Here is a 56,603-nt window from a genome sequence, read left to right on the forward strand (position 1 = left end):
TTGTGATTGCCTCTGCGGCCGTCGGCGTTACCGGCTCCGTGGCCCAGCAAATAGTACCGTTCGCCGCCGAGCTGGCTAAACCAGAGCGTCGTGGACAGGTGGTCGGCACGGTAATGAGCGGCGTGCTGTGCGGCATATTGCTTGGCCGGGCGGTGGGCGGTTTTAGCGGCGATCACTGGGGATGGCGGGCCACCTTCTGGCTGGGCTCAGTGGCAACCGCCTTCGGTTGGTTGATGCTGTTCTTTACCCTGCCGCACCACACGTCGGGCAATAAACAGAGCTACATGAGCCTGATGCGTTCGCTGATTTCTCTGTGGCGCGAAGAGCCTCTGCTGCGCCGGGCGACCTGGATTCAGGCCGCGCTGTTTGGTTCGTTTATCGGCCTGTGGACCATTCTGGCCCTGCAGCTGCACGCTGCTTTTCATCTTGGCGCAGACATCGCCGGTCTGATGGGCATTGTGGGCGCCGTAGGCATTTTGATTGCGCCGCTTGCCGGGTGGATTGCCGACCGCCGGGGGCCTTATGCCGTTATCGGGCTTGGGGCACTGGTTATGGTTATCTCTTTTGCGGTGCTGGGGCTGTGGACTTCGCTCAACGGCCTGGTGATTGGCATCATCCTGATGGATCTGGGCGAGCAATCGGCGCTGATCTCCAACCAGCACGTGATTTACGCCCTGCGGCCAGAAGCCCGCAGCCGCATTAATACGGTCTTTATGAGCGGGATGTTTATCGGCGGTGCGCTGGGATCGTGGAGCGCGAGCCTGATGTGGCGGCTGGGGGGCTGGGAACTGGCTTCGATGCTGGGCGGTGGGCTTAGCCTGATCGGGCTTCTCATTCATCTGATCGGGCAGCGAAAGCGCGGTTAGAGGCGAAGCCGCCGGGGAAAACTGTATGCGAATGTTTGTAGCATCTTGAGTATCCGGCAGGCTTCGATTAAAAAGTAGTTGATAACGTAGAGTTATTTTTTTGTCACAAAATTGAAATAATAATAATGGCAAGGGTAAGGACATAAAAATGAAGAAAAGTTTATTGGGTGGCGCGGTAGCGCTGGTGCTGGTCAGCCTGACAGGGTGCGCCAATCAGCAGCAGGCGGCGGACCAGAAACTGGCCGGCCAGACGGTGATGGCGGTGGACTGGTTCCAGCAGTCCGGCGAATACCGGGCGCTGGCGTACCAGTCGTTTAACAGCGCTCGTCTGGCCTGGGATCAGTCGGCCAAACAGGGTAACGCTAAGCGCGCGGTGATTGTCGATCTGGATGAAACCATGCTCGACAACAGCGCCTACAGCGCGTGGCAGGCCAAAAACAACAAAGCGTTTGACGACAAAACCTGGTCCCAGTGGACTCAGGCTCGCCAGGCGCTGGCCGTCCCGGGCGCGGTGGATTTTGCTAACTACGTTAACAGCCACGGCGGCACGATGTTCTATGTGTCTAACCGCGACAGCAAAGACTTCGACGCCACTGTGGCCAACATGAAAGCCCTGGGCTTTACCGGCGTGAGCGATAAAACCGTGCGCCTGAAAACCGACAGCTCCAACAAGCAGGCCCGTTTCGATGCGATCAAAGCCGAAGGTTATGACGTAGTGATGTACATCGGCGACAACCTGAATGACTTTGGCAAAGCGACTTACCACAAGGATCAGTCCCAGCGCCAGCAGTTCGCCAGCGATAACCGCAGCAAGTTCGGCACCCAGTTCATCGTGCTGCCTAACCCAATGTACGGCGACTGGGAAGGTGCCTTAGCGCCAAACTACTTCAAGCTGAACACGGCCCAGCAGGCCGAAGCGCGTGAAAATGCGCTGCGTACCTGGTCCGGGAAATAAGCTGTCTCACCCCACCCGTGCGGTGGGGTTTTTTATGTCGCCACGCTGGCCTGAAGCTGTCTCTAAGCCAGCGATGGGCGGCATCATCGTCTGTACAACACTTCCTCGACGAGAAAGCCCTCCTTTAAGGAAAGACCTCATGGCTCCCCTTGGAAAGTGACATATAAGGGATTAAGTGCATTCCTTTTTTATCAATAACCCAATAGGTCAGACGCTTGGTTTTAGATATTATCTTTCATATCCGTATAAATTAATCCTGCCCGAGAGATACTCACCTAAATATACTTCGCTAATTTTATTAAAGCCTTGCTTGACAACTTCATTTTCTAGCCAGTCATTGTCCTTGTTAAGGATTTCGAGCAGATCATGATTAGCTAAACCATCGACTATAATTGGGTAGCGTATATTTTCATCACCACTTTGTATAATGGTTAGTTGCCCATTCTGTTCTAGAACTACGCGCTTCAATTGTTCTATTTCATAAATGCCATTCGCCCTTAACTTGAACATCAAATCATTTGCAGAAACACCATTGCGTAAACACTCCTTAACATTGACGCTGCCATTATGTACCAGGGTGATAGGCTTGCCATCAATAATCCTTTTAACTAGTCGATTGTTCTCTTTTAAAAATTTAAGGACAAAGACGAGGAAGGTCCATATAATTAACACCAAAACAAACTGTAGTACTGTTATCGATTCATTATAAATAACGCCACCGATAATCCCCCCGAGCACATAGTTCTGAACCTGGTCCATTGCGGATGAAGGAGCCAGGTTGCCCTTCCCCATGAGATTGATTTGAATAATCAGACACAGTATCCCCAGACCCAATTTTATCATGATAGGCGTATAAATTATCATTTCTGCTCCTCAGTTTTTTATGATTTCTATGCCTGGGTTTACTAACGACACCTCAACTAAACTATATGTTTTCTGATCCGGACTTAAATTGACGCGATAGTAAAGATCATTAATTTTAACGATAATGCCATCCGAGAGTTGTACTGAATTTGAAAATATAGAATCCATACCCACTTCTTTTTCTTTTGATAACAATTTAACAAAGCTCACCATTTGTGATGATTGAGAGTGTATATTTTGACTATCAGTATAATCTGCATACTGAACACCAGAAATGAAAAGTAGAAATAAAAATACGATAATTGTTAGGTCTCGATATTTAGTTTGTAAGCGATGACGCATGTACAGGCTAAAAAAAACGATCAGGATAAATAAAGCGCTAAATATAATGATGTATTTTAAATAATCATTAATATTAGACTGTGTTTGTAGATAGTCGATGCCATAAAATCTCATATAGTTATAATCCCTGAACACTTAAGACCCCGTTTTTATTATAGTAACACATTGCCATTTCCCGCTCTAACGACCACGACCCGGGCTTTCTCCTCCCTTCCCGTTCACCACTATCTCCCTTGCTGCTTTCCATGTTGAAAACCGCTTGATCAACGTTTAGTCCAGATATAGATTGTTTGTCTAAATCTGAACGCGATTGAGAGGAAACATGGCCCTGGACATCACGCTGCGCAATATCGAACAGGCTCCCGCCCCCGTGGGGCACTATTCCCATACCGCCACTGCAGGCGGTTTGGTGTTTATTTCCGGCCAGCTTCCCGTGGCGGCGGACGGCACACCTCGCTGCGAAGCGCCCTTCGAAGAACAGGCTCAGCTGGTGCTGCAGAATATTGAGTCCTGCCTGGCCTGCGCGGGCGTGACAAAACAACATCTTGTTTCCGTGCGGGTGTACATCACCGATATCAGTCTCTGGCCGGTGTTTAACCGCCTCTATGCGGCGTGGATCGGCGAGCATCGCCCTTCCCGCGCGGTGGCTGGCGTGGCACAACTCCATTACGGCGCGGCGCTTGAAATTGAAGCCGTGGCGCTCTCTGAATAAGACAACCGTTTAAAGGTGGCATAATGAGTGAACTAGTTCTTCCCGTTTATGACGATGTGGTGGCCGCAGCTCAGCGTATTGAAGGCCATGCCAACCGCACGCCGGTGATGACTTCCCGCACCGTGAATGAAGAGTTTGGTGCCGAAGTCTTTTTCAAATGTGAGAACTACCAGCGAATGGGCGCGTTTAAGTTTCGCGGGGCCATGAATGCCCTCGCCCAGTTCACGCCCGCGCAGAAAGAAGCAGGCGTGGTGGCCTTCTCCTCCGGGAACCACGCCCAGGCGATTGCGCTGGCCGCAAGACTGCTGGGCATTCCGGCCACTATCGTGATGCCGGAAGATGCCCCGACGGCCAAAATAGCCGCCACGCGGGAATACGGCGGCAAAGTCATTCTGTATAACCGCTACACCGAAGACCGCCAGCAGATCGGCAAAGATCTGGCCGATAAATATGGCTTGACGCTGATCCCGCCTTACGATCATCCGCATGTCATTGCCGGCCAGGGCACCGCGGCGAAAGAGCTGTTTGATGAGGTTGGCGAGCTGGACGCGCTGTTTGTCTGCCTGGGCGGCGGCGGCCTGATTTCCGGCTGTGCGCTGGCGGCGCGTCATCTTTCCCCCAACTGTAAAGTCTACGGTGTGGAGCCGGAAGCCGGGAACGATGCCCAGCAGTCGTTCCGGCATCGGAAAATTGTGCGCATTGATACGCCCAAAACCATCGCCGACGGCGCGCAAACCACCTTCCTGGGAGACTACACCTTCCAGATGATCTGCCAGAACGTGGACGACATTTTCACCGCCAGTGACGAGGAACTGATCGCGTCGATGAAGTTCTTTGCCGAGCGCATGAAAATGGTCGTCGAGCCGACGGGCTGCCTTGGCTTTGCGGCCGCGCGCGGGATGAAAGAGAGCCTGCGCGGCAAGCGAATCGGGATTATCATTAGCGGCGGTAACGTCGATATCAGCCGCTACGCTGAATACCTCGCCGGGCCGCGTTAATCAGAAGGAGAAATAGAGTGTCAAAATCAGAAAACAGTGCCCTGCTCGACCAGCTCGAAACCATTGCCCGGGGGGTGAGTGAAACCTTTGCGCCTTTTTGTGAGGTGGTGGTGCACGACCTGAAACAGCCCGGTCACTCTATTCTCTCCATCCACAACAATCTGTCCGGCCGTGAAGTCGGCCAGGCTGCAACGGAAATGGGGCTGGCGCGCATCGCCTCCCCTGATTTCCCTGCGGTTATCGCCAATTATGCCAATCAGTTTGCCGACGGGCGCCCGGTAAAAAGCACCTCAATCGGGCTGAAAGATGACGCCGGGAACTATGTGGCCGCGCTATGTCTGAACCTGGATATGACCTTATTCAGAGGGATGCAAAGCACACTCGCCCGCTTCACCGACACCAGGCCAGGCCCGCTGGAGGAACACATTGGGCCCGCAGGTGCCGAAGCGATCAGGCTAAGAATCGATGATTATGCTGCGGGCATTGCGACGACGCCGCGCGCGCTGAAAACTTCAGAAAGAATTGAGCTGTTGCAGACGCTTAAAAAAGAAGGATTACTGGATATCCGTAAGTCGATGGAAACCGTGGCGCAGCATCTGGGCGTTTCCCGTGCATCGGTTTATTTGTATGCAAAACAACAGCCGTCCGTTGACGACACGGCATAATTCAACTGCAGTAACTTTGCCAGGGCAGACAAATGGGTTCTTTGAAGTGGCGGATTTCGCCTCTATGTCAGGAGCCGCAGCGCTCCGGTACTTTACTTCACCTCCTTACCGGGCTGCCGGTTGCGGCGCTTTTCCTTAGCGTCAGCGGCTGCAGTTCCACCAGCCACAGTGCTTCATCATCCCTGAAGCTGGATCGCCAGCTCAACGAGCAGATTGTGATGCTGCCCGTGCAAACGGAAGGCCGAACCGTTGAGCTGGAAACCACGCTGTATAAGCCGCCGGGTAACGGCCCTTTCCCTCTGTTGTTAATGAACCACGGTAAAAATCCGGGCAATGCGCGCACGCAGCCGCGCTCCCGCCACCTCGAAATCGCTTCGGTATTTGTTCATCGGGGGTTTGTAGTCGCGATCCCGATGCGGGAAGGCTTTGCGGCATCCGGCGGCCTGTATCCGAAAGACGGGTGTGATATCCGTCGTCACGCGTTTGACGAGGCAAAAGGTGCCGCCGCCGCCCTCAATGAACTGGTGAAACTGCCTTACGTTGACCGTTCACGTATTTTGATTGCCGGGCAGTCGGACGGCGGCCTGGTGACAATGGCGCTAAGTACTCGTCAGATCCCTGGCGTGCTGGGGATGATTAACTTTTCCGGTGGCCTGCGCATGAAAACCTGTCCCGGCTGGCAGCAAAACCTGATCAGCGCTTACTCAAGCATCGGGAAACAGGCGCGCTACCCGTCGCTTTGGTTCTACGGCGATAACGACCAGCTCTGGCCGCAGCCAATGCCACAGCAAATGTTCAGCGCCTACACAAGCCAGGCCACCGGGACTGCAAGCCGAACCCGAATGGTTGATATCGGCACCTTCGGACAAAACTCTCATGATTTTGCCGACAGCAAAGCAGGCGTCAAACGCTGGTACCCGCAGGTAGAAACCTTCGTTCACTCGTTGGGGCTGCCGTTTGAACCGGTGTTTAAATAGGTAAGCAGGCGTGTCATTTTACTCTGAGGCGAGGTATGCCCGGTAACGCTGTTGTCAAACCAGCTGCCATCTGCCTCAGGGTGTGGGCCTGTCAGCACCACTTTTCCTTTGCCATAGCGGTAGGCGGCTATCGCCACATCGCCGTTGCTGTACCGGGCCACTGGCGTAAAACCGCTGCTTTTAGCGTCGTGATTAAAGTAAGGGCCATCCTGATAATAAAAAGGCTCTGTTTTATTCCCCCAGCGGATATTCAGCGTGTAGTCACCTTCATCCGCGACGCCGGATCCGGGCCGCCCTGCCTCAGACTCAAGGGGCTTGTCGATAAGCCCGATCCAGTCTTTGTCAGCCAGATAGGCCCCCATGCACAGGCCAAGATAACCTTTCCCGCGTCTCACAAACTCTCTGATAGCCTGAGCGCCGTCATCGCCAATTGCATCATACGCGGCCGGAATATCCTGCCCGCCGCCGGGTTGCACGTAGAGATCAAATTTACTCAGGTTTTGCCGGGTCAGTTTTAGCTTTTCATTTTCACCGATGTAGGAAATGGCAATATTTTTTCCGCTGTTCTGCAGCGATTTTGCCACCATTTCCGAGCAGTCTTCGCAGCCCGCGGCCCCCCGATATATGGCGATCTTCAGGGGAATGTCGTTAGATGCCTCCGCCGCAAATGGAGAAAATAAAAAAGCAGAGAGCGCTATACGAAATACGTTCAGGCCATGCAGTACGTTCATCCGGGCATCCTGTCTGAGAAGCACTTTAGGGAAGCCAGTATGAATGCCGCAGCCTTTTAAAAACCAGTCAAATCGCGGTGAGGTTTAGCTCACGTTCAAGTCTTCGCTCCGGCAGGAAACCGCGCGCTGTAAATCTCCTTCAGCCAGTCGATAAACACCCGCACACGCGGCGAAAGCTGCCTGTTTTGGGTGTACACCGCAGAAACGGCGATGGCCGGGCTTTGCCAGTCAGCCATGACTTCTACCAGCCGACCTTCGCTCAGCGCCTGTTCAACGTGGTAACGCGGGAGCTGAACCAGGCCGCAGCCACGCAGCGCGCAAATGACATAGTTCTCCGCTTCGTTGACCGTCACCCAGCCTTTAGGCGAGCAAGCCCGACGCTCGTTATCGATAATAAATTCAAAGGGATAATTCACCCCACCCGTTGTCGAAAAAAAGTTAACGCACTGGTGATGTTCGAGATCGTCCGGATGAGCGGGCGCGCCAAATGCCGCGAGATAATCCGGGCTGGCGCAGACAATTTGCGGCAGATCCGCCAGGTGACGGGCGACCAGCGAAGAGTCCTGTAATTTACCGGCGCGCACCACGCAATCTATCCCTTCGCGCACCAAATCAACCAGCCTGTCGCCGCTGCTGATAATCAGCTCAATATCGGGATAGCGGCGGTGAAATTCATCCAGCTGCGGCAAAACGATGTGCGACGCATGCGTCCCCTGCAGGTCGATGCGCAAAATCCCTCGAGGCCTGGCAACAACCGGGCGCAGCGCGGCTTCGGCATCGTTCAGTTCTGCCAGAATGTAGACACAGCGCTGGTAATACGCTTTGCCATCCTGAGAGGCACGCACATGCCGGGTGGTCCGCTCCAGCAGGCGGCAACCAAGCTGGCTCTCCAGCTCTTTAATTGCATTGCTTGCCGTGGCTCTCGGGATAGCGAGCTGGTCGGCGGCCTGGCTGAAACTGCCTAGCTCAACAATGCGGGTGAACAGCTGCAACGTATCGAATTTATCCATCTATTATTAACCAAAACGGAATTATCTAATCAAATTAGCACCGTTTATCCCGAATTCAAAAACATTAACAATGCACCCACGCCCACTCGGGGCGATCCACTCACAGCATCTGGAGAACAACATGACAACTGCAAACAAAACTGCCCTGGTGACCGGCGCTTCCCGTGGGATTGGCCGGGCTATTGCCGAAAGACTGGCTCGCGACGGCTTTACCGTGGTGGTTAACTATGCCGGGAATAAAGCCAGCGCCGATGAGACGGTCCTGGCGATTAAAAACAACGGCGGGAACGCCGTGGCGATTCAGGCGGATGTGTCCTCCGAAAGTGATGTCACCCGTCTGTTTGCCGAAGCGAAAGCCATCCACAATCAGCTGGACGTGGTGGTACACAGCGCGGGCATTATGCCGATGGTAAAAATCACTCCGGCTGGCCTCGCGGAATTCGATAAAATCATCAGCACAAACTTGCGCGGGGCATTTATGGTGCTGGCCAACGCCGCCGAGTCGCTGCAGGAAGGCGGCCGCATTATCGCCCTTTCAACCAGCGTTATTGCCAAATCATTCCCGGCCTACGGCCCCTACATTGCCTCCAAAGCCGGGGTCGAAGGCCTGGTACACGTCCTCGCCAACGAACTGCGTGGCCGCAATATCACCGTTAACGCCGTTGCGCCGGGGCCAACCGGCACGGACCTGTTCCTGAACGGTAAAACCGAAGAGCAAATTCAAACCATTGCCAACCTCGCACCGCTCGGGCGCATCGGCAAACCTGAAGAAATCGCCAGTATTGTGGCCACGCTGGCCGGCCCGGACGGCAGCTGGGTGAATTCCCAGGTGATTCGCGTTAACGGCGGCTTCGCATAACCTTCGCGACGGACAGGAGAAAACCATGCAGCAAATTATTCTGATAACCGGCGCATCCAGCGGCTTTGGGGCGTTATCCGCTCGCGCCCTCGCCCAGGCCGGGCACACCGTTTACGCCAGTATGCGTGATATCGCGGGTCGCAACGCACCTCAGGTTGAGAGCCTGAAGGATTATGCGCGGCAGCACCGCGTCTTTCTTCGTGCTATCGAGCTGGACGTGCAGTCTGAGGCCTCAGCGGAGGCGGCAGTCGCGCAGATAGTCGCTGAGCAAGGCCGGCTGGACGTTGTGGTACACAATGCCGGGCATATGTCCTACGGCCCCGCCGAGGCGTTTTTGCCGGAACAGTTCAGCCAGCTGTTCGATATCAACGTGCTGGGGACTCAGCGGGTTAACCGGGCGGCACTGCCTTACCTGCGCCAGCAGAGAAAAGGCCTGCTGCTTTGGGTCGGCAGCAGCAGTACGCGAGGTGGCACTCCGCCATACCTGGCACCTTATTTTGCCGCCAAAGCCGCGATGGACGCCGTCGCCGTTAGCTATGCCGCCGAGCTTAGCCGCTGGGGAATTGAAAGCTCGATTCTGGTGCCGGGTGCTTTTACCAAAGGGACCAACCATTTCCTGCATTCCGGCAAGCCCGCGGACAGCGAGCGTGAGCTTGTGTATACCCAAACTGGCCCAACGGTCGGCCTGGAAGACGAAGCGCTGAAAGGCCTGGCGGCCTGCGAGCCGGAGGATGCCGACGTTGCCGACGTGGCCGCGGCGATGGTGGATATTGTGAATGCACCGTATGGCAAACGCCCGTTCCGAGTGCACGTTGATCCTTCTGACGACGGTGCTGAAGTGGTGAATGCCGTAGCTGACCGTATTCGCAAAGAGTTTATGCGGCGCATTGGGTTGGGCGACCTGCTTACTCCCCGCCAGTAAATCCCCTGCCTGCGGCCTGACTTTTTCAAGCTAAGCCGCAGGCCATTTCCAGGAATATTGTATGCGCACGTTATTATTTCTGCTGAGCGGCTTTTTGCTCGCCGGCGGCTGTTACCTGCTTATTCGGCTGTTTTCGGCGGACTATCCGCCAGCCCAGGCGATTATCACCCGAGGCTTTGCGGTGCTGTGGTGCTTGATTGCGGCGGTGAATATGCTGATCGGGGTTATTAAAGTGGGCTACGGCTGGGGCGAAGAGCTGACCATTTTTGTCGCGATCTTTGCCCTGCCGGTTTTGTCGCTCCTGTGGCTGGTCGAGCGTTAATCCTGGGGGTTACTCGTCAGACTCCTCGATAGCCTGCATCAATGCCAGAAAGGCCCGGCGGCTGTATGTTTCGCTGCTGCACAGCACTTCATACAGGTTGCCGTGAATTTGCTGTTGATGACCCGTTTCGTGGAAGCCGTTTCGCTGGTAAAACGCCTTCCGTTTTACTCGCTGCTGAATATTCTCCGCACGGCTATCCTGAGGCTCAATACAAAGCGTCAGAGGCCGGTTTTTTGCATCAGCCTTGAGCAGCCTCAGCGCCTCGCTGCCATAACCCAGTGAGCGATGCTGCGGGTCGATGGCCAGGAACGATAGAAAACGGATCTCTTCGTCCGGAATCAACACATAAAATCCCACCGCACGATCGCCGTCACACAGGCATTTCACTTCCATAATTTGCTGCTCGGCTAAGGGTAAAAAAACCTCAAGCGGGACTCTTTGGCCTTCCGGGAAGGCGTGCTGATTAATGCTCTCGACCGCATGAAAATGCTCAGTATCCGGGTGTAAATCCTCAATACTCAGTGTCATAAAAATCCTTCGTGTTTATCGCCAACGAGTTTACCTGAAAACTTAAGCCACCAGTCCGCTAACAAAGTCCAGAAATGCCCGGGTTTTCGCCGGTACGTGATGCCTGGACGGGTAATAGGCGTAGAGCGGAAAACGATGATCTGACCAGGACGGGAACAGCGGAACCAGACGTCCCGACGCCACGTACTCTTCACTGCCTAATTCGAATATTTGCACCACGCCGAGCCCGGCAAGACAGGTACTGAAAGCCGTTTCCGCATCGTTGACCGTTAACAGGCCACGGGGCTGGATCGTCAGCTTTTTCTTCCCCTGATGAAATTCCCAGGCGAAGGGTTTTCCCGTCAATGGCTCACGGAACAAAATGCAACGATGTGGCTCATTTTCAAGCTCCGGCGGTGTTGTCGGTTGCCCGAAGCGCTGCAAATATTCGGGTGACGCCATAGCAAATACGCGCGTATCGAACAGCTTTCTTGCTATCAGCGACGACGACCGAGGATGACCAAAGCGCAGCGCCAGGTCGAAACCGTCTGAGATAAGATCGCCCAGTTCATCCCGGCTGCGCAGCTCGATCTCAAGCGCCGGGTGTTTATCCATAAACGTGCCGAGCCGTGGGCCTAAAACCTGACTGGCAAACAGCGGATCAACGTTCACCCTCAGCTTCCCGCGTAGGGTATGCCCGTCCCCTGCCGCACCGCCGGTGACTTCGGCCAGTGCGCCAATCAGCGGCATAACCTGCTCGTAGAAATCCCGCCCCTCATCTGTCAGCCGCACTGAACGCGTGGTTCGGTCAAAAACGCGGATCCCAAGCCGTTTTTCCAGGCGAGCAATGGCCCGGCTGACGCCCGACTGCGACATATCGAGCATTTCGGCGGCTGCACCGAAGCTCAGGGTGTCCACCACTGCCGCCATCACGTCCACACCTTCCAGCAACTGCGAACTTAACACTCTCATTGGTGACTCCGAATCATAAGTCTTATGTCTTTCATGCTATCGCATTCTGCCGCTCGCGACGCCACAATTTGCTCGTCATCTCGACCTGTTCACATTTTCAGGATGGTTTTATGCATTCAAGCAGTACAAATATCGCTGCGCCGCATGGCGCGCATGTGTCCCGGGCCCGCAGCATCGCGGCGGTGCTGGCGCTCAGCCTCGGCTGTTTCACTTTTGTCAGTACCGAACTGATGCCGGTAGGCGTATTGCCGGGCATGGCCGCCGGCCTGAACGTTTCTCTCGGCGTGGCCGGTTATCTGGTCACTATTTTTGCATTTATGGTGGCGCTCACCGCCGCCCCACTCACCGGACTACTGGGGCACATTAACCGCAAAGCGCTGATGGCTGGCCTGTTGGCCGCCTGCTTTGCCGGGAACCTGATTACCTGGCTGGCAACGGATTATTTTGTGGTATTCCTCGGCCGTATTCTGGTGGCTGCGGCTATCGGCGTATTCTGGTCTACCGCCGTGGTCACCGCCGTGCATCTGGTCGCTTCACGCAATGCCGTGCGGGCAACGTCGGTTGTTTTTGGCGGTGTTTCTCTGGCAACAGTGCTGGGCGTGCCTGCGGGCACGATGCTGGGTGATTTTTACGGCTGGCGTTCGGTGTTCGCCGCGCTGTGTATCTTGTGTCTGGTGGTTTTCACGTTTATCGCCTGGTCAGTTCCAGCCGTGAGGATCGCCAAATCCGCGAAACGCGGGGCTATTTCGGCGGTGTTTAAAAGTGGCCCATTGCTGGCTATTTTCGGCATCACCGCGCTGGTGGTCACCGGTAACTTCCTGGCTTACACCTACATCACGCCGTTCCTTGAGCAAATGGCCGGTCAGAGCGGCGGGCAAATTAGCATGCTGTTGCTGGTTTATGGCGCAGCGGGCGTTATCACCAACTTCGCCGTCGGGCCATTTGCCGCCCGTGCGCCACGTACAAGTCTGGGGATTGTTGCCGTGTTATTCACCGCCAGCCTTGCCTGTCTTAATGCGGCAGCCGTCAGCCATACGGCAATCTTCATCACCATTGCGCTGTGGGGCGCGGCCTACGGCGCCCTGCCGGTGCTGCTGCAAACCCTGGTGTTCAAAGAAGCTTCACGCCTGGAAGGCGGGGCCGATGCCGCAACCTCGGTCAACGTGTCGGTGTTTAACGCGGCTATTGGGCTGGGCTCTTTGATAGGCGGCCTGCTGATCAACCTGACCGGGCCTCGCCCAATTCCCTATGTTGCCGCCGCTTTTGCGCTGGCCGGGCTGCTCGCCGTGATGGTAACCCGTGAAAACAAAGCCCGCGGTGGCTGATTCCCATTTTCAACATTTCAAAGGAGCCAATATGAGCAAAATTACCGTTCTTGGCCTGGGCGCAATGGGGTCCCGAATGGCAGCCCGTCTGCTGGCCGCTGGGCATTCTGTCACGGTATGGAACCGTACCTCACAGGCGTCACAAGCGTTAGCCGCCCTTGGTGCGACGCAAGCAGATTCGCCGGCAGCGGCCGTTGCCGATGCGGAGTTTGTTATCTCGATGGTGCGTGACGACGACGCCTCTCGCCGGATATGGCTGGATGAGCGAAGCGGAGCTCTATCTTGTATGCCCGCTAACTCGGTAGCCATTGAAAGTTCTACGCTGACGCCGGGCTGGGTTAAAACCCTTGGCGCGCAAATGCAGCTGCATGACATTGCTTTTTTGGAAGCCCCCGTTTCCGGTTCGCGCCTGCAGGTGGATTCAGGCCAGTTGGCCTATCTGTTAGGGGGAGACCCGTTTGTGGTTGAACGCTGCCTGCCGGTTTTAAAGTCGATGGGCTCGGCTTTCCATCACGTAGGTGAGCTGGGGGAAGGAACGGTAGCAAAGCTGGCCACCAATGCGTTAATGGCGGTGCAGGTGACCGGGCTGGCGGAGATTGTGGGCTTTCTGAAACGCAGCGGTACGGACGCCAACCGGGTACTTTCGGCAATGGCCGGTACTTCAGTGTGGCCCGCCGTCGCCGGTTATCTTTCAGGCAGCATGCTGAGCGAGAATTTTGCGCCTCAGTTCCCTGTAAATCTTATCGAGAAGGATTTGGACTACACGTTACAAGAAATGGGTTCGCCGCAGCTTGCCCCCACGATTGACGCCGCACGTAAAGCATTTTTACGCGCGATTGATGAGGGGCTGAGCGAAAGCAATATGACCAGCGTCGTTCGGCTTTACGACAAGATCTGAGACATCCGCTATAGAAAGCCAGGCCTTGTGCCTGGCTTTTGCTTTTTTACCCCGCACCAAAAGCCATGCCTATCCCACGTTTGTCATTTTTTTGTCATTTCCAGGTCAGCACTTTGTTGGCCCCCGCTCGCTAAATTAGCCGTGACCCCCTTTGTTGAATCCTGAGGATACACCATGAAATTACGCCATCTCTCTGCTATTGCCTCACTCGTGCTTGCCGCGCTGGGCAGCTCCGCCGCTCATGCCGACACCACGCCAGCCACCCAGGAAGTGAAAAACATCGTGCTGGTGCACGGCCTGTTTGCCGATGGCTCAAGCTGGGGCAAAGTTATTCCTTTGCTGCAGGCTAAAGGCCTGCACGTTACGGCGGTACAGAACCCAACCACCTCTCTGGATAACGATGTTGCCGCAGTGAAACGCGCGCTGGCGCAGCAAAACGGCCCAGTGATCCTCGTCGCACACTCTTACGGCGGCATGGTCATCAGCCAGGCTGGCGATGAGCCTGAGGTTAAAGGCCTGGTGTATATCGCCGCCCGCGCGCCAGAAGCGGGTGAAGACTACCCGGCGCTCACCAAAAAATACCCTGCGGCTCCGGCTTCTGCTGGCCTGAAGTGGAGCGATGACGGCTACGGCGCGCTGAGCGAGTCTGCGTTTGTGCATGATTTCGCCGGTGACCTGCCTGAGAAAGAAGCCGAAGCGTATTACGCGGTACAGCAGCCGATCGGCAAAGCCATCACCACGGCAAAAACCACGGTTGCCGCCTGGCACAACAAACCGACCTGGTACGCGGTGTCTACCGAAGACCGCACCATTAACCCGGATCTGGAGCGTTTCATGGCGAAGCGTATGCACGCTCAGACCATCGAGCTGAAGTCCAGCCATGTGTCGCTGATTTCCCAGCCTGAAGCGGTGGCTAACCTGATCATGAAAGCCGCACACGTGCCTGGATACTAAGGTTCGCGCATCTTATACTGACGAGACTGGGGCGGTCTCCACGCCCTTTTCTCTCCTTTTAACAGGATCCCGCCGCTTGAAAATCCTCATCATAGAAGACGAAGCCAAAACCGCCTCCTACCTTGTCAGCGGGCTAAACGAAGCGGGCTATACCGCGGACTGGGCGGCCAACGGCATCGACGGCCTACATCTGGCGCGGGAAGAGAGTTACGACCTGATTCTGCTGGACGTTATGCTGCCGGAAATGAATGGCTGGACGGTGATGGAGCGTTTACGTGCCCACAGCCAGACGCCGGTGCTGTTTCTTAGCGCACGCGGCACGCTGGAAGACCGTTTACGCGGGCTTGGGCTGGGCGCCGATGAGTACCTGGTGAAACCTTTCTCCTTTGCTGAACTGCTGGCAAGGATCCGCATTATTTTACGCCGTGGCCAGCCGCAGGCCGAAGCCGAGGAAGTGCTGTCGCTGGCGGATCTGGTGGTGGACGTCGCAAAGTTCCGTTGCGAGCGAGAAGGCAAACGCATCACCTTGACCAATAAAGAGTTCAAGCTGCTGGTGTGCTTTCTGCAGCACCCTGGGCAGGTTTTGTCGAGAACGTTTCTCGCCTCTCGAGTCTGGGATATGAACTTCGACAGCGACACCAACGTTGTGGACGTCGCGGTACGCAGGCTGCGGCAAAAAGTGGACGATCCCTTCCCGGTACGACTGATCCATACCGTGCACGGCGTGGGTTACCGCTGCGAGCAAGAGTCATGAAGCGTACTTCACTTACCTTCCGCCTGGCGGTGTTGCTGGCGGCGTTCTCCTTTGTAGCGTTTACCGTCATGGGCAGCGCGCTTTATTACGCCCTGCGCCAGCAGCTTTCTATCCGTGATGATGCCGCACTGGTTTCCCGCGTGGACCAGATAAGTACGCTGTTGCGGGATCTGGATGCGCGGCAGCTGATCCGCGAAAAGCCCCATTTGTTTGCCAATATGCTGGGCAATACGGAATCCCTGCTGGTGATTCGCTACGTGGGCGGCGCCACGCTGCTGGAGGTGAACCCCATGCAGCGCGCGATTCCCAGCGTTACGGCAGTGGCTGCCAACCAGCGGCTGACGCTTGAGGCCGTGCATCACGCCAATAACGCGGACGGCACGCCGATGGTGTACATGGCCGCCATTAGCCCTTCTGCCAACAATTTACCGCCACTGGAGATTATCTCTGCTCGCGTGCTGAGCGACAGAACCCATATCCTGGAAGAGTACCGCAACAAGATTATTCTCTTCGCCTCGATGATGGCGGCGATATCCGTTGTGCTGGCGGTGATCTTTGCCCGTCGTGGCATTTCGCCTTTGCGCAGGCTGGCCGACCGCACGGCAAAAATCGGCACCAAAACGCTCTCTTCACGGCTTGATAAACAGGATGTTCCGACCGAACTTGATACGCTGATCGACCAGATTAATGCCATGCTCGAACGCCTGGAGCGGGGTTTCCAGCAGTTAAAACAGGTCAGCGCCGATATGGCCCACGACCTGCGCACGCCGATAACCACGCTGCTCGGCCAGACGGAAGTCGGCCTGGGCGCCGCGAGGGACAACGCTTATTACCAGCGGCTGCTGGGCTCTAACTTTGAAGAACTGCAGCGCATGTCGCGGATGATCGACAATATGCTGTTTCTGGCCCAGGCGGAGCAGCCAGACCAGGAGATCCAGCGGCACGATATCGATGTTGCTGAAGAGATAAACCGCATCGGCGAGTATTTTGAAGATCTGGCGGCTGACCGGGAAATCATGATTCAGACTCGCGCCAACGGTACGGTATACGCGGATGCTCTGCTGCTGCGCCGCGCGCTGGCGAATTTGCTTTCTAACGCGGTGCGCTATGCCGAACCCGGCAGTGAGATTGAGATTGCTGCCAGCCCTGAAGAAGGCGGTATGTCCATCATCGTGATGAATCGCGGGGAAACTATTTCCCCGGCACACCAGGAAAGGCTTTTCGACCGGTTCTACCGGGCGGACCCTTCCCGCAACGACTCGGCGCATTCCAGCGGGCTTGGGTTATCCATCGTTAACTCCATCATGCAGCTGCACCAGGGCCGCTGCACGGTTGAAAGTCAGGCCGGCGTCACCCGGTTTGGCTTATGGTTCCCTGAGCGGCGCTAGCCAGAGGCATCAGGTATTTTTATCAGCCGCCAACAGGCCGAACATTTCCGTTGGCAGGCTTTTCCATTATGAATGCCGACGCACTATTTTGGCCGGAAGATAGCGCTGCAAAGGCTCCGGCGACTGCCCGTCAATCAGCTTGCTAATCAGCTCATAGCAATGAAAAGCCAGCTGGCGGTTATCCTGCTGGATGGTGTCGATTCTCACCGACAGAGAGTCGTAGAGATAGTGATCGTCAAAGCTTGCCAGATGGATATCGCTTTCCAGCAGGTTGTGCTGGCTCATGTAGCGCAGCACGCCTTCAAGCAGACCGCAGGCGGCGGTGAACAGCGCCTTCGGTGGGCGGCCAAGCTGTGCGCAAAGCGCGGCAAATGACTCATAGCCGGCACTCGGATGGTAGCTGCCGTGAATAATCCACTCCGGGCGCAGCGTAACGCCTGCGCGGGAAAGCCCCTGAGTGAACCCCTCCAGACGATCCCGCGTTGGAGATAACCTTGACTGCCCGCCCAGAAAGTAAAATTCATCCGCATGTTGGCGAGCAATAGGCTCAATCAGCTCGGCTGTAGGTTGCACAGAATCGGTGATAACCAGAGGCAGAGTGGTGTCGTTCATATGCCTGTCGAACAGAACCACTGGCAGCTGTTCGCTCAGCTTGTGGTAATCCACCGCACTGAGCATGCTCGAAGCGACAATCAGGCCGTCTACCTGGCGCGCAATCATATTGCTGACCACCATGTTTTCCTGGCCAGGATTTTCATCCGTGCAGGAGATAAGCAGCTGAACGCCCGCTTCACGGCAGAGCATTTCCAGCTCGTGGGAGAAAACGGCGAAGCCGTAGTTGGTTATCTCCGGCACCACAAGACCAATGGTGTGGCTGCGATCGTCCCGCAGCGAGCGCGCGTGAATGCTCGGCTGATAGTGCTGCTGTTGCGCAATCGTCATGATGCGCTCGCGGGTTGCCTGCGCCACCCTCAGCTCTTTGCCTCGTCCATTGAGTACCAGGCTGGCGGTCGCCTTTGAAACGCCCGCCAGTTCGGCAATATCTTTAATCGTGACGCGTTTGGTTTTTTTCACAGCGCAACCGTGGCAGTTAGTCCAAACCCTCATTCTATCATGCAGGAACGCAGCGACCAGTAGCGTAACGTGACCGCCGACTCACCGTTGAACGTCAGACGCTCTGAAGGCTGTGGAAAATAGCGGCTGCTCATCACGCCTTCCCCGTGATTGATAAAAATCTCTACGCTCGAGCTGTCGCAGAGGATCTGCAGGGAAGAAACTTTGCCGTGCCAGTAGCGAAAATGCGGTTCGCCGGACGCAAGGCCTGGACGCTGAAGAGTAATGCCCTGCCCGGTAACGTCCAGCGTCAGGCCGCCGCCAAAATGGATGCTCAGCTCGCCGCTCAGGTCTATCTGTAGCTCAAGGCGTTTTGCCTCCAGCGCCGGTGCCTGGCTGGCTTCGCCCTGCCAGCGCTGCTCCGCTTCGCGAAGCTGAGCCAGTTCTGCAATCGGCTGCTGATAAAGCTTGCCGTTTTTAAGCGTCAGCTCCCTCAGGCAGGTCATCTGATGGATCCAGCCTTGCTCACGCGTTGGCTGCAGCATCTCTTCCCCATCCGGCACGCCCATCCAGCCAGCCAGCAAACGTCGCCCGTCCGGGGCCAGCGCCGTTTGCGGGGCGTAAAATTCAAAGCCTGCGTCCAGCTCGCGCAGTTCGCCGTGGTTGAATTTTGCCGAAGCGTAATCAAAGTCGCCGACCAGATATGCCGCCGGGTAAACGTTAAGAAAACGCTCAGCCTGGCGGGCAATTCCCTGTGGGCAGCACAGCAGGAGGTGTTTACCGTCCAACGGGAAAAGATCGGGGCATTCCCACATATAACCTGCATCCGCAAGCCCGTTGACGCCGTGGCCGGCGATTTCCCCTCTGTTTTCCCAGTCATGCAGGTTGGCAGAGGAAAACAGCAAAACCTTGCCCTGTTTTTGCAGATCCTGAGCGCCCAGCACCATGAACCAGACGCCTTCGTGCTGCCAAACCTTCGGGTCACGCACGTGGCCGCTGTAACCCGCGGGCAGCGGCAATACCGGGCCCACTTTGTCAAAACCGCCGTCGCTGTTTTCTACGGCGAGGCACTGCCAGGCCGTGCGGCTGCCGTCGTCAAACTTAACGTTGCCGGTGTAGCACAGCGTCAGCCTGCCTGCGTTATCTACGGCGCTGCCTGAGTAGCAGCCGTTGCGGTCGTACTCCTCGTCCGGCATCAGCGCCAGCGGCTCGTGCCGCCACTGCACTAAATCTGCCGAACTCCAGTGGCCCCAGCACTTGTACTTGTGGTCGGCCGCCAGCGGGTTCCACTGATAAAACAGGTGCCAACGCCCGGCAAACCAGGTGAATCCGTTGGGATCGTTCATTAACCCTGTCACCGGGGCGTGGTGCCACTGCGGGTAGTGGTTATCCTGCAGGGCCTTTGGCTGGCCTTTCATTACCGCCTGTAAAATGGCGGGCAGGCGGGAAGCTAACGTCATTATTCAGACTCCGCTTTGTATTTCAGCAGCAGCGAGAGAGCAAACGCCACGCCAAAGGCGATAACCATGCCGATAATGTAGTTCACCAGTGAGCTGGCCTGCACGATGGCCATGCCCGGCAGCGCGGTTAAGCCCACCGCCGTCATGTAGACATGGACGGACACCACCCAGGCCCCGCCCGCTGCACCACCGATAAGCGCCGCAATAAAGGGTTTAACAAACCGAAGGTTGATCCCGAAGATGGCCGCCTCGGTAATGCCTAACATGGCCGAAAACGCCGAGGGCAGCGTGATAGCCTTGATTTTCGCGTCCCGAGTTTTAAACCACACCGCCAGGCAGGCCCCGCCCTGTGCGACATTCGCCATCGCCCAAATTGGCAGCAGGAAGTTGACGCCGATAGCCGGGTTGCCCAGCAGCCCGGCCTCAATGGCGTGGAAGCTGTGGTGGATACCCGTTATCACAATCACCGAATACAGCCCGCCAAAGAGCAAACCGGCGAGCCAGCCCGCATGTGCAATGAGCGTGCTGAGTACCAGCGAGATGCCGTCACCCAGCGCCCGCCCGGCCGGGCCGATGATCAGCAGCGCAATAAAACCGGAAATAATGACGGTGAGGAATGGGGTCAGGATCAGGTCTAACGCATCGGGAATAACGCGGCGGAGCTGTTTTTCAACAATGCTCATAAACCACACCGCCAGCAGCACCGGGAAGACCGTGCCCTGGTAGCCAATCATCGCCACTTCCAGCCCGAAGAAGTTCATGGTGTGAAACCCGGCTGCCACGCCCCAGGCGTTGGTTAACGCCGGATGCGTTAAAATCCCGCCCAGCGTCGCGCCCAGATATGGGTTGCCGCCGAACTCGCGGGCGGCCGTAAAGCCAATCAGAATAGGCAGGATGATAAACGCGGCGGAGCTGCACATATCCAGCATGATATAGAGCGCGTTGTCCGGGCTAACCCAGCCGTAGGTTTTCACCATCCCCAGTAGCCCCATCAGCAAACCTGAAGCCACAATGGCCGGGATGATGGGAACAAAAATGTTCGACAGCAAACGCGCTATGCGCTGGAACGGGTTCAGCTTTTTCGCCGCCAGATTAGCCGCCTCAGACTTGCTGGACTCCGCGATCCCTGCGGCCTGAATAAATGCGGCATACACCTTGTTGACCACGCCGGTGCCGAAGATGACCTGCATCTGCCCCGCGTTGCGAAAACATCCCTTCACCCCGTCAATTTTGCCGATCGCCTGTTGGTCTGCGAGCGCATCGTCAACCAGCACCAGACGCAGTCGGGTGGCGCAGTGTGCCGCACTGGCAATGTTTTCTTTGCCGCCCAGCAGCGGAATCAGCTCGCGGGCAATGTGATTGAAATCCATAGACACCTCTAAACGCTTTCTTGTTATATCGTGGCACTCCCGCCGCAGCGGGAGGCCAGTTCGTTAAAACCAGGTTTCCATCTGAACGCCAAAGTTCCATTCTCCGCCGGCGTTAAAACCGCTGCTGCCGAAGGCGTCATTGCTGGCGTATTTGTCCAGCTTGCTGCTCCAGTCCATCCAGGTGGCAAACAGGCGCAGTTCCGGGCGGCTGAAGAAGTCCCCGATGCTGCCTGCCTTCAGCGTTGGCGCGAAGGTAAGCTTGTAGAAGCTGCCGTTGACCGCATTACGGTCTTTGTAACCTTCGGGTTTAAGATCCATGTACTGATAGCTGCCTTCGAAGGCCAGAGCAAAGTTTTGCGTCACCTCTTTAATAAGCCGCGCGTTGACTGTCGCCCACTGATAGCTGTCGCCCTTCACGTAGCGATCTTTACTGCTTTGGGCCAGCAATGCCGGGGCGATATGCCAGCCGCCGCCAATGGGCGTCACGCCAAAGCTCGCAAAGCGCCAGGTATTTGCCTCCGACAGCAGCGCGCCGTCTGAGCCAATGCCCTTCACTTCTGCCCCGAGGCCGTGACCGTAAAGTTACTGCGCAGGCCGTCATTCCATTTCACGTCATACACGCCGCCGCCGGTACCCGCGAGGAATACCACGTCCGAGTCGAGCCAGTGAATGTCGAAGTTATCCCGGTCAAAGCGCTTACCTGCCCACCAGGTACTGCCCTTAAGCGGGCCATCGAAACCGGGCAGATTGCCCAGCTCGGCAAAAGCCTGGCGAATATTCAGGTCGCTCGAGTCCGCCGACCAGTCGTTATAGGTTTTTTGTCCGTCAGCCAGCATGGCCTTAAAGCGCGTGGTTGTGCCGTTGTCTAGCGTCTGGCGATGCTCCAGGTTCAGCTCAACGTAGGTATCCGCTTCGTTCCCCAGGCGCCCTACCGCACCACCGGTTTCCCCCGCCGGAGTTAAATAAGGCCCGCTTTTGCTGCTGGAGGCAGAGTCGTTCATTAACAAGCCTGAACGCGCGTACCCGTGGAACTCAAAGCCATTTTGTTTATCCGCCTTAGATTCCAGCCTGGCGGTGCGTGCAGCAACTTCTTTGGTCGTCGCCTGGGTTTGTTGCTGCTGAGAAGCGAGCTGTTGAGCTTTATTTTCAGCGACGGTGGCGCGTTTCTCAGCCGCCTGCGCGCGACTTTCCGCAGCCTGTAATCGCTGTTCCATCGCCGCAAGGCGTGATTCGATGCTGCTTAAATCCGTAGCGGCCTGTGCGGAGGCCGTGCCGACCAGCAGCGCTATCATCACCGCCAGTTTGCTTTTCTGATACATGTTCGTCGTGTCCCTGAGAGGCTAATGTCATTTATTTTGCTAAACCGGTTTAGTCAAAAAAGGGTAACCAGGCGTGAATGCTTAAAGCAACGAATTTGGCTAAACCGATTTAGTAAATGTGACAGGCACGACAATCAGACTATATTTTACCCGGCTACAGCGACCGCTCGACCTCTTCGCGGCGCGGTAAGGCGGTCATCGCGCCTTTCGCCGTCGTCGCCAGCGCGCCGCAAAGCTGCGCCTGAGCGACAATCTCGGCCAACTGCCCTTCACTTTCGGGTAATCCCTGGACGGCCAGGCCGCTGAGCAGCCCGGCGACAAACGCATCACCCGCGCCGGTGGTGTCCACGCAAACTACGGGCCTGGCGTCAAAGTGATAAATGTTCCCCCGGGAGTAGACCAGCACGCCGTCCTTGCCCTGCGTCACCAGCAGCAGGCTCATCGAATAGCGCCCGGCCAGCTCCTTGATACCCTCATGAAGGTCAGCTTTGCCGCTGATAAAAATTAGCTCTTCGACGGAAAGTTTCACGACATCCGCCAGCAGCAAGGCTCGTATCAGGCAGGCCTGAAGCTCGGCGGCGTTGTGCCACAGATCGGTGCGAATATTGGGGTCAAAGCTCACCTGGCCGCCGGCTTTTTTCATCTGCTCCATCGCTGAAAACGTGGTGCTTCGACTGGGCTCTGCGCTAAGGGCTATCGAGCAGACGTGCAGCCACTGGTGGTGCCTGAAGGGTGGGATATCGCCCGATTCAAGGAACAAATCCGCGCCTGGGCGTACCATAAAGGTGAACGTTCGCTCGCCGTGTTCGTCAAGATCGACCACCACGGTTGAGGTTCTCTGGTCTGCATCCAGACGCATAAAATCGATGTTTACGTTTTCGTCTTTAAGGGTTTGCCGCATAAAGCGACCAAAGGGATCGTCTCCTACGCGGCCGATGAATCCGCTGCTGCCGCCAAGACGGGCAATCCCGACGGCGACGTTGGCCGGTGCCCCGCCGGGGCATTGCAGCAACCGGCCATTACCGTCCGGAAGCAGATCGACGACGGCATCGCCCAGAACCCAAACTTGTACGTTCATGGTGTCTCCATTATTAAGCTAAATATTGCTAAACTGGTTTAGCTATTTAAACACAATCACGGAACGCGCTGAAACAAAATTCCTGCTGATTTGAGGACTTGTGTAACCAAAGTTCTTGGCCTGGAGGTGTCGGATGCAAAATCGCTGTGCCATAATATCGCGCGAAAACTTACCGAATGAGCCTTATTGGCAAGACGTTACGTCGAAAAAAGAGTATGCACATGGACATCAAACCAAAAAAACATCGCTCGCTTTACATCCCTTACGCCGGACCCGTTTTACTTGAATTCCCCCTGTTAAATAAAGGCAGCGCTTTCAGCATCGAAGAGCGCCGCAACTTCAACCTGCTTGGCCTGCTGCCGGAAGTGGTTGAAACCATCGAAGAACAGGCGGAACGCGCCTGGATTCAGTATCAGGGCTTCAAAACCGAAATCGATAAGCACATCTACCTGCGCAACATCCAGGACACCAACGAAACGCTGTTCTACCGCCTGGTTGAAAATCATCTGGAAGAGATGATGCCGGTGATCTACACCCCAACCGTGGGTGCCGCCTGCGAACGTTTCTCAGAAATCTACCGCCGCTCTCGTGGCGTGTTCATCAACTATGAAAATCGTCACCACATGGACGATATTCTGCAGAACGTGCCGAACCACAACATCAAAGTCATCGTGGTAACGGACGGCGAACGTATTCTCGGCCTGGGCGACCAGGGCATCGGCGGGATGGGCATTCCTATCGGTAAGCTGTCGCTGTACACCGCCTGTGGCGGCATCAGCCCGGCTTACACCCTGCCGGTGGTGCTGGACGTCGGCACCAACAATCAGCAACTGCTGAACGACCCGCTGTATATGGGCTCTCGCCACCCGCGCATTACCGGCGACGACTACTACGAGTTTGTGGACGAATTTATTCAGGCCGTGCGCCACCGCTGGCCGGACGTGCTGCTGCAGTTCGAAGACTTCGCGCAGAAAAACGCCATGCCGCTGCTGACCCGTTACCGCGACGAGATTTGCTCGTTTAACGATGACATTCAGGGCACCGCCGCCGTGACCGTCGGGACGCTGATCGCTGCCAGCCGCGCGGCAGGCAGCCAGCTCAACCAGCAGAAAATCGTCTTCCTGGGCGCAGGCTCTGCCGGCTGCGGCATCGCAGAGCAGATCATTGCCCAGATGCAGCGCGAAGGGCTGAGCGAAGAAGCCGCCCGTGGCAACGTGTTCATGGTTGACCGTTTTGGCCTGCTCACCGACAACATGCCTAACCTGCTCTCCTTCCAGACCAAACTGGTGCAGAGCCGTGAAAGCCTTGCTGAGTGGGACCTGGAAAACGAAGCGATTTCCCTGCTGGACGTGGTGCGCAATGCCAAGCCAAACATTCTGATCGGCGTTTCTGGCCAGACCGGCCTGTTCACCGAAGAGATCATCCGCGAAATGCACAAGCACTGCGCTCGTCCAATCGTGATGCCGCTGTCTAATCCGACTTCCCGCGTGGAAGCAACGCCGCAGGACATCATCACCTGGACCGATGGCGCTGCGCTGGTAGCCACCGGTAGCCCGTTTGCTCCGGTGACCTGGAAAGACAAAACGTACCCTATCGCCCAGTGCAACAACGCCTATATCTTCCCTGGCATTGGCCTCGGGGTGATTGCCTCCGGCGCGTCTCGAATCACGGACGAAATGCTGATGGCGGCGAGCGAGTCGCTGGCGCAGCACTCCCCACTGCTGAACGACGGGGAAGGCATGGTTCTGCCAGAGTTGAAGGATATTCAGAAAGTGTCCCGCGCTATCGCCTTTGCCGTGGCGAAGATTGCCCAGCAGCAAGGCGTGGCGGTGGTGACCTCCGCTGAAGCCCTGAAGCAGGCTATCGACGACAATTTCTGGCTGCCGGAATACCGCGACTATCGCCGGACTTCCATCTAACAAAGCCGTTGTGGCACATGTTCAAACCCGCCTTTCGGCGGGTTTTTTATTGGGTAAGGAACGAGATTAATGAGTCGGAGTAAAAATAAGTTTGAGATAACATGTGAGTGTTATTTTTTCCGAGCGAAACGGTAGTATCCTCCATGTTTAATTCCTACTAACCTCGGAACCCTGATCTCAATTCTAAAAAGATAACGCAGCAGTTCGTTTTTTTCTTTTTCTGTTCTGCAGCCAAGTAACACCAGCCTGTCTCTTTCAGGCAACAGCCTTGTTGCAGATATGATTGACAATGCCAGTGCGGGAAGCGACTTTCTGCCATAAAAACAAATTGATTTTCTGGTATACTTCCGGCTATTTAAAATTGCTTTTGCCTCCTCACTAATATCTGATATTTTGCACTGAGGTATATCCATCAATGCTTGATCAAAAAGATATAAAGATGAAAAATCAAAGGAAGGATCTGTGTAAGCAACTTTATAATAAGTATTGCCGAATCGGCTTCCACCTGCGCCGGGGATTGTTTTTTGCGGTCTGGCACCTATTTCTAAAGAGAAAAAGACATTATCATCATTTGCAAGTCCAGCAATGTCTACATACGCGGTATTATAAGTGTTAAACTTTATATCTTGCTCAATTAACTTCCTTCTGGAAAATAACACCATATCTTTTTTGGTTGCTATGGCAGGGTTATTTGTGGCATGACAAACATAAAAATGCGAATTGATAAATGTTTTAAAGAACTGTAACTCATGGTCATCAAGTTTATCAAGAGCCCTCAATAGTGCCCTGTAGTTGCTGTTACCTAAATCTCTAAAATCATTAACATCTTCACCGAATTTAAGACCTGGAATTAAAAGTGATAGCCCTTCAAGCAGTGACGTTCGGGTGATGAAATTATCGTACCAATAAGCGCCTTCCTTAACCATCAGGTTATTTATTCGCTCGGCCCGTCTTTTTCTAAAACGCTCAACAACTAACTTTCCCAGACTACGCTCTCGTGACGTAAACATATTAGCTCCTTCTAAAAATACAAATGCATATTTTATATTTTTTAAATATTAGAATCTACGCAGTATATTCTGATTTACACCAGGGTAATTACCTGATGCACGTCAATAAGACTTTTTGCGTTTTTATTGCCACGTCTTAAGAAAGTCCAGAAAAGCGCGGAAAGCGGCGGACGGATGCTTACGATTCGGGAAATAGAGGTGAAAACCTGGCAACTCGGGCAACCAGTCATCCAGGACGGAAATCAACTTCCCGCTTTTAAGATACGGTTCGGCCATCTCCCGCAGCACATAGGCCAGCCCCACACCGTTAAGCGCCATGTCGAGAGCAATATCCAGGTCGTCCACGACCACGGGTCCACGCACAACGACCTCCTCACGTTGTGAGGCTTGTTCAAAATACCAGCCAAAAGCTTTCCCGCTGGGGTAACGGAATTGAATACATTGGTGTTGAGTTAATCCTTGTGGCTCGGTCGGGGAACCGTGAAGCGCAAAATACTCTGGCGTGGCGACAACCGCGTAGCGTACCGGCGGGCCTAAAGGGATCGCCTTCATGTCCTTCTCTATGACCCTGTTTAGCCTCACGCCTGCATCCAGCTGCGCCTTCACGATATCCACCAGCCGATCGTCCATCTGCACTTCAACCTGAATGTCAGGATACTGACGGGTAAAGTCGGCAATCAGCGGCGCAAGCTGCAGCCTGCCGCCCTGCCGCACGGCATTGAGCCGAATAACGCCCATTGGCGTATCGCGGTAAAGGTTAAGCTCGTCCAGCGTGAGGCTGATGTCGTCAAAAGCCGGCGCGACTTTGTCATAGAGTTTTCTGCCTGCCTCGGTGAGCGACACGCTGCGCGTAGTGCGGTTGAAAAGTCTGACTTTAAGCCTCTCTTCCAGCTGACGAATAGAGTGGCTGACGGCCGAAGGCGTTAAGCCAATGTCTTCCGAGGCTTGCCGAAAACTGCGGTACTTCGCCACGATCACGAAATAGCTGAAATCCACCAGCTTGATGCTCATTAGTGAATATTCCTCACTTCCCCAAGAAAATTCATGATCTTTATTACACACCAGACGGGAGATAAAGTCTCGCCATCGCAACGTTGCGAGCGAAAAAGAGGTTTAAGATGAAAAACATCAAGTTAGAGAAAGTCTTTATCGCCGGTGGCTACGGCATGATCGGCTCTGCGATTGCCTGCCAGATTCGGGAGCATTTCCCTGCTGCCGAGCTGATCATTGCGGGCCGCAATCCGGAAAAAAGCACGAAGCTTGTCGAGCAGTTAGGTTTTGCCAGTTCAGCGTTTATCGATCTTGCTGGCACAGAGGTTCCTGAACAGGCCGCCCACGCGCAGCTTATTATTGCCGCCGTGCCGGATCCTAAAAACCTGCTGGCGGAATTTGCCATCAGAAATAACATCGCCTTCATCAATATCACCCAAGCCTCCGGCGACGATATTTTGCCGTTGCTGAATTTAACGCAGCGCTACCAGCCCACTCAGCCCGTTGTGCCGCTGGGCTATTACGAAGCGAGCATGTTTCTGCCCCTGGTCGCCCTGCTTGCCGCCGATTTTCGTGCCGTTGACAGCGTGAATCTCTCTGCCCTTCACGACCCTGCAGATCCGCTGGGTGAGCTTTCCACTAGCGAATTAGGCAATGAGCTTGCGCCCGCGCTAATTCGCCAGTCCGGCAACTGGGAACGTTGTTCGGCACCACGTGAGATTACGCTGCACAATGGCGAACGAGTTCAAGGCATGCCGTTCAACATTCTGGATACCACTGCGGTGGCGGCGATGACCGGAGCAACTTCCATCAGGTTAGATATTGTCAGCGGAACGTCGACAGGTATGCAACAGCGCGGCACGCCGTCTATTGATCTGTACGTTGATATTGCCGGAACGGATAGCGCCGGAGCGCCTGTCGAAAAGCGGATTATCGCTTCCAACCCATTCGGGCAGGCTCATATGACCGCATTTGGCGTTCTGACGGTGATTAAGGCGATGCTGAAAAGTGATAAATGCGGCCTGCTCACCGCAGAAGCGCTGCTGGACATGCCAGGGGCGCTGCAGCAAATGAAGGATGCGGGAATCAGCATTTCCCGGGACTGATAAAACAAAACCCGCCCATAAAAAGGCGGGTTTTGTTTTTCTTTGCTCTTTAAATCACTGTTTCTTATACGAATAGCTCAACAGAATCGGATCGTCAGGGATCTGCGTGAACTGAGTAATTATCTGGTGGTAATCCGCCGTAGGGTCAAGATCCTGCAATTTTTGCGGATACAGGTCTTTGGCCAAAATCTCCATCCCGATGATGTTATACGGGTGATTATAGAAGTGGTGGTAAACGCCATACACTTTGCCCTCTTTTACCGGCTCAATGCTCTGGAACGTGGTGCGAGCCAGCAGCTTATCAAAGGTAGCATTCACTTCCTGCGGCGTGCCGCCATAGCCAAACGGTAACACGCTCGGGTTCGGGCGTTTGGAGCCAGACATAATATAGACGTCAGGCTTCATGGCGATTATCTGCTCCATCGACACAAACCCTGCGCTGCCCGGCAGTAGCGTAGATCCAATGTTTTTCCCGCCTACGGCTTCGACCAGCGCGCCCCAGCCGTTATGCCCGTGGGTAAAACAGCAGTTTTCGGTGTTGCCGGCAATCGGCTCAATAAACACGGTCGGTTTATTTTTAACCTCGGCGGCAACCTGCTGGATGCGGGTCAGGTGCTGCTGATAATAATCGGTGTACTCTTTGGCGCGTTGTTCCTGATTAAGCACGGTGCCCAGCAGCTTCACGCTGTTGGCGGTGTTTTCCACCGGGTGCAGCTCATAATCAACAAACACTACGGGAATATTCAGTTTCTTAAGCGACTTGATGACACCGGTTTGCTCGAGCGCAGGCTTGGCCCGCAGTTGCGCAATCATGATGTCCGGCTGTTGGGCCAGCACGCTCTCAAGGTTAACTTCGCCCTGGTCGCTAAAGCCCATATCAATAATCTTTGTGGCTTCCGGCCATTTGCGCTTCAGCACGTCCCAGGTTTGGGTGTCCTGCTTTTTCGGCAGATTATTCCACGCAACAACGCGCTTGAACGGGTCTTCGCGATCGAGCAGAGCGAGGGAAAGAATGTCCCGCCCGTCCTGCAATATGACGTGCTGCGGTTCTTTTTCAATCGTAATTCGCTGGTTATCCATGTCGGTAACCGTGATGGGATAAGTGGTTGCGCCGCAGCCCGCCGATGCGAGCAGTAACCCTGTCAGGACCAAATTTGCTTTCATTGATTGATGCTCTCCATGAGAAAGAGATTAGTTATTATTACTATTTATATTAATAAAGCCTTAATTTCCCACGACATGGCAAGTACTGATTGGTTTAATTTTATTACGTGACAACGTCACCATCACTTAATCTAAATCGTAAACATAACGATACACGCCGCGTAACCCTCATTTGACGCATCTACGCTTTTCCCTTACCCTGCGCGGCATAATTGCATACAGCTCTTCGTAAATTCAGAGGGAAGCGTGAAGAACAGGACTCTTGGCAGTGTTTTCATCGTGGCGGGAACCACAATTGGCGCAGGAATGCTGGCGATGCCGCTGGCTTCGGCGGGCGTAGGGTTTGGCGTCACGCTGCTGATGCTCGTCGGCCTTTGGGCATTGATGTGTTACACCGCGCTGCTGCTGGTAGAAGTTTATCAGCACGTCTCTGCGGACACCGGCCTTGGCACCCTCGCCCGGCGCTATCTTGGCCGCCCCGGGCAATGGTTAACCGGTTTTAGCATGCTGTTTCTGATGTACGCGCTCACGGCAGCCTACATCAGCGGCGCAGGTGAACTGTTGGCCGCAAGCCTCAGCCAGTGGCTTTCTACGACGATTTCTGCAACCTCCGGCGTATTAATGTTTACCGTGGTCGCGGGTGGGATTGTCTGTGTTGGCACCCACATGGTCGACATGTTTAACCGTGTGTTGTTTAGCGCCAAAATCATTCTGCTGGTGGTGATGCTGGCGCTGATGATGCCGCATATCCACCACACCAACCTGCTGACGCTGCCGATTGAGAAAGGCCTGGCGCTGTCCGCTATTCCGGTGATTTTCACCTCGTTTGGCTTCCACGGCAGCGTGCCGAGCATTGTCAGCTACATGAACGGCAATATTCGTAAGCTGCGCTGGGTGTTTATCGTCGGCAGCGCTATTCCACTGGTGGCCTATATCTTCTGGCAGCTCGCCACCCTCGGCGCGATTGACTCTGCTACCTTTACCGGGCTGATGGCCGAACACTCCGGGCTGAACGGGTTCCTGCAGGTCGTTCGCCAGGTTGTCGCCACCCCGCACGTGGAGCTGGCGGTGCATCTGTTTGCCGACTTCGCGCTGGCGACCTCGTTCCTTGGGGTTTCCCTGGGCTTATTCGACTACCTGGGCGATCTCTTTGCCCGCAACCGTAAAGCCTCTGGCCGCCTGCAAACCGGGCTGATGACCTTCCTGCCGCCGCTGGTCTTTGCGCTGTTTTACCCGCAGGGATTTGTGATGGCGCTGGGTTATGCGGGCGTGGCGCTGGCGGTGCTTGCCCTGCTGGTTCCTTCCATGCTGGTGTGGCAGAGCCGTAAGCAGCACGCCGAGGCAGCCTGGCGAGTCGCGGGCGGTAAACCGCTGCTAGCGCTGGTCTTTGCCTGCGGCATCGCGGTGATTGTTATTCAGTTCTTAATTACCGTCGGCCTGCTGCCGGAAGTCGGGTAATCCCCTTCGTATTTACGCGGGACGCTCGTCCCGCGTTCCTCTCTTTTTCTGCATATTCCCCGCTAAATCATCAGGATTTTGGATAAAAAACCAGTAATTATGTAAGCAGAGTTAATATTGTAAATGCTAATTATTGTCATTATCATCTCAATTCCCATTATAAAATCGCTTCAGTTCAGATAAACAACATCATGAATCGCATTCCTTTTGGTTCTACTTTCGTTCGCCAGGCACTTCTTAATTCAAAGTTATTAATCATTTCAACCTTCATCGTTGGCGCCCCGGCTTTCGCCGCCGACAAACCGAAGGAAGACACCTTAACCGTGGTCGCTAACGCGAACCCGGACGGCTCCCCAACCAGCTATACCCAGGATGACTCTACTATCGCCTCGCGCAGCAAAACGGCGCGCAGCGAAATCCCGCAGTCCGTTAGCGTGGTCACGCCGCAGGTGATTGACGATTACGCGGTCACCTCGGTCAACGACGCGATGAAGTTCGTCAGCGGCGTCACGCAGAGTAATACTCTCGGCGGCATCGAAGATGGTTTTGTCAAACGCGGGTTTGGTTCGAACAGCGACGGTTCCGTATTTATCGACGGGGTACGCAGCAACCAGGGCCTGGCGATGGACTCCAGCATCGACCATGTCGAGGTGCTGAAAGGCTCAGCCTCCCTGCTCTACGGCATTCTGAACCCCGGCGGCGTGATCAACCTCGTCAGCAAGAAACCGCAGTACACCTGGAACACCCACGTCAGCGGCACAAGCAGCAGTAACGGCGGCGGTTCCGGCATGGTCGACGTGACCGGCCCGCTCGGCAACGGTTTCGCCTTCCGCCTGGTGGCTGAACGCCAGCACGAAGATTACTGGCGTAACTTCGGCACCGATGAGCACACGTTGATTGCCCCGTCGCTCAGCTGGTACGGCGACAAAGCCTCCTTCAACATCAGCTACGTGGAATATAAGTTCGACATTCCTTATGACCGTGGCACGGCGTTTATCAACGGTAAACCGCTGAACATCCCTTACGATCGCCGCATCGACGATTACGCCAACCACGCCTGGGGCAAGAACAAACGCCTGACGACCAACTATTCGTACAAGCTGGATGATACCTGGGAAACTAACCTGAACTACGCCTGGATGCAGCGCCGCTACGACAGTAACGAAGTACGCGCCACGGCGGTCGATCCTAATAGCGGCCTGGTTTCCCGCCGCGCGGATGCTAACCGTGGCTTTAACCACCAGACGGATTACGCTTCCTGGGACATCAGCGGCAGCCCTGAACTGCTGGGTATGACCCACGACATCACCCTGGGCGCGGACTACGAGCAAAACGAAACCTACAAGAAGTATTCCTACCGTGGGAAGGTGACCAAAACCTTCAATATGTATAACCCGGTGTACGGCGTCTCGCCGGTCACCAACGGCAGCACCTATAGCGATTCCAACAGCAATCTGCGCACTAATCTCTACAGCCGCTCCGTGTTTGCGAAAGACAGCATTCATTTGACCGACCAGTGGATTGCCGTGCTGGGTGGCCGCCTGCAACGCTATACCCAGACCTCAAGCGCCGGTTGGGTAAATCCGCAAACCACGCTGGAAGACCGGGGCAATGCTTTCCTGCCGCAGCTGGGCCTCGTGTACAAGATCGTGCCTGACGTTTCGCTGTACGGCAGCTACAGCAAATCATTTACGCCCTCGACACAGACCGACGATAACGGCAACGTCGCCTCCACCGAAAAAGGCACTACCTGGGAAGTGGGCGCGAAATGGCAGATGTCACCACACCTTACCAGCAGCCTGGCGCTCTACCGCATTGATGAAAAAGACATGTCGGTGTTTATCAACGGCGTTACGCGCAACATCCCGAAAGCGCGTTCAACCGGCGCGGAATTAGAGCTTAACGGCGAAATTGCGCAGGACTGGAACCTGACGGCGAACTACAGCTATGACAAAACCGAGATTGTTGAAGACAACGTTAATCCGGTGAACGTCGGCAACCGCCTGGTGAATGCCCCAACGACCATGGGCGGCCTGTACCTCAGCCATACCCTGCGTTTCTCCTGGCTGCCGGGTGAATTACGCCTGGGCGGCGGCGGGCGCTATGTTGGCAGCCGTGCGGGCGACCCGGAAAACAGCTTCACCATGCCGGCTTACACCGTGGCGGACGCGTTTGTGGCCTGGGACAGCAAGCTGGTCGGCAAAAATACCGAGCTGAAGCTGAACGTCAAAAACCTGTTTGACCGCGAGTACTACGAGTCCAGCGCCGGTAACCTGCGCGTTATTGAAGGCGAACCGCGCACCGTTTATCTCTCCGCCAGCGTGGATTTCTGAGATGAAAAAGTCGCTGTTACTTGCGGCTCTGCTGGCGCTCAGCGCCGGCAGTCAGGCCAAAACGATTACCGATATCCTGCAGCGTAAGGTTGAAGTGCCGGATAACCCGCAGCGCCTTGTCGTCGGTGAAAGCCGAATGATTTATACCCTCGCCCTGGTGGAAGACGGTAACCCGGCGAAGCGGGTAGTCGGCTGGCCTGCGGATTTACAGCGTCTGGATCCGCAGACCTGGAACCGTTACACGGCGGCCTTCCCGGAGATCGGAAACATTCCGGTTATCGGCAACAATAACTTCTCGCAGATAAGCGTCGAGAAAGTTATCGCCCTGCACCCGGACCTGGTGATTTTGCCGATCTACGCTAAGAAAGAGAGCAATCACGACAGCTTTCTAAACCAGCTAACGCAGGCGCATATTCCGGTGATTTACGTTGATTTCCGCGTCGATCAGCTGAATAACACCGTCCCGAGCCTGCGTATTCTGGGCGAAGCGCTCAACGACCAGCCGAAAACGGAAAAATTTATTGCCTTCTATCAGCAGCATATGGAGAAAATTGCCCAACGGCTGGCTGAGGCTAAACCCGTGAAGCCCACGGTCATGCTGCAACTGCATTTAGGCGATAAAAGCGACTGCTGTACCACCGTCGGGCGCGGCAACCTGGCGGATCTACTGGCCTTTGCCGGCGGGGATAATATTGCCGTCAGCCGCTTCCCCGGCGTTTATGGCAAGATTTCCCCGGAGGCGCTGCTGACGGTGAACCCGGATATTTACATTGCGACCGGCAGCGCCGGGCCGGATCAAAAAGGCAGGCTGCAGCTTGGCTCCGAGGTGACGGCGACTCAGGCTCGGCAAAGTTTTACCCAGGTGCTTAGCCAGCAGAAAGTGATTTCGAATCTGAACGCTATCCAGAACGGAAAAGCCTGGGCGGTATGGCATAACTTCTACCTCTCGCCGTGGCACCTGCTGGACGTTGAGTTCTTTGCCAAAACCTTCCACCCTCAGCTGTTTGCGGATATGGATCCGCAGCAAACGCTGGATGAAATAAATCAGCAGTTCCTGACCGTTAAAGAAACGGGAACATACTGGACGAAGCTGAAGTAACACTCTGGCGGGTCTACGCCTGACCCGCCATTTTTACCAGTTGTATCTTTCGCTCCGCAGGTAGACAGTGGTGCAGACATAACCCTTACCCTGAGGCAGAGATGTCAACTTCCCCCCATAGACCCACGCTTCACCTTTTATGCGGCAAAATCGCCGCCGGTAAATCCACGCTAAGCGCAAAGCTGATGGAAGCACCCAATACCATTCTGGTCAGCGAAGACGGCTGGCTTGCCGCACTTTACGGCGAGCAGATGCAGAGCGTGGCGGATTACGTGGCGTGCTCAGGCAAGCTGAAAAATGCGCTAACGCCGCATCTGGTTTCCCTACTGAGGAACGGGCTATCAGTGGTGCTCGATTTTCCGGCCAATACGCTGGCAAACCGGCAGTGGATGAAAACGGTGATTGACCAGGCCGGGGCAGATAATCGCCTGCACTATCTGGACGTGCCTGATGACGTTTGTCGGGAGAGATTGCGCGCCCGCAACAGCAGCGGAACTCACGATTTTGCCGCTACGGACGCGCAGTTTGATTTGATTACTCGCTACTTCGTTGCGCCCGATGAGCGTGAGGGTTTTACGATAATCCGGTATGCATAAGGTGACATTGTCACCTTTAATATCACTTACAGGCTGTAGCCCGGCTTCTTAAGCAGCGCGTCCATCTCGGGCGCGATCTGCGTGTCCCAGACCTCTTCTTTCCAGCGTGACTGCTCAATCATCTTCAGCGCCACGGACAGCGACTCGTCCTTCGAGCCGAAGTGCTTTTTCAGCACGTCACACATTTCGCTGGCCACGGCCTGCTTTTGTTCTTCGGTAAGGTCACGTGGGAAACATTTAATTTCGATATGCGGCACGGTGATTCTCCTTTTTGTTGTTGAACAGTAGTTTTACTGCTTCTCAAGGGGATCGGGCAAGCGGCGGGCAAAAGAAAGGCCAGTTTTTACTGGCCTTTAATGGTTACTGAATTTTGCGAACCGGCTCTTTTCTCACCGGCGACTGTTCCGCCTTGTAATAGCTGGCGGTGCTGCGTGGCAGCGAGGCCTTGCCGCGAATGGCATCGGCAATTTTTTCGCCAATCATAATGGTGGTCGCGTTCAGGTTGCCGGTGATGATTTGTGGCATGATCGAAGCATCGACGACACGCAGCCCCTGCAGGCCGTGAACCCGGCCTTGCTCATCCACCACGGACATTTCATCGTGCCCCATCTTGCAGCTGCCGCACGGGTGAAAAGCGGTTTCCGCATGGTTACGCACAAACTCATCCAGCTGCTCGTCCGTCTGGCAGTCAAGACCCGGGCTGATTTCACGCCCACGGTATTTATCCAGCGCAGGTTGCTGCATGATTTCGCGGGTAATACGAATCGCATCACGGAACTCGTGCCAGTCCTGTTCGTGAGACATATAGTTGAACAGAATGCTTGGGTGCTCGTGCGGATCGCGCGACTTCAGTTTCACGCGGCCCCGGCTTGGGGAGCGCATAGACCCCACATGGCACTGGAAGCCGTGCTCTTTCACCGCGTTCGAACCGTTGTAGTTAATCGCCACCGGCAGGAAGTGGTACTGAATGTTCGGCCAGCTAAATTCTTCGCGGCTGCGGATAAACCCGCCCGCTTCAAACTGGTTGCTCGCACCAACGCCGGTGCCGTTAAACAGCCACTCCGCGCCGATTTTTGGCTGGTTGTACCATTGCAGCGCCGGGTAAAGCGACACCGGCTCTTTGCATTCATACTGCAGGTACATTTCCAGGTGATCCTGCAGGTTCTCGCCTACGCCCGGCAGGTCATGTACCACAGGGATTTCCAGGCTTGCCAGGAACTCGGCATCACCTACCCCGGAACGCTGCAGGATCTGCGGCGAAGCAATCGCACCTGCGCTCAGCAGAACTTCTTTCCGCGCTTTCGCCACGGAATGCACGGTGCTTTCGTTCACCAGATATTCGACGCCAACCGCGCGCAAACTATCAAAGATGATGCGGTCGGTGGTTGCGTGCGTCACGATGGTCAGGTTTTCACGCTTCTTTGCCTCATCGAGATAGCCACGGGCGGTGCTTGCGCGGCGGCCTTTTGGCGTCACGGTGCGGTCCATCGGCCCGAAGCCTTCCTGCTGATAACCGTTCAGATCGTCGGTACGCGGATAGCCCGCCTCGACGCCTGCCTCAATCATCGCGTGAAACAGCGGATTATTGCCCTGCTTAGGCGTGGTGACGGACACCGGGCCTTCGCCACCGTGGTAATCGTTTGGGCCGATATCGCGGGTTTCCGCTTTACGGTAGTACGGCAGGCAGTCCAGATAGCTCCAGTTCTCCAGCCCCGGCATCGACGCCCAGTTGTCGAGATCCATCGCGTTGCCACGGATGTAGCACATGCCGTTAATCAGGGATGAGCCACCCAGCCCTTTGCCGCGCCCGCACTCCATGCGGCGGTTATTCATAAACGGCTCCGGGTCAGTTTCATACGCCCAGTTGTAGCGCTTGCCCTGCAGCGGAAACGCCAGCGCCGCAGGCATTTGAGTGCGAAAATCAAAGCGATAATCCGGGCCACCGGCCTCAAGCAGCAGGACGGTGGTGTCGGGATCTTCCGTTAAACGTGCAGCTAAAACATTACCTGCGGAACCCGCTCCAATAATGATGTAATCAAATTCCATTCATCCTCCTCAGGTGGGGTTAAAAGATTGACTGATAGGTGCCCATCTCCAGTTGGATTGACTTAACTTGCGTATAGCTTTGCAGCGTCATCAGGCCATTTTCACGCCCGATGCCGGAATGCTTGTAGCCGCCAACAGGCATTTCTGCCGCCGACTCGCCCCAGGTGTTGATCCAGCAAATCCCGGCTTCAAGCTGATGGATAACGCGGTGCGCCCGAGTGAGATCGTTGGTGACCACGCCGGCCGCCAGGCCGTAATCCGTATCGTTGGCGCGGCGAATCACTTCCTCTTCTGTTTCGTAGCTGAGGATCGACATCACCGGCCCGAAGATCTCTTCGCGGACGATTTTCATTTCATCGCGGCAGTCGGTGAAGACGGTGGGCGCAACCCAGGCCCCGTTATCAAAATCTCCGCCGCGCAGTTTGTCACCGCCGCACAGCAGCGTGGCGCCCTCTTCACGACCGGACTCGATGTAGCGCAGCACGTTTTCGCGGTGCGGGAAGCTGACCAGCGGACCAAAGTTAGTTTGCGGATCCATGACGTCACCGGCCCGAATACGGCCGACGCGTTCAATAATTTTCTGCTCAAATTCGGCTTTCAGCGCGGCGGGAATAAACACGCGGGTACCGTTGGTGCAAACCTGGCCGGAACTGTAGAAGTTGGCCATCATCGCGATGTCCGCCGCCAGGTTGAGGTCGGCGTCGTCGAAGATAACCAGCGGAGACTTGCCGCCCAGCTCCATCGTGACCTGCTTCAGCGTAGAACCCGCCGCGTTTGCCATCACCTTCTTGCCGCTGACAACGCCGCCGGTGAAGGAAACTTTGGCGATGCCAGGATGTTCCGTCAGCAGTTGTCCGGTTTCAGCGCCAAGCCCTGGTAAAACGTTAAAGACGCCGGCCGGCACGCCCGCTTCGGTGTAGATCTCTGCCAGCTTAAGCGCGGTAAGCGGCGTCACTTCGCTCGGTTTGAAGATCATCGCATTACCTGCCGCCAGCGCGGGGGCGGACTTCCAAAGCGCAATCTGAATCGGGTAATTCCACGCGCCAATACCTGCCACCACGCCCAAAGGCTCCCGGCGGGTATAGACAAACGAGCTATCACGCAGCGGGATCTGTTGGCCTTCAAGGGTGGTTGTCAGCCCGGCGTAATACTCCAGCACGTCGGCGCCGGTGACGATGTCCACGCTCGCGGTTTCGCTGAAAGCTTTGCCGGTGTCGAGCGTTTCCAGCTTGGCCAGCTCATCGTTACGCTCGCGCAGAATGTCGACCGCGCGGCGCAAAATGCGTGCACGCTCAACGGGCGTTTTTGCCGCCCATATTTTTTGCCCTTTCTTCGCGGCTGCCACGGCGCGATCTACGTCTTCACGGCCTGCGGCCTGAACGACCGCCAGCACTTCGCCATTGGCCGGGTTGATGGTTTCGAAGGTTTTGCCGCTGATCGCATTTACGTAAGCGCCGTCGATATAAAGCTGTTGTTCACCAAATCGGGACATATCCTCTCCTCGCTAAATTAGGTTTTCGCCGCAGCAAGATGCTGATTAATGAATTGCGTGGTCAGCACGCTCGCCGCTTTGCGGTCAAATGGTTTGCCGCTTAAGGCCGCGCGCAGCCAAAGGCCGTCTATCAACGCCGCTAGGCCATAGCCCGCCAGCCGGGCCTCCTGCTTCGGCAGCTCGCGTCTGAACTCGGCGGTGAGCGTGGATAGCAGGCGACGGCTGCTGACCTGCTGTAAGCGATACAGCATCGGCTGGTGCATGCTGCTGGCCCAAAATGCCAGCCAGGCTTTCATCGCCGCGCTGTGGGTCTGCGTCTCGTCAAAATTTCCGTCGACGATGGCGCACAGCCGCCGTTCAGCAGAAGCGCCGGGCAATGCCTTCAGTCTGCCGACGACCGCATCGCGAAGCTGGGTCGTCACATCACGCATGGTGGCTTCCAGCAGGCCGTTCTTGTCCTGGAAGTAGTGGCTGATGATGCCGGTTGATACCCCGGCCCGGCGGGCGATTTGCGCCACCGTCGCATCATGCATACCCACTTCATTTATTGCGCTTAGGGTGGCGTCAATCAGCTGTCGCCGCCGTATCGGCTGCATACCTTTTTTGGGCATGGCCTCGCTCCATTCATCAATTCTTGTTATCTATTTAAACTTTTATTGATTGAACGTTCAATATAAAATGTGTATTAATTGTTACGCAAAGGCAAGAAAACAGCGAGTTATTCATGTTCTAAACTATAAAAATGAGGATTTTATTTGAATGAATTCAATAAATTAATTTAACATCACAATTTAAGACCATAAATTTATTATGGAATTGTTAAAAAGCAATCTCATCTGCATTCACAAGAAAAACTTAACTGCTCATCTGAGTAGTCACCGTTACTTAACCTGAGGTAATCGATGACGAAGCCCGTTACTGCTCCTGCTACCAGTGAAAAAGACAAAATCAACCCGGTGGTGTTCTACACGTCCGCCGGGCTGATTTTGTGCTTTTCCCTGATGACCATTTTCTACAGCGATTTCTCCGCAAACCTGATTAGCCACACCCTGAACTGGGTCTCTTCCCGCTTCGGCTGGTACTACCTGCTTGCAGCCACGCTCTATATCGTGTTTGTGGTGTTTATCGCCTGCTCCCGTTTCGGCTCCATCAAGCTCGGGCCGGAACAATCCAAGCCCGAATTTAGCGTACTGAGCTGGGCGGCGATGCTGTTTGCCGCCGGGATAGGCATCGACCTGATGTTCTTCTCCGTTGCCGAGCCGGTGACGCAGTATATGCAGCCGCCGGAAGGTGCCGGACAAACCATCGAGGCCGCACGCCAGGCAATGGTCTGGACGCTGTTCCACTACGGGCTGACCGGCTGGTCGATGTATGCGCTGATGGGCATCGCGCTGGGCTACTTCAGCTATCGCTATAACCTGCCGCTGACGATTCGCTCGGCGCTATATCCTATTTTCGGCAAGAAAATTAATGGCCCGATCGGCCACACGGTGGATATCGCGGCGGTGATTGGCACCATTTTTGGTATCGCCACTACGCTTGGGATCGGCGTTGTGCAGCTGAACTACGGGCTGAACGTGCTGTTTGATATCCCGGATAGCCTGGGGGCCAAAGCGGCATTGATCGTGCTGTCGGTGATTATCGCCACTATTTCGGTGACCTCCGGCGTCGATAAAGGCATTCGAATCCTTTCCGAGCTGAACGTGGCGTTAGCGCTGGGATTAATCCTGTTCGTGCTGTTTATGGGCAATACCGAGTTTCTGCTCAACGCGCTGGTGCTGAACGTCGGCGATTACATCAACCGCTTTATGGGCATGACGCTTAACAGCTTTGCGTTTGACCGACCGGTGGAATGGATGAACAACTGGACCCTGTTCTTCTGGGCCTGGTGGGTGGCGTGGTCGCCGTTTGTCGGCCTGTTCCTCGCACGAATCTCCCGTGGCCGCACCATTCGTGAGTTTGTGCTCGGCACGCTGATTATTCCGTTCACCTTTACCCTGCTTTGGCTTTCGGTGTTCGGCAACAGCGCGCTCTATGAAATTATTCACGGCGACGGCACATTTGCCCAGGAAGCGATGGCTCACCCGGAACGCGGCTTCTACAGCCTGCTGGCGCAATATCCCGGCTTTACCTTTAGCGCTTCGGTAGCGACGATCACCGGCCTGCTGTTCTACGTCACTTCGGCGGACTCCGGCGCGCTGGTGCTGGGGAACTTCACCTCTAAGCTGAAGGACATCAACAGCGATGCGCCCAACTGGCTGCGTATCTTCTGGTCCATTGCTATCGGCCTGCTGACCATGGGGATGCTGATGACTAACGGCATTTCCGCGCTGCAAAACATGACGGTGATTATGGGCCTGCCGTTCAGCTTCGTGATCTTCTTCGTGATGGCCGGATTGTATAAATCCCTGAAGATAGAGGATTACCGGCGAGTCAGCGCCAGCCGCGACACCGCGCCGTACATGATGACCGCTCAGGACCGCCTCGGCTGGAAAAAGCGCCTGTCGCGCCTGATGAACTACCCAGGCACGCGCTATACCCAGAAGATGATGGACACCGTTTGCTACCCGGCAATGGAAGAGGTTTCTCAGGAGCTGGAACTGCGTGGCGCGAAGGTCGAGCTTTCCGCCGAACCGCCGCTGCCGGATGAAAAACTGGGGCACCTGGAGCTGCGGGTACATATGGGCGAGGAGCAAAACTTCGTTTACCAGATCTGGCCGCAGAAATACTCGGTGCCGGGCTTTACCTACCGCGCCCGCAGCGGTAAATCGACCTATTACCGGCTGGAAACCTTCCTGCTGGAGGGCAGCCAGGGCAATGACCTGATGGACTACAGCAAAGAACAGGTGATCATCGACATTCTCGATCAGTACGAACGCCATCTGAACTTTATCCACCTGCACCGTGAGGCGCCGGGGAGCAGCATTACGTTCCCGAACGTGTAGCGGCTAACACATCTTTTTATACGCGGCGGGCGTGATGCCCATACGGCGCACAAAGGCCCGCCGCAGCGTATCCACCCCGGAAAATCCGCTGGCAGCGGGTATCGCCTTCACCGGCAGCTCGCCGGACTCCAGCAACTGCCTCGCCCTTGCCACTTTCTCGGCTTCCAGCCAGTCCCCCGGCGTGACCTGCATTTCCTGATGAAACAGGCGCGTTAAATGCCGCACGCTGAGGTGAATATGCGCCGCCATTTGCTGTACGGTGGTCACCTCCGCAATGTTGGCGATTGTCCAGCGCTGAAGATCCTGCAGCGCGCTGCGCCCGCTGAGCGACGTTTTCTGCTCGCGGATAAAGTGGTTTTGGTTCACGGGACGCTTAAAGAACATCACCAGATTGGCCGCGATGTCCTGCGCCACTTCCCGGCCAAGATCCTCCTCCACCAGCCGCAGGGCGAGATCCAGCCCAGAAGTCACGCCTGCCGCCGTGCGTAGCGGGCCATCCATGACGTACAGCGCGTCGGCAGTCACTTCCGTGTCGGGATATTGGGCCGCTAAAAGCGACGAAGCCGACCAGTGGGTGGTCACCTTCTTGCCTTGTAGTAAGCCAGTTTGTGCCAGCAAAAGTGCGCCGGTGCAGACCGAACCGTAACGACGGCTCTGGGTACAAAGTCTGGCTATTTTTTCGCACTGCCCGGTGCTCAGCGTTACGTCTGCCGCATCCGGCGCACCGGCAATAAGAAAAGTGGTTTCCCGCCCGCTAACCGCCGCTTCAAGCACATCGTCAGCCAGCACTTTCACGCCGGAAGACGCCATAACTGTCGCTGCTTCCAGCGCAATAATTCGGGATTGGTAAACCTCGCGATGCAGCACGCGATTTGCCTCGGCAAACACATCCAACGGCCCCGAAACATCCAATAGCTGAACGCCGGGTACCGCCAGGATCAGGATTTGATGCGCCATTGTTTTCTCCACGTCGCGAAGTGCGGCATAAGTCTTAAATCGTCGTAATGCGATCATTTAAGACATTTCAACTGCGGCCTATGCTACTCCAACCCCAACGTGAGGAGAAAGAGATGAGCTTAAAAATTAACGGTATTGCCATTCCGGACAGCAAAATGGCGCGTGAGGCCACGCAGCTGGTACGCGACACGGAATCAGACTTATTGTTCCACCACTCCAGCCGGGTTTATTACTGGGCCGCGCTGGCCGGGCAGCGGCGTGAACTTAAGGTGGACCACGAGCTGCTGTACATCGGCTGTATGTTCCACGATATGGGGCTGACCCATGAACACTGCAGCTGCGACAAGCGTTTTGAAGTGGACGGCGCGTTTGCCGCGCAGGATTTTATGCGTCAGTACGGCGTCAACCAGGCCGATATCGACAAAGTGTGGACGGCAATTGCCCTGCATACCACGCCGGGCATCCCTGAGTTTATGGCCCCAGAAATTGCGCTGGTGACGGCAGGCGTAGAAATGGATGTGCTGGGGATTGATTACGACAAATTCAGCGACGAACAGCGTGAGCAGGTGGTGAAGCAGCACCCTCGCCCGGCGGCATTTAAAGAAGAGATTATTCAGGCGTTTTACGACGGGATTAAAAACAAACCGGCCACCACGTTTGGCAACGTGAAGGCCGATGTCATTCAGGATAAAGAACCTGGGTTCGAACCGCTGAACTTCTGCAGCATTATTCGCGCTTCCCGCTGGGCTGGTTAAGCAACCTCAGGCGGGTGGCTTAACTGTCACCTGCCCTGAACGGCGGCGAGGGTATCAAGCCCGGTGCCCGGCTGCGGATCATGCGCAAAAGCGCCAATAACCATAAGAGAAAGGATGATTGCCAGAAAGATGTTTTTCATAACCTGTGTTAACCGCTGTGCCGCCTGATGAGAACCGCCGTTATGCTAAAAGAAAAAAGCTCAAATTGATAAAGGAAATTTTCAAAGGAACGTCAATTTTTGAATATTCCTCATATTATTCGGCTTTTTACCCTTGCGTTGGCTTTGAAACAAGATATATCCACTCTCTACGCGCATACCGCTGCTATTTTATTTTGAGTTTTTGGGTGTGGTTTTACGATCGAGGCGGATCGCCGCAGCATGCTGGCACAAACTGCGGCGTTTTAAGGGGAATTATCAGGCTGGTGTTATCACGCCAATCCGTATCAGCATCGCTGAAAACTCATCGAGGCTGATGCCGTGGCGCGGATGGTCGAAGCGCAAGTTGAAGTTTTTCTGCAGCAGGTCATAAACCTCTTGTGCATGGGTAAAGACCGGTGCGTTTTCCCCGGCGCTATAGAGCGTATTCTTTTCGCCATTGGCCTTGTACAAACACAGCGTCAGGCAATGGCGGAAGTGCGAGTGTGGCCACGTTGCCACGTAGTGGTTCCCGGCTTCGTAATCAGCGTCGTATTGCGGTTCGAGGCTAAAACGGTAAAGGTTAATCACTTTGTCGGTATCATGGAATTTCAGCAGCCAGTCGTGATCAACCCGCTCGAAACTGTAAACGCCATGCGTAGTCTGCTGCATCTCGCCGGCCACCAGACGAACCGGTTCGGGCAGCGTTTTACCGCCGAAGCCGACGTCGGCTATCCAGTCCTGGCCGTCAATGGTCACCTTCGTCAGGCGATGCGTCCTCGCGGGCATCTGCGGCGGGTTGGCCAGCAGCACGCGGGCCGCTAAGTTTTCCACCTCAAACCCCAGTTCAGCGAGCACGTTACGGAACAGGCCATTTTGCTCAAAACACCAGCCGCCGCGCCCGGCCACAACCAGCTTTTCAAAGACGCTTTCATCGTCGATATGGAGTGTTCTGCCGAGCAAAACATCCAGATTCTCAAACGGAATAGCGCAGGCGTGCGCCAGATGCAGCGCACGTAAAGTGTCCACCGTAGCGCTGCGCGGCCCGTGGTAGTTAATGCGGTCGAAATAAAGCCCCAGATCTGATGCCATTTTGCTGATTCCCTGCTGCGAATGAATGGCCTCACTATAAATGCGGCGGCCAGCAGGCAGATGATCGTTCGTGCTTTAAAGCATGCCGTTTCTGCCCAACACTTTATTGAGCTGCGGCAGTGCACGAACCTGATTAGCCACGGCCGCAAGCTTAGGCGTGTGTTGGTCAAACCAGGCCTGCCGGGGCCGCCAGCGGGTCATCGCCGGCAGATATAAATCCAGCAGAGTCAGCTGCTCGCCAAAAATATAGGGGCCAGCACCTAACTGCGTTTCAAACCACAGCCACAGCGACTCGCGGTAGCGGTAAAGGTTTTCGGTGAGGACCGTCGCCTCTTCTTCTACCCAGCGTTCACCGTAATCGCCGTAGGTGAAGGTGGGGTAAACGTTGGCCACAATCCAGATAAGCAGGCGGTAAAACTGCTGCCGCTCCGGTGTGCCAATGGGCGGGGCGTACTGCGGATGACGATCGAGGATCCAGAGCGCGATGGCCGCGCTTTCGGTCAGCACTTCACCGTTTTCCAGCACAAGGGTTGGCACCTGCGCCAGCGGGTTAATCACCAGCAGCCGATCCCGCATCGGCCCTGCTGTATCAAACCCGTCAACGTCGATGAATTTGTAAGGTTCCTCAACCAGCGTTAGCATCAATTCAGTAATGGCCGACCCAAAACTCGACACGCCATACAGTTTGTACATAAGTTTCTCCCGGCTTTCGCGTTATGTGTAGAATAGCCGCCCTACCAGCGTCTGCGAGAAGGAGCCTGCAATGAAAGCGAAATCTGTGACCCTGTACGATGTTGCTGAGTCGGCGGGTGTGTCTTATCAGACCGTTTCGCGCGTGATCAATCAGGCTTCGCACGTTTCGGCGAAAACGCGGCAAAAGGTTGAAGCCGCAATGAAAGCGCTGAACTATGTGCCGAATCGCGTGGCGCAGCAGCTGGCGGGGAAACTCGGCCAGACGCTTGGCCTGGCAACCACCACCCTTTCCCTGCATGCCCCTTCGCAGATTGCGGCGGCAATAAAATCCAAAGCCGGCGAGCTGCAGTTCAATGTGATGATTTCGATGGTTGAGCAGCCCGGTGCAGCTGCGGCCAGCGCCGCCGTGAAGAGTTTGCTTGCCCAGCGCGTTGACGGGCTGATTGTGAATATTCCGCTGGAAACGGCGGAGGTGAGAGCCGTGCAGGCGGCCTGCGGTGATGTTCCCGTGCTGTTTCTGGACGTTTCACCGGACGTTTCGGCTAATCACATCGTTACCGACTCCGCGTCAGGCGCGTGCCTTGGCGTGGAACATCTGGTCGCGCTGGGTCATAGCAATATCGCCCTGCTGGCCGGGCCGGAGAACTCGGTTTCCGCCCGCCTGAGGCTTGAAGGATGGCAGCGCTCGCTGGCACAGCATCAGCTTGCGCCGGTGGCGTTTATGCGCGGGGACTGGAGTTCCCTGTCCGGCTACCAACAGGTTAGCCAGCTTTTACGCGACGGTCAGAAGCCGACGGCGGTTCTTGTGGCTAACGATCAGATGGCGCTGGGCGCGCTGCGCGCTATTCACGAAGCCGGGTTAACGGTGCCGCAGGATGTTTCCGTTATTGGCTTTGATGATACCGAAGACAGCGCCTGTTTCTGGCCCCCGCTGACGACCATCCGACAGGATTTCAGGCAGCTCGGTGAAGCCAGCGTGAAAGGCATTATGACGCTGATTCACCAGGCGGGCGCACTGACGGCGCTGCATCCGGTCAGCCTCGTGGAGCGTAAAACGACCGCCGCACCGGGTAACCTGATGCCCCCCTCAGCGGCGCAGCTGGCCGATGAGCTTTCTCGCCTCGCGCAGCAGATTTCGCGCCTGAAATAAATCAGCATTCTTTGTGAAGCCTATCACCGAATACGGCGTAATGGCTTTACTCCTGAACGCCTGTCGCTAAATTGTGAGCGTATAACAATTATCTCACAGGCGCATCAACATGACCAACATCCCCCCTTCACTCCAGTCCACGCTGGCCCGCCGCGACTGGGAAACTCCGGCCGTAACTCAGCTAAACGCCCTGGCGACTCATCCACCGTTTTCCAGTTGGCGTTCACTGGAAGATGCCAGGGATGATAAGCGCTCACCGTCGCGGCAATCTCTTAACGGTGAATGGACGTTTAGCTATTTTCCTCGCCCAGAAGCAGTGCCGGAGAGCTGGTTAAGCGCAGATCTCCTCGATGCAGAGGGGATTCCCGTGCCTTCGAACTGGCAAATGCTGGGCTATGATGCGCCCATTTATACCAACATCACCTACCCGATTCCGGTCAATCCTCCTTTTGTACCGCAGGAAAACCCCACCGGATGTTACTCGCTCACATTTGAGGTCGATAAAACCTGGCTGACGAGCGGGCAAACGAGGATTATTTTTGATGGTGTAAACTCTGCTTTTCATTTGTGGTGCAACGGCATCTGGATCGGCTACGCCCAGGACAGCCGCCTGCCCTCAGAATTTGACCTCAGCGCGGTGCTAAAAGTGGGAAGCAACCGCATAGCGGTGATGGTACTGCGCTGGAGCGACGGCACTTATCTGGAAGATCAGGATATGTGGCGGATGAGCGGTATTTTCCGCGATGTTTCGCTGCTGCATAAGCCGGACACACGCCTTGCCGACGTGCAATTAACCACCGATCTTAACGAAGATTTTTCACACGGCGAGCTGCGGGCGTTAGTCAAACTTGAAGGCCAGAACATCAGCGCCTGCGAAGTGCTGGTGCAGCTCTGGCGCGGAGAGACATTGCTGGCAGCAAAACAGCAGGCTATCGGCAGCGACATTATTGACGAACGCGGGGCTTATCACGACCGCACTACCCTGCGCCTGCCGGTTGAACGGCCGCTGCTGTGGAGCGCCGAAGCCCCCTATCTCTATCGTGTCGTGGTTGTTTTGCTCCAGGGTGAACATGTTGTCGAGGCTGAAGGCTATGACGTTGGCTTCCGCAAAGTGGAAATTACCGGCGGGCTGCTGAAGCTCAACGGCAAACCGCTACTTTTGCGTGGTACCAACCGCCACGAGCATCATCCGGTAAACGGCCAGGTCATGGATGAAGAAACAATGCGGCGCGACATTCTGCTGATGAAGCAGAACAATTTTAATGCCGTGCGCTGCTCCCACTATCCGAATCATCCGCTGTGGTACAGGCTGTGTGATTTTTACGGCCTTTATGTCGTGGATGAAGCCAATATTGAAACCCACGGCATGGTACCGATGAACCGCCTGAGCGACGATCCGCGCTGGCTTCCGGCGATGACCGAGCGAGTTACCCGCATGGTGCAGCGTGACCGTAACCATCCGTCCATTATCATCTGGTCTTTGGGCAACGAGTCCGGGCACGGCAGCAATCACGATGCTCTTTACCGCTGGATAAAATCCAACGATCCTACCCGGCCAGTGCAGTACGAAGGCGGCGGCGCAGACACGGCGGCCACCGATATTATTTGCCCGATGTACGCCCGGGTCGATCAGGATCAGCCCTTCCCGCAGGTGCCAAAGTGGTCGATTAAGAAATGGATTGGGCTGCCCGAAGAGCACCGGCCGCTGATTCTGTGCGAATATGCCCATGCGATGGGCAACAGCTTCGGCGGGTTCAGCAAGTACTGGGAGGCGTTTCGTCAGCACCCACGCCTGCAGGGCGGTTTTGTCTGGGACTGGGTCGATCAGTCGCTGGTAAAATATGACGAAAACGACCAGCCGTGGTCCGCGTACGGCGGCGATTTTGGCGACACGCCAAACGATCGACAGTTTTGCATGAACGGCCTGGTCTTTGCCGACCGCACGCCGCACCCGGCCTTATTCGAAGCGAAGCAGGCCCAGCAGTTCTTCCAGTTCCGCCTGCTGCCCGAAAACCGGCTGGAGGTCACCAGCGAATACCTGTTCCGACATAGCGATAACGAACGGTTGATCTGGGCGTTAAAAAACGAAGGCGAAGTGCTGGCCAGCGGTGAACTCTCGCTGTACCTTGCGCCGGAAGAAACCCGCGAGTTTCCGCTTGAGCTGCCGGAGATAATCAGCCCGGGCCAGGTCTGGCTGCATGTTGAAGTGCTGCGGACGGCCTCGACGTCATGGAGTGAAGCCGGGCATAGCTGCGCTCAGGCTCAGTGGCAGTTGCCGTCTGCGTTAGCGCGGCCAACTATCAGCCCCGTGGGCGCTGCGCCATTACTGCAAATGGACGACAGGCACGTTGACGTATTCCACGGCGACCAGCACTGGCGTTTTGAGCGTAGAAGCGGCCTGCTCAGCCAGTGGTTTAGCCACCAACGCCCTACGCTGCTCACGCCGCTGCAGGATAACTTCACTCGTGCGCCGCTGGATAATGACATCGGCATTAGCGAGGCCGCACATATCGATCCTAATGCCTGGGTGGAACGCTGGAAGGCCGCGGGCATGTACGACCTGACGCCGGAATTGTTGAGCTTCGACGCGGACAGGCTGAGCAACGCCGTGCTGGTTCGCACCGTTCATCGCTGGCAGGGCAACGGTAAAACACTGTTTATCAGCCGCAAAAGCTACCGTATTGATAGCGAAGGCGAACTGCATATCACGGTAGACGTGGAGATTGCCCCCGGCACGCCAGCTCCGGCGCGTATTGGCCTCAGCTGCCAGCTTGTGGATCTGGAGCCAGAAGTTAGCTGGTTTGGGCGCGGGCCGCACGAGAACTACGCCGACCGCAAAAGCTCGGCGCTGTTTGACCGCTGGACGCTGCCGCTGGCCGACATGTATACGCCTTACGTATTCCCGAGCGAAAATGGCCTGCGCTGTGACACTTCACGGCTTGAGTACGGCCGCAATCAGTGGCGCGGCAAGTTTCATTTCAGTATCAGCCGCTACGGGCAGAAACAGCTCCATGAAGCAACTCATCGGCATTTATTGAAAGCAGAGGCAGGAAGCTGGCTGAATATCGACGGTTATCATATGGGCGTGGGCGGGGACGATTCGTGGAGCCCGAGCGTCTCGCCGGAGTTTTTACTCTCCGGGTCGCATTATCACTACGCCGTGAGCTGGAAGAAAAGGTAATGGAAAAAGCCGCCTGTTATTCAGGCGGCCTTTCATTGATTTTCGGCTGATAACCACGAAGAGGGAAAAACCACGCTTTTTCCCTCTTCGTCAGCAACTTTAGCGTGCCAGCCAGCCGCCGTCTACCGCCACGGTGTAGCCGTTAACGTAGTCAGAGGCCGGTGAGGCCAGGAACACTACCGGCCCCATCAGATCGGACGGAAGCCCCCAGCGCCCCGCCGGAATACGTTCGAGGATCTCACTGCTGCGCTCCGCGTCAGCTCTTAACTGCTCGGTGTTGTTGGTGGACATATAGCCCGGCGCAATCGCATTGACGTTGATCTTATGTTTCGCCCATTCGTTAGCCATCAGCCGGGTAATGCCCATCACGCCGCTTTTGGACGCCGTATAAGAAGGCACGCGGATCCCGCCCTGGAATGAAAGCATCGAAGCAATGTTAATGATTTTGCCTCCGGTTTCCTGCCTGATGAACTGTTTCGCTACCGCCTGAGAAAGGAAGAAGACCGTTTTGACGTTCACGTTCATCACGTCGTCCCAATCCTGTTCGGAAAACTCAAGGGCATCCTGGCGGCGAATAATTCCGGCGTTATTCACCAGAATATCTATGCGCCCAAAAACGGCGGAGGCCTCATCGGTCACGTTTTGCAAATTCTCGTAGCGGCTCAGGTCGGCGGCGATATTCACAAAGCGTCGTCCCAGCGCTTCAATTTGCTGGCGGGTTTCCAGCGGTTCAGCAATGTTTACGCCAATAATATCGCAGCCCGCCTGCGCCAGGCCTACCGCCATGCCCTGCCCCAGCCCGGTATTACAGCCGGTCACTAACGCAACTTTTCCTGTTAAAGCAAACTGTTCTAAAACCATGATGTACTCCTTACGTGCGATAGCGATTTAGCGAATATCTTTCATAGCGATGTGGTCCATATCGTCGAAGGTTAAGTTCTCGCCGATCATGCCCCAAATGAAGGTGTAGCGTTTGGTTCCGACACCCGAGTGAATCGACCAGCTCGGTGAAATAACCGCCTGTTCGTTGTGCATGACAACGTGACGCGTTTCCTGCGGCTTGCCCATCATGTGGAAAACAATGGTGTCTTCATCCATGTCGAAGTAGAAATAGACTTCCATGCGGCGCTCGTGGGTGTGGCTGGGCATCGAGTTCCAGTTGCTGCCCTCTTCAAGCCGGGTCATGCCCATGCTGAGCTGGCAGGTGTCTAGCACCTCCGGCACCAGATACTTGCGAATGGTGCGTTTATTGCAGCTTTCCAGGCTGCCCAACGGTGCGGCCACCGTATCTGCGCCGGTAATTGTCCTTGTCGGGTACACGTGGTGGGCAGGCGCGCTGTTGTAATAGAGTTTGGCCGGCGTTGCGCTGTCTACGCTTGCGAACGTCACCTCGCGCGAGCCTTTACCGATATACAACGCCTCTTCTTTTTCTACGCGATATTCGGCGCCATCGACGGTAATAACCGCCGCGCCGCCAATATTAATCAGCCCCAGCTCACGGCGTTCGAGGAAATAGTTCACGCCGAACTGTTTGCCGACTTCTTCACTAATGGAAATGGTTTTATTCACCGGCATAATGCCGCCAATCACGATGCGATCGATATGGCTGTAAACCATCGTGTATTTATCGGCTTCGAAAATCTTTTCAACTAAAAACTCTTTTCTAATCCCGGCAGTGTCCAGCGTTTTAGCATGATCGCTGTGAATACTTTGTCTGATATCCATATATAACTCCTTAGTCTGTTTCAATTTTAATGCGAGCTTGTCCCTGGCATAATTGATGCCATGCGGGTGTTTATTACTTTAAATAGAATTAAATGCGTTATTCGCGTGGTATTAAGGCACCGGTTGCTTAGCGATAATTACCGCCTGACCCACCTTTCCTTTTTTAACCTGTTTAGCCCAAAGTGCGGTAATGATCGGTACCGCCACGGAGGTTACGATAACGCTGGTTGCCACCAGGGCCGTGGCCGCCGGAGCCGCAGGCGCAAACTCCGGCACCATCTGCGCGATTAATATCGGTGTAGCCACCGCCGCACCGGCCGTGCTGGAAGCCGCTACGCCCGCGGTACCGTCACCACCACCGAGGAATTTATCAGCAAGAATAAGCGGGATGCCGGTGACGATAATCACCACAAATCCCAGGAATATGCCGGCAAATCCGGTTTCGACAATAACCTGCAATTTGATGGTGTTGCCGAGCGCAAAGGCAAAGAAGGGGATCAGCGTTTGTACCGCGCCGCCAAACATTTTCCGTAAGTCCGGGTCAAGATTCCCCAGCATGAACCCCACCAGGAACGGCAGCACTGCCCCGACAAACAGCTGGGGTTCAAAAGAGGCAATTCCTGCGGTGCCGAGCACGACCATCGTCATCAGCGGCCCGGACTCCAGCGACATCAGGACAAACGCGCCGGACTCCTCTTTGGTACCGTACTGATTCATCAGCGCGGCATACAGCCCACCGTTGGTCATGTCCATCGCCGCAACCAGCGCCAGGGTAGAGATCCCGGCAAAGAGTCCGGCCTCAACGCCGTTCAGCGGCAGAAACGCCCCAACGGCCATCGCCACCAACCACGCCGTGGCAATCTTGGTCACCACCAGTACGCCGGACTTTTTCAGCATCGTGCCGGTAGCTTTTAGCTCAATGGACGCGCCCATACAAAAGAACCAGACGGCAAGAATCGGCACCGTGCCGGTAATAAGACCGTTGGTAAATGATCCTAAATATTTACCGGCGCCGGGAGCAAAAGTATTACACAGCGCGCCCAAAAATAGCGGCGCCAGCATTAACCCACCGGGAACTCTGTCTATTGCTTTCTTGATTTGCATACTGACATCCTCGATAAAATGTAATAAAGACTCATCAATTCATTGCAAAAGGCCAGAAGTAAACCTCCGCAATAGTTCGCGGATAATTTACTGCCTGAGAAAAATAACTTACTGTTTATTCATTGGCCGGGACTTCAGGCCAAAATTCACTGCGTTAGATATTTTTTCCGTGGTCGCCAATAAATGGCTTAAATATTCTTCCTTTTTCCCATTGGTAAATTGAGAAACCATTCCCGTCAGGCCGATGGCACAAAGCACGTCGCCTTTAGTGTCAAATACCGGGGCGGAAATACAGCGAATTTCATTGATGTTCTCACCGTCATCGTAGGCCCAGCCCTGCCGCTTCACTAAGGCAAGATGCTCAATGAAGCGCTGCCTATCAGTGATGGTGGTTTCCGTTTTCTTTACGAAGGTGGCCTTCGCCAGGATCTGCTCAACCTGCTCTGTCTGGCGCCAGGCCAGCAGAATCTTGCCCAGAGACGTGCTGTGCAGACGAATACGCTTCCCTTCCCAGGAGGTTAATATGATCGCCTGTGGAGACTGGATTTTGCTGAGGAAAAAGGCCTCATCACCTTCCATGATGCCCTGGTGGCAGGTTAGCCCGGTGAGTTCGACCAGTTCGTGGAGATACGGAATGGCCTCCAGGCGAATGTCCAGGCCGCTTGCCGCCAGCCCTCCTAGTTCAAACAGATGCAGTCCGAGTGCATAGCGCCCATCCACGCGAAGGCGAAGCATTTGCGTGGCGCATAACACCTCGAGCAAGTGATGGGTGCTGCTTTTGGGAATCACCAGCTGAGTACTGATTTCGCTAAAGCTGGCGCTGCCTTTTTCCGCAATAAAATCGAGAATGGCCACCAGTCTGACGGCTGCGGGGGCTTTACTCTCTTTTAAATTCTCTGGGATGCGCATATTTAATTCCATTCGGGTTATTCGTTTTATATATAGAACGTTTTTTGTTTTATATATCGAACCTATTTCTTATTGCCTGGCCTGTGCGTTTTGTTTCATATATAGAACCATGCAATTCATATGTGAAACAATAAACGGAAATTAGCCTAAAAAACGTTATGTGAAGCAATTTATTATCCCGTCGGGTTATTTATAACTTAAATGCGTGAAGTGGGTCACACTTATCTAATTCACCAATATCATTGTTTTTTAATGGCGGTTATTTAATGAAAAAGTGGCGTTCGGAATTAACAGGGAATGTAATTTTATTGCATGGAGTGTTAATGTATTGAGATTAAATCCGGGGCTTTCACAAAAAATGCTGAGGGAGAGTGATATTGTCTTTATTAATGGATTACTCCCCGAGTACCCTATCTAATTTTGGCATTCGGGGGGGGATTAACGCGTCAGGCCAAAGCTTTCGTCGATAAGCCCCAGAATTAATTCATCCGCTACCTTGTCAATTAATACCGTTACCCAATGTTCTTTGTTCATATGGTAGGCGGGTAAAATACCCGGCTGCATTCTCAATGAACCTACGGCGCCCGGCATCACTTTTACGTTGAGAATATCGACGATCTCATCGCTTTCCAGCCCCAGTTTTGCGGCTGAAATGCTCAGCACCACGCCAAACCATTTGCGCTTGTAGCGGTGCCGCAGCACGGCGTAGTCCTTGAACTTGTCCCACGGATAGTCTGGCTCGACCTGATACTTGTCAAAAACAGCAGCGAACAGCGCTTCTCGTTTCATTGTTTTTCCTTAACCGCGTGACCCGGAAACCTTATCCGGGCTCGCGGCTAGTATAACTACAATTATTCGTTGCCGGGTGCCTGGCTTAACTTTTTACGGCCAGCATTTTCTTGTCCGGGCTTATCACCAGCCAGACGGAGAAACAGACAATCACCGCGCCGATAATAAACGCTTCGCTGATGGTTTCATGCAAAATGAGATACCCCCACAGCACGCCAAACGGTGGAATTAAAAAGGTTACCGTGAGGCTGCGTAGTGGCCCGATGTCGGCAATCAAACGGAAATAGAAAATATAGGCCACGGCGGTGCATAGAATACCCAAGCCCATTACGCTGAACCAAACATCGCCCTGCAGCCAGTTTATCGCAGGGCCAGTGGCCAGGCTCCAGCCAAAGAACGGCAGCAGGAAAAGCGTGGCCCCAATTTGGCTGCCGAAAGCGACGATTTTTGGGTCAAGCCCGCCTTTGTTGGAGATCCAGCGGCGGGTTAAAAAGCCCGCCACGCCGTAGCAGCTCGTGGCCACCAGGCAGGCAATAATCCCGGCGATTTTGTCCTCGTTTGACTGTGCGTCACCGACCGAAGTAATCACCATAATCCCCGCCAGGCCCAGCACTACGCCCAGCCATTTTCGCGCCGTTAATTTCTCACTAAAGAAGCAAAACCCAATAATGGCGCCCATTAGCGGCGTGGTCGCGTTTAAAATAGCGGAGTAGCCGGCCGGAAGCCATTTTGCGGCCAGGCAATACATAAAGAAAGGCAGCCCGGAGTTAATCGCGCCCAAAATAAGCGCCGAACGGAATTTCCCCTCAAAGCGAAAAGAAGACCTAAGGGTGAAAAGAATCACCGCCAGCCCGACAAAACCAAAAAACACCCTTAAAAAGGCCGTGTTTACCGCCCCAAATTCGGGGGCTGCTATTTTCATAAAAAGGAAGCTGGCTCCCCACACTGCGGCAAGAAATAACAGCCTGATATAATCTGACACACGCATGCCTTCACCCTTCCCCATAAAATAAGCGCTCGTTTATCATTTTGCTCGCTTAAACATGTTAAGCCAGCCAGACTTTAAACGAGCGCCAGAGAAAGAAAAACCGTTTTCTGTTTGTGGAGAATTAGTTAGCAAGATTTAGGGGAATTTAGACGACCCGCCAAATTCGAGATAAATTTTTGCCAGATTCTGCAGCTGATTAAAGCGATTTTCATCCAGCAACAGTTCCGCCTGACGGCGTTTTTCCTGAGCATCGAGCCAGAATGAAATACGCGCCGCTCCCTGACGGTAGCGCACTTCATTAAGCCGCTCGGACTTACGTGCCAGCGCCAGCCCCTCCCGGAGCCTTAATTCCTGCGCCAGCAGTTGATTGCGCAGGGAGAGTTCGTCTTCAATGCTGCTCATCGCTTTATAAAGCGACTGTTTAAACGCCAGCACTCGCTGCTCGTAATCGTTACGGGCGATTTTGACCTCCACGCCCCGCTGTCGCCACTCCAGGAACGGTAGCGTCAGGCTCGCGCCAACGGAACCGATTGGGTTATGCAGCACGTTCAGCAGCGAACTGCTGCCGGTGCCAAGAGAACCCGTCAGGCTGAATGCGGGATAGTATTCGGTTCGCTTGATATCAACATTGGCCAGCGCCTCACGTACCCGCCACTCTTGCGCGCTGATATCGGGGCGATGCATCAGCACGCTGGCAGGAATGTCCGCCTTAACCTGCGGCAGGGTTCCTTTTGGCAATGTCGTTGGTTCCACTACGGCGCTGCCCGGCGCAGTACCGAGCAATACTGCCTGCTGATTAAGCCCCTGCAGGCGGTCCCGCTGCAGCCCGGTAAGCCGGTTTTCCTGTGCCAGTAGACTTTGTTGAGCGTCAACGACATCCAGGGCTGAAGCACCGCCTGCACGATAGCGAGCCTCCGCCAGGCGCAGCGTCTCTTTTGCATAACCGATGCTCTGCTGGAGGACGTCGATTTGTTGGTTCACAAAGCCAATGCGCCAGTAATTATTGCTGGCCTCTGAAAGCAGCGTCAGCCGTGCGGCGCGTAAATCTTCTTCGCCGGCATGGCTTGCCCACTCCGCCGCATCGCGCTGGCGGGCTATTTTCCCCCAGAGATCCAGCTCATAGCTGGTGCTGAGGCTGGCTGAACTGCCTTTTGTCCAGCCGGACGAGTTATTCAGCGGGGTTTTTCCGTCTACGCCCAGCGAACCTTTCAGCCCAGGATCGTTGGTGATACCGACTCTTTCCGCATCCAGTCGCGCCCGGTAGACCCGCAGCATGGCGATAGCCACATCGTTATTGCTTGCCATGACCTGGCGCAGCCAGCTATCGAGGTGCGGATCGTTAAACGCTTTCCAGTCGAACGGGGCAATGTCTCCGGCCATCTCGCTCTTGTTCCAGTTGGCGGGATAGCTCACTTCGGGTGAGTGATACTCGCTTTTAAGCGTATTGGCACAGCCTGCGCTGAGCGCGGCGGCAAGGCATAAAGACAAAGGTGATAAAATTTTCATAGGTTACTCGCTGGCCAGTGAAACGACCGGGTCCATCCTTGCCGCTTTGCGGGCGGGGAGATAACCGAAGATCATGCCGATTAACGTTGAACAGAAAAACGCGGCGGCAGCGGCCTGCCACGAATAAATAGCCGTGAACATTCCGCCCGCCAGGGCGG

Annotated in this window: 52 protein-coding genes and 1 pseudogene (2 of these 53 cut by a window edge); 24 read left to right on the forward strand and 29 right to left on the reverse strand. The window is 55.2% G+C overall.

Annotated elements, in window-relative coordinates:
- On the forward strand, positions 1–866 hold the 3' portion of the coding sequence (locus tag CNE01S_RS10485; protein WP_061275781.1) for an MFS transporter. Its footprint begins 346 nt before the window's first position; the window shows 866 of its 1,212 coding nt (coding positions 347–1,212); its start codon lies off the left edge, out of view; its stop codon occupies positions 864–866.
- A 148-nt stretch (positions 867–1,014) separates the two neighbouring features.
- Positions 1,015–1,821 carry a 5'-nucleotidase, lipoprotein e(P4) family gene (locus tag CNE01S_RS10490; protein ID WP_061275783.1) on the forward strand — a complete coding sequence of 269 codons (807 nt, stop codon included), beginning with the start codon at positions 1,015–1,017 and terminating at the stop codon, positions 1,819–1,821.
- Positions 1,822–2,049: 228 nt separating this feature from the next.
- On the opposite strand, the gene CNE01S_RS10495 is transcribed toward CNE01S_RS10490, so the two are convergent.
- The gene (locus CNE01S_RS10495) at positions 2,050–2,685 is read right to left on the reverse strand and encodes a DUF421 domain-containing protein (protein WP_061275784.1); all 636 of its coding nucleotides are present in this window, start codon (positions 2,683–2,685) and stop codon (positions 2,050–2,052) included.
- Positions 2,686–2,694: 9 nt separating this feature from the next.
- Positions 2,695–3,141, reverse strand: coding sequence for a DUF3290 domain-containing protein (locus CNE01S_RS10500; RefSeq protein ID WP_038472332.1), 447 nt, complete (start codon positions 3,139–3,141; stop codon positions 2,695–2,697).
- Between the two features lie 208 nt (positions 3,142–3,349).
- On the opposite strand from CNE01S_RS10500, the gene CNE01S_RS10505 reads away from it, so the two are divergent.
- From CNE01S_RS10505 to CNE01S_RS10520, 4 genes are read left to right on the forward strand one after another with little or no spacing between them, the layout of a single operon-like run.
- Positions 3,350–3,739 (forward strand): RidA family protein, encoded by a 390-nt coding sequence (locus CNE01S_RS10505; RefSeq protein ID WP_061275786.1) that lies wholly within the window; start codon positions 3,350–3,352, stop codon positions 3,737–3,739.
- Between the two features lie 23 nt (positions 3,740–3,762).
- A complete protein-coding gene (locus CNE01S_RS10510) occupies positions 3,763–4,737 on the forward strand; it encodes a threo-3-hydroxy-L-aspartate ammonia-lyase (RefSeq protein ID WP_061275788.1) in 975 nt (324 codons plus the stop codon).
- A gap of 17 nt (positions 4,738–4,754) precedes the next feature.
- The gene (locus CNE01S_RS10515; protein ID WP_061275791.1) at positions 4,755–5,402 is read left to right on the forward strand and encodes a helix-turn-helix transcriptional regulator; all 648 of its coding nucleotides are present in this window, start codon (positions 4,755–4,757) and stop codon (positions 5,400–5,402) included.
- 32 nt (positions 5,403–5,434) lie between these two features.
- Positions 5,435–6,379, forward strand: coding sequence for a dienelactone hydrolase family protein (locus tag CNE01S_RS10520; RefSeq protein WP_061275793.1), 945 nt, complete (start codon positions 5,435–5,437; stop codon positions 6,377–6,379).
- Here CNE01S_RS10520 and CNE01S_RS10525 read toward each other — a convergent pair.
- Together CNE01S_RS10525 and CNE01S_RS10530 are read right to left on the reverse strand one after the other, a co-directional pair.
- Positions 6,340–7,110 carry a BPL-N domain-containing protein gene (locus CNE01S_RS10525; RefSeq protein WP_061275795.1) on the reverse strand — a complete coding sequence of 257 codons (771 nt, stop codon included), beginning with the start codon at positions 7,108–7,110 and terminating at the stop codon, positions 6,340–6,342. The two genes, CNE01S_RS10520 and CNE01S_RS10525, sit on opposite strands and share 40 nt — an antisense overlap.
- 95 nt (positions 7,111–7,205) lie before the next feature.
- Entirely contained in the window at positions 7,206–8,120 is a 915-nt protein-coding gene (locus CNE01S_RS10530; protein ID WP_061275797.1) for a LysR family transcriptional regulator, read from the reverse strand.
- Positions 8,121–8,241: 121 nt separating this feature from the next.
- Between CNE01S_RS10530 and CNE01S_RS10535 the strand changes: the two genes are divergently transcribed.
- From CNE01S_RS10535 to CNE01S_RS10545, 3 genes are all read left to right on the forward strand, one after another.
- On the forward strand, positions 8,242–8,979 hold the full coding sequence (locus CNE01S_RS10535) for an SDR family oxidoreductase (protein WP_061275799.1): 738 nt from the start codon (positions 8,242–8,244) through the stop codon (positions 8,977–8,979).
- A 25-nt stretch (positions 8,980–9,004) separates the two neighbouring features.
- Entirely contained in the window at positions 9,005–9,901 is an 897-nt protein-coding gene (locus tag CNE01S_RS10540; protein WP_061275801.1) for an SDR family NAD(P)-dependent oxidoreductase, read from the forward strand.
- A 61-nt stretch (positions 9,902–9,962) separates the two neighbouring features.
- Positions 9,963–10,223, forward strand: coding sequence for a hypothetical protein (locus CNE01S_RS10545; protein WP_061275803.1), 261 nt, complete (start codon positions 9,963–9,965; stop codon positions 10,221–10,223).
- A gap of 9 nt (positions 10,224–10,232) precedes the next feature.
- On the opposite strand, the gene CNE01S_RS10550 is transcribed toward CNE01S_RS10545, so the two are convergent.
- Both CNE01S_RS10550 and CNE01S_RS10555 read right to left on the reverse strand, forming a co-directional pair.
- Complete coding sequence (locus CNE01S_RS10550; protein ID WP_061275805.1) at positions 10,233–10,751, reverse strand: GNAT family N-acetyltransferase; 519 nt, start codon at positions 10,749–10,751, stop codon at positions 10,233–10,235.
- A gap of 42 nt (positions 10,752–10,793) precedes the next feature.
- On the reverse strand, positions 10,794–11,702 hold the full coding sequence (locus tag CNE01S_RS10555; RefSeq protein ID WP_061275807.1) for a LysR family transcriptional regulator: 909 nt from the start codon (positions 11,700–11,702) through the stop codon (positions 10,794–10,796).
- Between the two features lie 110 nt (positions 11,703–11,812).
- Between CNE01S_RS10555 and CNE01S_RS10560 the strand changes: the two genes are divergently transcribed.
- From CNE01S_RS10560 to CNE01S_RS10580, 5 genes are all read left to right on the forward strand, one after another.
- The gene (locus CNE01S_RS10560; protein ID WP_061275809.1) at positions 11,813–13,027 is read left to right on the forward strand and encodes an MFS transporter; all 1,215 of its coding nucleotides are present in this window, start codon (positions 11,813–11,815) and stop codon (positions 13,025–13,027) included.
- Positions 13,020–13,925 (forward strand): NAD(P)-dependent oxidoreductase, encoded by a 906-nt coding sequence (locus tag CNE01S_RS10565; RefSeq protein ID WP_255212415.1) that lies wholly within the window; start codon positions 13,020–13,022, stop codon positions 13,923–13,925. The genes CNE01S_RS10560 and CNE01S_RS10565 overlap by 8 nt, the downstream gene beginning before the upstream one ends.
- Positions 13,926–14,099: 174 nt before the next feature.
- The gene (locus tag CNE01S_RS10570; RefSeq protein ID WP_061275812.1) at positions 14,100–14,879 is read left to right on the forward strand and encodes an alpha/beta fold hydrolase; all 780 of its coding nucleotides are present in this window, start codon (positions 14,100–14,102) and stop codon (positions 14,877–14,879) included.
- Between the two features lie 76 nt (positions 14,880–14,955).
- Positions 14,956–15,633 (forward strand): heavy metal response regulator transcription factor, encoded by a 678-nt coding sequence (locus tag CNE01S_RS10575; protein ID WP_061275814.1) that lies wholly within the window; start codon positions 14,956–14,958, stop codon positions 15,631–15,633.
- Complete coding sequence (locus tag CNE01S_RS10580; protein ID WP_061275816.1) at positions 15,630–17,021, forward strand: heavy metal sensor histidine kinase; 1,392 nt, start codon at positions 15,630–15,632, stop codon at positions 17,019–17,021. The genes CNE01S_RS10575 and CNE01S_RS10580 overlap by 4 nt, the downstream gene beginning before the upstream one ends.
- A gap of 66 nt (positions 17,022–17,087) precedes the next feature.
- Here the strand turns inward: CNE01S_RS10580 and CNE01S_RS10585 are convergent, their stop codons facing one another.
- The 5 genes and pseudogenes from CNE01S_RS10585 to cscK form a co-directional block, all read right to left on the reverse strand.
- Positions 17,088–18,095 carry a LacI family DNA-binding transcriptional regulator gene (locus CNE01S_RS10585; protein WP_245874434.1) on the reverse strand — a complete coding sequence of 336 codons (1,008 nt, stop codon included), beginning with the start codon at positions 18,093–18,095 and terminating at the stop codon, positions 17,088–17,090.
- A 29-nt stretch (positions 18,096–18,124) separates the two neighbouring features.
- Positions 18,125–19,534 (reverse strand): sucrose-6-phosphate hydrolase, encoded by a 1,410-nt coding sequence (locus CNE01S_RS10590; RefSeq protein ID WP_061275820.1) that lies wholly within the window; start codon positions 19,532–19,534, stop codon positions 18,125–18,127.
- Positions 19,534–20,904, reverse strand: a complete 1,371-nt coding sequence (locus tag CNE01S_RS10595; protein WP_038472295.1) for a sucrose-specific PTS transporter subunit IIBC — start codon at positions 20,902–20,904, stop codon at positions 19,534–19,536. Before CNE01S_RS10595 ends, CNE01S_RS10590 begins: the two co-directional genes overlap by 1 nt.
- Before the next feature lie 63 nt (positions 20,905–20,967).
- Positions 20,968–22,223, reverse strand: a pseudogene (locus CNE01S_RS10600) (carbohydrate porin).
- A gap of 154 nt (positions 22,224–22,377) precedes the next feature.
- Positions 22,378–23,301 (reverse strand): fructokinase, encoded by a 924-nt coding sequence (cscK, locus tag CNE01S_RS10605; protein ID WP_061275822.1) that lies wholly within the window; start codon positions 23,299–23,301, stop codon positions 22,378–22,380.
- Between the two features lie 221 nt (positions 23,302–23,522).
- On the opposite strand from cscK, the gene CNE01S_RS10610 reads away from it, so the two are divergent.
- On the forward strand, positions 23,523–25,220 hold the full coding sequence (locus CNE01S_RS10610) for an NAD-dependent malic enzyme (RefSeq protein ID WP_039293569.1): 1,698 nt from the start codon (positions 23,523–23,525) through the stop codon (positions 25,218–25,220).
- Positions 25,221–25,330: 110 nt separating this feature from the next.
- Here the strand turns inward: CNE01S_RS10610 and CNE01S_RS10615 are convergent, their stop codons facing one another.
- Together CNE01S_RS10615 and CNE01S_RS10620 are read right to left on the reverse strand one after the other, a co-directional pair.
- Positions 25,331–26,230: a hypothetical protein gene (locus CNE01S_RS10615; RefSeq protein ID WP_061275824.1), complete on the reverse strand. Its 900-nt coding sequence runs from the start codon at positions 26,228–26,230 to the stop codon at positions 25,331–25,333.
- Between the two features lie 123 nt (positions 26,231–26,353).
- A complete protein-coding gene (locus tag CNE01S_RS10620; RefSeq protein WP_061275826.1) occupies positions 26,354–27,241 on the reverse strand; it encodes a LysR family transcriptional regulator in 888 nt (295 codons plus the stop codon).
- A 107-nt stretch (positions 27,242–27,348) separates the two neighbouring features.
- Between CNE01S_RS10620 and CNE01S_RS10625 the strand changes: the two genes are divergently transcribed.
- Positions 27,349–28,326, forward strand: coding sequence for an NAD(P)-binding domain-containing protein (locus CNE01S_RS10625; RefSeq protein WP_061275828.1), 978 nt, complete (start codon positions 27,349–27,351; stop codon positions 28,324–28,326).
- Between the two features lie 54 nt (positions 28,327–28,380).
- Here the strand turns inward: CNE01S_RS10625 and CNE01S_RS10630 are convergent, their stop codons facing one another.
- The gene (locus CNE01S_RS10630) at positions 28,381–29,490 is read right to left on the reverse strand and encodes an ABC transporter substrate-binding protein (protein WP_061275830.1); all 1,110 of its coding nucleotides are present in this window, start codon (positions 29,488–29,490) and stop codon (positions 28,381–28,383) included.
- A 246-nt stretch (positions 29,491–29,736) separates the two neighbouring features.
- Between CNE01S_RS10630 and tyrP the strand changes: the two genes are divergently transcribed.
- The 4 genes from tyrP to CNE01S_RS10650 all read left to right on the forward strand — a co-directional run bounded on the left by tyrP (position 29,737) and on the right by CNE01S_RS10650 (position 34,976).
- Entirely contained in the window at positions 29,737–30,948 is a 1,212-nt protein-coding gene (gene tyrP, locus CNE01S_RS10635; protein ID WP_061275832.1) for a tyrosine transporter TyrP, read from the forward strand.
- Between the two features lie 191 nt (positions 30,949–31,139).
- Positions 31,140–33,281, forward strand: a complete 2,142-nt coding sequence (locus CNE01S_RS10640; protein ID WP_082763206.1) for a TonB-dependent siderophore receptor — start codon at positions 31,140–31,142, stop codon at positions 33,279–33,281.
- Between the two features lies 1 nt (position 33,282).
- A complete protein-coding gene (locus CNE01S_RS10645; RefSeq protein ID WP_061275835.1) occupies positions 33,283–34,380 on the forward strand; it encodes an ABC transporter substrate-binding protein in 1,098 nt (365 codons plus the stop codon).
- A gap of 101 nt (positions 34,381–34,481) precedes the next feature.
- Positions 34,482–34,976 (forward strand): P-loop nucleotide/nucleoside kinase family protein, encoded by a 495-nt coding sequence (locus CNE01S_RS10650; protein WP_061275837.1) that lies wholly within the window; start codon positions 34,482–34,484, stop codon positions 34,974–34,976.
- A gap of 26 nt (positions 34,977–35,002) precedes the next feature.
- Here CNE01S_RS10650 and pptA read toward each other — a convergent pair whose 3' ends face one another.
- The 4 genes from pptA to betI form a co-directional block, all read right to left on the reverse strand.
- Positions 35,003–35,233, reverse strand: coding sequence for a tautomerase PptA (gene pptA / locus CNE01S_RS10655; RefSeq protein WP_038472275.1), 231 nt, complete (start codon positions 35,231–35,233; stop codon positions 35,003–35,005).
- A 103-nt stretch (positions 35,234–35,336) separates the two neighbouring features.
- The gene (betA, locus tag CNE01S_RS10660; RefSeq protein ID WP_061275839.1) at positions 35,337–37,022 is read right to left on the reverse strand and encodes a choline dehydrogenase; all 1,686 of its coding nucleotides are present in this window, start codon (positions 37,020–37,022) and stop codon (positions 35,337–35,339) included.
- Between the two features lie 19 nt (positions 37,023–37,041).
- On the reverse strand, positions 37,042–38,514 hold the full coding sequence (gene betB / locus CNE01S_RS10665) for a betaine-aldehyde dehydrogenase (RefSeq protein WP_061275841.1): 1,473 nt from the start codon (positions 38,512–38,514) through the stop codon (positions 37,042–37,044).
- Between the two features lie 17 nt (positions 38,515–38,531).
- On the reverse strand, positions 38,532–39,125 hold the full coding sequence (gene betI, locus CNE01S_RS10670; protein WP_061275843.1) for a transcriptional regulator BetI: 594 nt from the start codon (positions 39,123–39,125) through the stop codon (positions 38,532–38,534).
- Positions 39,126–39,416: 291 nt separating this feature from the next.
- Between betI and CNE01S_RS10675 the strand changes: the two genes are divergently transcribed.
- Positions 39,417–41,459, forward strand: coding sequence for a choline transporter (locus CNE01S_RS10675; RefSeq protein ID WP_061275845.1), 2,043 nt, complete (start codon positions 39,417–39,419; stop codon positions 41,457–41,459).
- A 3-nt stretch (positions 41,460–41,462) separates the two neighbouring features.
- On the opposite strand, the gene CNE01S_RS10680 is transcribed toward CNE01S_RS10675, so the two are convergent.
- Complete coding sequence (locus tag CNE01S_RS10680) at positions 41,463–42,416, reverse strand: GlxA family transcriptional regulator (protein WP_061275847.1); 954 nt, start codon at positions 42,414–42,416, stop codon at positions 41,463–41,465.
- 113 nt (positions 42,417–42,529) lie between these two features.
- On the opposite strand from CNE01S_RS10680, the gene CNE01S_RS10685 reads away from it, so the two are divergent.
- On the forward strand, positions 42,530–43,171 hold the full coding sequence (locus CNE01S_RS10685; protein WP_061275849.1) for an HD domain-containing protein: 642 nt from the start codon (positions 42,530–42,532) through the stop codon (positions 43,169–43,171).
- Between the two features lie 416 nt (positions 43,172–43,587).
- Here the strand turns inward: CNE01S_RS10685 and CNE01S_RS10690 are convergent, their stop codons facing one another.
- Positions 43,588–44,400: an arylamine N-acetyltransferase family protein gene (locus CNE01S_RS10690; protein ID WP_061275851.1), complete on the reverse strand. Its 813-nt coding sequence runs from the start codon at positions 44,398–44,400 to the stop codon at positions 43,588–43,590.
- A gap of 75 nt (positions 44,401–44,475) precedes the next feature.
- Complete coding sequence (locus CNE01S_RS10695; protein ID WP_061275853.1) at positions 44,476–45,093, reverse strand: glutathione S-transferase family protein; 618 nt, start codon at positions 45,091–45,093, stop codon at positions 44,476–44,478.
- Between the two features lie 70 nt (positions 45,094–45,163).
- On the opposite strand from CNE01S_RS10695, the gene CNE01S_RS10700 reads away from it, so the two are divergent.
- Entirely contained in the window at positions 45,164–46,243 is a 1,080-nt protein-coding gene (locus CNE01S_RS10700) for a LacI family DNA-binding transcriptional regulator (protein ID WP_061275855.1), read from the forward strand.
- Positions 46,244–46,352: 109 nt separating this feature from the next.
- Positions 46,353–49,424, forward strand: coding sequence for a beta-galactosidase (locus CNE01S_RS10705; RefSeq protein WP_061275857.1), 3,072 nt, complete (start codon positions 46,353–46,355; stop codon positions 49,422–49,424).
- A 99-nt stretch (positions 49,425–49,523) separates the two neighbouring features.
- Here CNE01S_RS10705 and kduD read toward each other — a convergent pair whose 3' ends face one another.
- The 8 genes from kduD to CNE01S_RS10745 all read right to left on the reverse strand — a co-directional run.
- Positions 49,524–50,285, reverse strand: a complete 762-nt coding sequence (gene kduD, locus CNE01S_RS25230) for a 2-dehydro-3-deoxy-D-gluconate 5-dehydrogenase KduD (protein WP_061275859.1) — start codon at positions 50,283–50,285, stop codon at positions 49,524–49,526.
- A 27-nt stretch (positions 50,286–50,312) separates the two neighbouring features.
- Positions 50,313–51,149 carry a 5-dehydro-4-deoxy-D-glucuronate isomerase gene (gene kduI, locus CNE01S_RS25235; RefSeq protein WP_061275861.1) on the reverse strand — a complete coding sequence of 279 codons (837 nt, stop codon included), beginning with the start codon at positions 51,147–51,149 and terminating at the stop codon, positions 50,313–50,315.
- A 111-nt stretch (positions 51,150–51,260) separates the two neighbouring features.
- Entirely contained in the window at positions 51,261–52,253 is a 993-nt protein-coding gene (gene kdgT, locus CNE01S_RS10720) for a 2-keto-3-deoxygluconate transporter (RefSeq protein WP_061275863.1), read from the reverse strand.
- 108 nt (positions 52,254–52,361) lie between these two features.
- Entirely contained in the window at positions 52,362–53,162 is an 801-nt protein-coding gene (locus CNE01S_RS10725; RefSeq protein WP_061275865.1) for an IclR family transcriptional regulator, read from the reverse strand.
- Positions 53,163–53,600: 438 nt separating this feature from the next.
- The gene (locus CNE01S_RS10730) at positions 53,601–53,951 is read right to left on the reverse strand and encodes an MmcQ/YjbR family DNA-binding protein (RefSeq protein WP_061275867.1); all 351 of its coding nucleotides are present in this window, start codon (positions 53,949–53,951) and stop codon (positions 53,601–53,603) included.
- 85 nt (positions 53,952–54,036) lie between these two features.
- On the reverse strand, positions 54,037–54,939 hold the full coding sequence (locus tag CNE01S_RS10735) for a DMT family transporter (RefSeq protein ID WP_061275869.1): 903 nt from the start codon (positions 54,937–54,939) through the stop codon (positions 54,037–54,039).
- 135 nt (positions 54,940–55,074) lie between these two features.
- The gene (gene etsC, locus CNE01S_RS10740) at positions 55,075–56,445 is read right to left on the reverse strand and encodes a macrolide efflux RND transporter outer membrane subunit EtsC (protein WP_061275871.1); all 1,371 of its coding nucleotides are present in this window, start codon (positions 56,443–56,445) and stop codon (positions 55,075–55,077) included.
- Positions 56,446–56,448: 3 nt separating this feature from the next.
- Positions 56,449–56,603, reverse strand: the final stretch of a protein-coding gene (locus CNE01S_RS10745; RefSeq protein WP_061275873.1) for a MacB family efflux pump subunit. Its footprint extends 1,786 nt past the window's final position; the window shows 155 of its 1,941 coding nt (coding positions 1,787–1,941); its start codon lies beyond the right edge, outside the window; its stop codon occupies positions 56,449–56,451.

The organism is Cedecea neteri NBRC 105707 = ATCC 33855 (assembly GCF_001571265.1).
Classification (GTDB): Bacteria; Pseudomonadota; Gammaproteobacteria; order Enterobacterales; family Enterobacteriaceae; genus Cedecea; species Cedecea neteri.

What these genes read in the sequence shown, in the direction of transcription:
- CNE01S_RS10520 (WP_061275793.1), top strand. Translation starts at nt 5,435, where the DNA reads ATGGGTTCTTTGAAGTGGCGGATTTCGCCTCTATGTCAGGAGCCGCAG.
- CNE01S_RS10695 (WP_061275853.1), bottom strand. Translation starts at nt 45,093, where the DNA reads ATGTACAAACTGTATGGCGTGTCGAGTTTTGGGTCGGCCATTACTGAA.
- CNE01S_RS10590 (WP_061275820.1), bottom strand. Translation starts at nt 19,534, where the DNA reads ATGACGTTAGCTTCCCGCCTGCCCGCCATTTTACAGGCGGTAATGAAA.
- CNE01S_RS10620 (WP_061275826.1), bottom strand. Translation starts at nt 27,241, where the DNA reads ATGAGCATCAAGCTGGTGGATTTCAGCTATTTCGTGATCGTGGCGAAG.
- CNE01S_RS10730 (WP_061275867.1), bottom strand. Translation starts at nt 53,951, where the DNA reads ATGAAACGAGAAGCGCTGTTCGCTGCTGTTTTTGACAAGTATCAGGTC.
- CNE01S_RS10530 (WP_061275797.1), bottom strand. Translation starts at nt 8,120, where the DNA reads ATGGATAAATTCGATACGTTGCAGCTGTTCACCCGCATTGTTGAGCTA.
- CNE01S_RS10595 (WP_038472295.1), bottom strand. Translation starts at nt 20,904, where the DNA reads ATGGATTTCAATCACATTGCCCGCGAGCTGATTCCGCTGCTGGGCGGC.
- kduD (WP_061275859.1), bottom strand. Translation starts at nt 50,285, where the DNA reads ATGGTTTTAGAACAGTTTGCTTTAACAGGAAAAGTTGCGTTAGTGACC.
- CNE01S_RS10490 (WP_061275783.1), top strand. Translation starts at nt 1,015, where the DNA reads ATGAAGAAAAGTTTATTGGGTGGCGCGGTAGCGCTGGTGCTGGTCAGC.
- kduI (WP_061275861.1), bottom strand. Translation starts at nt 51,149, where the DNA reads ATGGATATCAGACAAAGTATTCACAGCGATCATGCTAAAACGCTGGAC.
- CNE01S_RS10735 (WP_061275869.1), bottom strand. Translation starts at nt 54,939, where the DNA reads ATGCGTGTGTCAGATTATATCAGGCTGTTATTTCTTGCCGCAGTGTGG.
- betA (WP_061275839.1), bottom strand. Translation starts at nt 37,022, where the DNA reads ATGGAATTTGATTACATCATTATTGGAGCGGGTTCCGCAGGTAATGTT.
- CNE01S_RS10560 (WP_061275809.1), top strand. Translation starts at nt 11,813, where the DNA reads ATGCATTCAAGCAGTACAAATATCGCTGCGCCGCATGGCGCGCATGTG.
- CNE01S_RS10680 (WP_061275847.1), bottom strand. Translation starts at nt 42,416, where the DNA reads ATGGCGCATCAAATCCTGATCCTGGCGGTACCCGGCGTTCAGCTATTG.
- CNE01S_RS10570 (WP_061275812.1), top strand. Translation starts at nt 14,100, where the DNA reads ATGAAATTACGCCATCTCTCTGCTATTGCCTCACTCGTGCTTGCCGCG.
- CNE01S_RS10700 (WP_061275855.1), top strand. Translation starts at nt 45,164, where the DNA reads ATGAAAGCGAAATCTGTGACCCTGTACGATGTTGCTGAGTCGGCGGGT.
- etsC (WP_061275871.1), bottom strand. Translation starts at nt 56,445, where the DNA reads ATGAAAATTTTATCACCTTTGTCTTTATGCCTTGCCGCCGCGCTCAGC.
- CNE01S_RS10640 (WP_082763206.1), top strand. Translation starts at nt 31,140, where the DNA reads ATGAATCGCATTCCTTTTGGTTCTACTTTCGTTCGCCAGGCACTTCTT.
- CNE01S_RS10610 (WP_039293569.1), top strand. Translation starts at nt 23,523, where the DNA reads ATGGACATCAAACCAAAAAAACATCGCTCGCTTTACATCCCTTACGCC.
- CNE01S_RS10525 (WP_061275795.1), bottom strand. Translation starts at nt 7,110, where the DNA reads ATGAACGTACTGCATGGCCTGAACGTATTTCGTATAGCGCTCTCTGCT.
- CNE01S_RS10625 (WP_061275828.1), top strand. Translation starts at nt 27,349, where the DNA reads ATGAAAAACATCAAGTTAGAGAAAGTCTTTATCGCCGGTGGCTACGGC.
- CNE01S_RS10645 (WP_061275835.1), top strand. Translation starts at nt 33,283, where the DNA reads ATGAAAAAGTCGCTGTTACTTGCGGCTCTGCTGGCGCTCAGCGCCGGC.
- CNE01S_RS10540 (WP_061275801.1), top strand. Translation starts at nt 9,005, where the DNA reads ATGCAGCAAATTATTCTGATAACCGGCGCATCCAGCGGCTTTGGGGCG.
- CNE01S_RS10555 (WP_061275807.1), bottom strand. Translation starts at nt 11,702, where the DNA reads ATGAGAGTGTTAAGTTCGCAGTTGCTGGAAGGTGTGGACGTGATGGCG.
- CNE01S_RS10675 (WP_061275845.1), top strand. Translation starts at nt 39,417, where the DNA reads ATGACGAAGCCCGTTACTGCTCCTGCTACCAGTGAAAAAGACAAAATC.
- CNE01S_RS10505 (WP_061275786.1), top strand. Translation starts at nt 3,350, where the DNA reads ATGGCCCTGGACATCACGCTGCGCAATATCGAACAGGCTCCCGCCCCC.
- CNE01S_RS10630 (WP_061275830.1), bottom strand. Translation starts at nt 29,490, where the DNA reads ATGAAAGCAAATTTGGTCCTGACAGGGTTACTGCTCGCATCGGCGGGC.
- CNE01S_RS10725 (WP_061275865.1), bottom strand. Translation starts at nt 53,162, where the DNA reads ATGCGCATCCCAGAGAATTTAAAAGAGAGTAAAGCCCCCGCAGCCGTC.
- CNE01S_RS10690 (WP_061275851.1), bottom strand. Translation starts at nt 44,400, where the DNA reads ATGGCATCAGATCTGGGGCTTTATTTCGACCGCATTAACTACCACGGG.
- cscK (WP_061275822.1), bottom strand. Translation starts at nt 23,301, where the DNA reads ATGAACGTACAAGTTTGGGTTCTGGGCGATGCCGTCGTCGATCTGCTT.
- CNE01S_RS10615 (WP_061275824.1), bottom strand. Translation starts at nt 26,230, where the DNA reads ATGTTTACGTCACGAGAGCGTAGTCTGGGAAAGTTAGTTGTTGAGCGT.
- CNE01S_RS10650 (WP_061275837.1), top strand. Translation starts at nt 34,482, where the DNA reads ATGTCAACTTCCCCCCATAGACCCACGCTTCACCTTTTATGCGGCAAA.
- CNE01S_RS10535 (WP_061275799.1), top strand. Translation starts at nt 8,242, where the DNA reads ATGACAACTGCAAACAAAACTGCCCTGGTGACCGGCGCTTCCCGTGGG.
- betI (WP_061275843.1), bottom strand. Translation starts at nt 39,125, where the DNA reads ATGCCCAAAAAAGGTATGCAGCCGATACGGCGGCGACAGCTGATTGAC.
- CNE01S_RS10545 (WP_061275803.1), top strand. Translation starts at nt 9,963, where the DNA reads ATGCGCACGTTATTATTTCTGCTGAGCGGCTTTTTGCTCGCCGGCGGC.
- kdgT (WP_061275863.1), bottom strand. Translation starts at nt 52,253, where the DNA reads ATGCAAATCAAGAAAGCAATAGACAGAGTTCCCGGTGGGTTAATGCTG.
- CNE01S_RS10705 (WP_061275857.1), top strand. Translation starts at nt 46,353, where the DNA reads ATGACCAACATCCCCCCTTCACTCCAGTCCACGCTGGCCCGCCGCGAC.
- CNE01S_RS10550 (WP_061275805.1), bottom strand. Translation starts at nt 10,751, where the DNA reads ATGACACTGAGTATTGAGGATTTACACCCGGATACTGAGCATTTTCAT.
- CNE01S_RS10510 (WP_061275788.1), top strand. Translation starts at nt 3,763, where the DNA reads ATGAGTGAACTAGTTCTTCCCGTTTATGACGATGTGGTGGCCGCAGCT.
- CNE01S_RS10685 (WP_061275849.1), top strand. Translation starts at nt 42,530, where the DNA reads ATGAGCTTAAAAATTAACGGTATTGCCATTCCGGACAGCAAAATGGCG.
- CNE01S_RS10580 (WP_061275816.1), top strand. Translation starts at nt 15,630, where the DNA reads ATGAAGCGTACTTCACTTACCTTCCGCCTGGCGGTGTTGCTGGCGGCG.
- CNE01S_RS10500 (WP_038472332.1), bottom strand. Translation starts at nt 3,141, where the DNA reads ATGAGATTTTATGGCATCGACTATCTACAAACACAGTCTAATATTAAT.
- betB (WP_061275841.1), bottom strand. Translation starts at nt 38,514, where the DNA reads ATGTCCCGATTTGGTGAACAACAGCTTTATATCGACGGCGCTTACGTA.
- CNE01S_RS10495 (WP_061275784.1), bottom strand. Translation starts at nt 2,685, where the DNA reads ATGATAATTTATACGCCTATCATGATAAAATTGGGTCTGGGGATACTG.